Origin of the sequence: Cohnella lubricantis, assembly GCF_014212015.1 — a bacterium.
Lineage (GTDB): Bacteria > Bacillota > Bacilli > Paenibacillales > Paenibacillaceae > Cohnella > Cohnella lubricantis.
In genome coordinates this window covers 1-41,690 of the sequence record NZ_JACJVN010000022.1, presented here as the reverse complement: position 1 = coordinate 41,690, position 41,690 = coordinate 1, and the positions used below count along the sequence as shown (strand labels likewise).

The window sequence follows — 41,690 nt, the reverse complement described above, 5'->3', positions numbered from 1 at the left end:
GCGCTGATCAGCGCCACGGACAGAATGATGCCGATGATTGTTAGAATCGACCGCTTGCGCTGCTGCTTCAGATAACGCCCGGCGAGCGCGCCATAGCTGCGAATGCCGCCGCCGTTCATACGCCGTTCCCCCCGCGCGTGTCGCTCATGAGCTTGCCGTCTTGCAGGCGCAGGACGCGATCGGCTTCCGCCGCCACGTTCATATCATGGGAGATCACGATGACGGTCTGGTGGTATTGCCGCACGGCGAGCTTCAGCAGCTCCAGCACCTCGCGGCCGTTCGCGCTGTCGAGATTGCCCGTCGGTTCGTCCGCGAGCACGATAGCGGGACGGTAGGCGAGCGCGCGCCCGATGGCGACACGCTGCTGCTGCCCGCCGGACAGCTCCGAAGGCAGATGCTTGCGGCGATCGCTCAGTCCAAGCGTACCGATCAGGTCGCGAATGTATTCCTTGTCCGGCTGGCGATGGTCGAGGAGCAGGGGCAACGTCATATTTTCCTCCACATTCAGCACGGGGATCAAGTTAAATGATTGGAAGATAAACCCGATCTTCCGCCGCCGGAACACCGCGCGCTCCTGCTCCTTCAGCGCGTACAAGTTCTCGCCGTCGATGTGGACGGTGCCGGATGTCGGACGATCGAGCCCTCCGAGCAGATGGAGCAGCGTGCTCTTGCCGGAGCCGCTCGAGCCGACGATCGCGACGAACTCGCCTTGCGGCACGCCGAAGCTGACGCTCCGGAGCGCTTCGACCGTCGTGCTGCCTTGGCCGTATGTCTTGGTTAATTCGTTTGCTTCAATAACGTTCATGAATCACGCATCCTTTCCCCCGTATCATGGATTCAGTATAGAACCGCAATCTTACAGGGGCGGGCATGCAAGCTTACGGATTTGTAAGGCGGCGATGGGGCAGCGTGAATCGGAAGGTGGTTCCCCCGCGGTCATTGCGAGAGGCGGAGAGCACGCCTTCATGACGCTCCACGATCGATTTGGCCAGCGGCAGCCCGAGACCGACGCCGCTTCCGCCCCGAGAGGCGCTATAGAATTTCTTGAAAATATGGGGGAGATGACGTTCCTCGATTCCGAGTCCTTCATCGCTGATGGATAGCCGCACGAACACCGGCGTCTCCTCCGCCTCCACGCGCACGGCGCTGCCTGCGGGGCTGTGCTCGACAGCGTTCTTGACGACGTTGCCGATCGCTTCCGCCAGCCAGTGCGGATCGTGATAGCAGAGCAGGTCTGCCGGCGCCGCGATCTCGAGCCGGACATCCCTCTGCTCGGCGAGTTTTCGCATCGGCAAGACAGCCTGCTCGATCGTCTCCGCAATCGGCAGATCTCGCGGCATCAGCTCAAGCGCCTCCGCCTCCAGCCGCGCGATCTTCAGCAGCGTCAGCGTGAGCCATTCCATCCGCTCCAGCTCGCGGCGGCATGTCTCCAGGAATTCCTGCGCATCTTCCGGCTTCGTGCGGGGGTCTTGAAGCAGCTCAATGTAGATCGTGAGAGACGCGAGAGGCGTCTTGAGCTGGTGGGAGATGTCGGCGATCGTATCCTTGAGGAACTTCTTGTCCCGGTGGAGCTGCGCAATCGTCTCTTGGAGCCGCAGCGCCAGCTCCTGCACGCCATGCGCGAGGAGCCCGAGGTCGCCTTCGCCGTAGATCCGGTTCTGCAGCGGCTCGTTGCGCTTGACCGCTTCTTCTAAGGAGGCGGCTAGCGCGCGAATCGCCCGGTAAGGCTTGTTATATTCGTAGATGAGAACAGCGAATAATAGCAGCAGTAGAGCCGCTGCAGCCCCGGTCGATAGCAGCCGCGCATGCGAACGGAAGGAAGAGACGATAGGCAGCAGGGAGTTCTCCATCTCGGCGCTAAGTCCATACTGCTCCGCCAGCTGCCTGCCGGCGGCAGCGGCGTCTGGACCTGTATCGCTGCTTCCCTCGGCGAACAGCTTCGGCAGCTCCGGCGCCCATTCGGGATGCGCGGCGGCGAGCGTCCCGATGAGCGCGTCGCCCCTGGCGATCCACTCGCGCTTGAGCCGATGCGCCTCGTATTGGGTTAACGCCCAGACGAGGAGGAGGGAGGCCAGCAGCGCGAGCAGTCCGATCGCCGCGAGCCGGCGAATGCCGGGATTGCGCCACAGCCGCGCGGTGCGGAAGCGAAGCGGGAGCATGGGCATTCGCTCATGCCGAGGCAAACCGTGAAGCAGCGGTTGTAGCTGCGCATGAGACTCGTCCGGCTTCGAGGCGGGACGTTCAGGCGCGGGCGTCTGTTCCTTCAGGCGTTCCATCGGTAACCGGCTCCTCTGACGGTCGTGATCCGCTGCGGCTCGTTCGGTTCATCCTCGATCTTCTCCCGCAGGCGGCGAATGTTGACCGCGACCGTGTTGTCGTCCAGATAATCGCCGCCGTCCTGCCACAGATGCTGCGCGATCTGTTCCTTGGACAGCACGGCTCGGGGGTGGCTCATGAGCAGAGCCAGCAGCCGGAATTCCGTGACGCTGAGCGGAATGTCGCGTCCCTGCTTCGTCAGCCGCATCTCGGACATCTGCAGCGTCAGATCGCCGGATTGCATGACGTTCGAAGCGGCTGGGGCGGAGCGCGCGGAAGCGCGGCGGCGAAGCACTGCCTGGATTCGGGACAGGAATTCCCGCAGCCGGAAAGGCTTCGTAATATAATCGTCGCCGCCGAGATCAAGACCGCGCACAATATCGATCTCGCTATCGCTCGCCGTTAGGAACACGATCGGCGTATCCGCCGTTAATCGCAGCCGTGAACAGAAGTCAAACCCGCTGCCGTCCGGCAGCTGAACGTCCAGCACGATCAGATCGAACGACTCGGCGGCGACGGCTGCTTCGGCTTCGGCCAGCGTGTGCGCTCCGCTGACGCGGAAGCCTTCTTGCTTCAGGGTGAATTCGATGCCCCGATGCAGGGCTTCGTCGTCTTCGACAAGCAGCAGGTGCGGTGGCATATTCCCAACTCCTTTTTCACCGGACGTTATCGACCTTTAATGGGGGAACGTACTAAGGTAGTGGTTCCAAGGCACCAATATTGTCGTAAAATGATGGAAATTTAACCGAAAATATCGACACTGTTCTACATCATGTCAAATCTATTTCAATTATAATAGGTTAAGTTCACGGAATTTCGATGTACTGTGGCGCAAATCAACGTTGGATAGGAGCAGTAGAGAGAAGCGATGGACACCAACCTGCTGATATACCGCCTCAAGTTGCTGCAGAAGCAATTGTGCGAAATGGCGAAAGACTTAGGTAATTTGACCGATCCCGAGATCGTTGCTGTCAGCGAAGAAGCGGATCGATTAATCGTACAGCTTCAGAAGATACGGATGAACGAGTACGTTGGGAAGAAGCTCTGTTCGGGCAAATCGGCATCCGCCCTATTTGCGGACCCGCAGTCGGCGGAAGAAATCGGTCAAGAGAGAAGCGCACTGCTCCTTAAGCACTCCTGAAGTCCACTCAGCCGCATGGTTGAACCGATTGTCTTGAAGCAGATCCATTAAGGTACCCACGCAGCCGGCCTTCGGATCTTGGGCGCCATAGACCACACGTTCCACTCGGGATTGCAGAATCGCTCCCGCGCACATCGGACAAGGCTCCAACGTTACATACAAAGTGCAGCCCAGAAGCCTCCAAGCGCCTAGCTTCTCGCTGGCTTGCCGAATCGCGATCATCTCCGCATGTCCGGTCGGGTCATGCGTCGTCTCCCGAACGTTGTAGCCGGCGCCGACGATGACGCCGTCCTTCACAATAACCGCCCCAATGGGAACCTCGCCAATTTGCTCCGCAAGCTGCGCTTGGCGAATTGCTTCTTGCATCCACAATTCATCTTCAGACAAGAGGGAGTCTCCTTTCTCTTTTTCCCGCGAACGTGTATTCGTTGTTAACATGCTGTGCACAATTCTGTGGATAAGCTATTTGTTGTCCACAATTTTGTGCACATTTTATTCTCGCCTGTGGGTATAAGTGGCGCGGCAAACCAAGAATAAGGTCGAATTAGGCAATAAATGCTTATTCAATTAAGTTATCCATGGATTGTCCACAGATCACGCCGCATTCGAACGATGCTTGCCGCGGTTATCCCCAGCACGCTAATGGACTTATCGGATTCGTTCCCATTGTATCAGAGTGGAAATAAAGGTCAAAGAATCCCGGAATCTGAATATACATAGGTAATGAAGAAAGGTGGACAACCGATAAGCGCGTGAGCAGGGGGTTGGTTGAATGGAGCAGGTATGGGAACGATTCCGCGAGCCGACCGGGACGGAGCCGTCGGGCAAGACGACGATTCTCGGCGAATCGCTGTGCTCGGCAGACGAGATGGCTGCATTCGCGGCGCGCCGCGGGCAGCGAGTCGACGCGGATACGGCGGCGCTGTATTTGCGGCTGGGCTGGCGATACGGCATTCGCGGCGACGCGGCCTTCTGCCAGGCGCTGTATGAGACGAGGTCGCTGGCGGCGGGCCGAGTTCGGCCGATCGGAGAGACGCGCATAACGGATCTGTGGGGATTGCAGGGGCGAGAAGGGTTGTTCGATGAGCCGTTCGTGGAGCAGCAGATGCAGCTGCTGTTCGGCTTCGCCGTAGCCGAGCCGCCGCTATCCAATCTGGATATGTCGCTGTGGACACCGAGGCTGCAGATGATCAGACGCAAGCAGTGGAGAGGAATCGCTCCGCATTGGGAAGACCTGAACGGCAAGTGGTCGGTTCCCGGCACGAATTATGGGCAAGATATTACCGCGATCTGGCGCAATATGGTGGAATGGGCGCTTGTTCGCCGACGCCGCGCCGCGCGGACGAATGCCGCGGACGACGCATCTGGGCCGGCCGCCGAAGCGGTCAGCGTCTAACCGGATTTCTCTGCATTCTGAGCAAGAGGGCCCGCCGGAACTCGGCGGACCCTCTTGTCTTTATGGATTGCTGCCGTCGCTCTTGCCTTCTGCCGCGATGGCGTTAAGCACAGTGTTCTCCGCTCCCGAATCCGTATACTTGCGGAGAATGGATACTTCGACGCGGCGGTTGTTGGCGCGTCCGGCGGCGGTGGCGTTCGTGTCCACCGGACGATATTCGCCATAGCCGATGGCGCTGAACAGCTTCGGATCGAACGCCGGGTTCTGAAGCAATATTTTCATAAAGTTAATCGCCCGTTTGGAGCTCAGCTCCCAGTTCGAAGCATACTGTGCCGTGCTGATCGGCTCGTTGTCCGTGTGGCCCGATACGATAATCTCGTAGTCCGGATAGCCCTGCAGCATCTGTCCGATCGCGACGGCCAGCTTCTGGGCGTCCGGCTTCACGTCAGCGCTTCCGGAGGCGAACAAGGCCGTGTCGCTGATCGTGATCATGAGCTGCGACTGGTTCAGCTGCGTCTCCAGCTGGCTGCTCAGGCCGTTCTTATCGATATATTGATCGAGCGACTTCTTGAGCTTCTCCAGATTCTCCTGCTCTTGCTGCATGAGCTTCTCCTTCTGATGCTCATCCGTCTCCGTCTTGATGCCGGCTTCGCCGGGATTGTCCTTCGCGTGCTTGCTAAGCTCGCTCTTGCTCTGCATTGAGGCCGACTGGTCCAGAATACCGATGCCGGACGTGAAGGCGCTCGTGAAGGCGTCCTGGAGCGCTTCGAGCTTGGAGGTGTTAACGGCGCTGGCTGCGAACAACACAATGAACAGAGCCAGCAGCAAGGTCATCAAGTCGGAATAAGGAAGCAGCCAAGACTCGTCCGCATGCTCTTCGTGTTCCTCATGCCGATGCTTTCTGCTCACGATCGCTCTCCTCCTTCTCTGCCAAGGCGAGACGTTCCGTAGGTGTGAGGAACACGGCCAGCTTCTGTTCGATCGCCGTCGTGGAGACGCCGGACTGGATCGACAGCAGGCCTTCGACCATCATGAGCCGAAGCTCGATCTCGCGCTTGGACAACCGCTTCAGCTTGTTGGCGATCGGATGCCAGAGCACATAACCGGTGAAAATACCCATTAGCGTCGCCACGAAGGCCGCGGCTACCGCGTGCGCCAGCTTCTCCATCTCCTCGAGGTTGCCGAGTGCGGCGATCAGGCCGATAACCGCGCCGAGTACGCCAAGCGTCGGCGCATACATGCCCGCTTGGGCGAAGATCTGCGCGCCGCCCTTATGCCGGTCTTCCGTCGCCGAGATGTCTTCGAGCAGCACGTCTCGCACGAATTCCTGATCGTTGCCGTCGATGATCATACGCATGCCGTTCTTAAGGAACGAATCCTCAATCTCTTCCACGCGCGCTTCCAGAGCGAGCAGGCCCTCGCGGCGGGTAATGGATGCCCATTCCATGAACATGCGGATCACGTCCATCTTCGGGAGCAGCTTCGGCTCGACGAAGACGATCTTGAACAGCTTCGGAATCTTGGCCAGATCCTTCGATGGGAAGGCTACCGCGACGGATGCGGCAGTGCCTACCAGAATAATGACGTATGCGGCGGGGTTGCTGATGAGCGAGCCGAGCGGGGCCCCCTTCAGAATCATCCCTACAATTAGGGCGACAAAACCCAGTACAAGTCCGATAATCGTTGAATTCTTCATTCGTACACCCCAGCTTGTCGAGTAATGAATGCGTGGCTGAAGAGTCCCTCACAACCCTACACTTTAATAGGATTATCGACATGTTGACGCCAAAGATTTAGAGATAACAGCCGTATTTTCACAAAAAGCCTGGTTGCGCATGGAGGGATCGCAGATCGCGGCAGAAGCCATCAATCTTCTGGCAACCGAAAGGGAGGCAGACCGTATATAACCTTAAATAGGGTGAAGGAGGCTGAATTCGATATGAATTGTCCAGTGTGCCGCGATACGCGTATGAGGGAAGTGGAGAAGAACGGGGTGCTCATCGACATCTGCCCGAGCTGCAAGGGGGTCTGGCTCGACCGCGGGGAGCTGGAGAAGCTGATGACCGAGGTGCGCGAGGTTCGAGAGGATTACAATCGTTGGTATTACGACGACGATGACGATGACGACCGCCGGAAGCGCCAAGCGCCATACCCGCCGCGCCAGGATTCGTATCAGGATTCGCAACGTGATGCGCGCTATGATCACAAGTCCGACGGTTCGCATTACGGCGGGCATAAGCGCAAGAAGAAGCGCAGCGTGATGGACATGTTCGGGGATCTGTTCGACTGAAAATAGGGGTATTATCGCGGCATATATACCATGCACAGGATCGAGACGATGCCGTGCGCCGACTGGCGGTCGTAACGGTCGGTCGCGGCGAAGCCGGCCTTCTCGTAGGCACGGATCGCGCGCCGGTTCCACGACTCGACCTCCAGGTCGATCTCCGCTCCGGGCGCGCGGCGCGCGGCTTCCGCCGCTGTCGCGGATGCGAAGGCGGGGCCCCAGCCAAGGCCGCAGCAGTCCGGCCGCAGCCCGAGGCCGAGGCGCACGACGCCTGCCATCGGGAAGAACTGCACATAGCCGATCAACTCTCCGCCTCCGTCTCGTACGGAGGCGTATTGGCGTTCCCGGATATCGGGATCGCCGAACTCGCGCTCTTCAAACTTCATGCGCTCCCATGAAGGCCAGCGGTATTTGTCGTACGGCGGCGGATACCGCCAGTCGCAGATCCGGGCCGCATCCTCTTCGGTCATGGGGCCGATGCGGAATTCCGGCAGAGCCTTCTGCGCCCGGGGCTTCTCCTGTATCTGCTTCTGTTCCATCTGGAATGAATGCCTCCTCTCCTCTAAGCAGCCGATGCACAATCGCTTCTTGATCAAACGATATCACAAAACAGGGTTCGTGGTATAATAAACCGGATTGCAAAAAATAGGCAGCAGGTGTACTTAGAGAGGGGACTATACGCACTTTGTCTCGATTGATATTGCTTGGATGTATGGCTTATCTGACGATCGGATTGGGCGAGCTCGCCGTGGGCGCAGTGCTCGAGCCGATGATTCATGCATACGGCGTTCGATATAGCGACGGCGGTCAGCTGGTGATGAACCAATTCCTTGGCGGGCTGGTCGGCACGTTGTCCGCGCCTTGGCTTATTCGTCGTGTCGGTCGAAAAAAGCTGCTTCTCTTCGCGATCGGCCTGATGGCCGCCGCGGAGCTGGCTTACACGGCTCTGCCGCCGTGGGGCGTGATGCTGGCGATCGGGCCGCTCACAGGCTTCGGCTTCGGCACGATCGAGACGCTCGTCGGCTCGCTCGTCATCGCGGGCGCAGGAGAGCGGGCCAACACGGCTATGGGCCGCGTGGAGACGTGCTTCGGCATCGGCGCGCTGATCATCCCGTTCGCGGGCGCCGCATTAATTGGCGCCGGGCAGTGGCGGCTGGCGTTCGCCGTCGTCGGGCTGCTCGCCGTTATCACGCTGGCGCTGTGGGTACGGTATTGGCCGGCCAGGATTGGCAGCGGCATGGCGGACAGCGGGGCTGCGCCTCATGGCGCGGGACCTGGGTCTGGGCCTGGGGCAATGTCCGGCGGCCACGGTTCGGCTGGCGCGTCCTCGGCTTCGCTGAAGAAGGGCGGGGCTTGGGGCGTGCTGATCATCTGCGCGTTCTTCTTCTTCGTCTATGTGGGGATGGAGATGAGCTTCGTTCATTATCTGCCGTCGCTGCTCGTGCAGTCGGATGGCATCTCCGATGCGACGGCGACGCTTGCGGCCGGCTTGTTCTGGGGCGCGATGACGATTGGCCGTCTCGTGGCTGGCAACGTGGCTGACCGCATCGGCGGCGCCAGCTATTTGCTTAGCACTTGTGCGATAGGAGCCGTCATCTTCTTGCTAATGAGCCTGACAGGGGGAACGACGGCGATGTTCGTGCTGACGTTCTTCTTGGGGCTGTTCCTGTCGGGCATGTTCGCTGTCGCGCTCGTCTTCGCCAACCGCGCCGTTCCCGGCGTGACGGAGCGGACGACCAGCATTCTGATCGCGAGCGGACTGCTCGGCGGGGCGATTCTGCCGAAGATGACCGGCTGGTGCCTCGATCAATATGATGCGGCTGCGACTCGGTGGTTTTTCACCCTTGTTGCGGTGCTGTTGTTCGTCGCGATGGCGGTTGCTGCGGCTTTGACCCGGCGTCAGAGCAGGACGGACGCGCGCGTGGTGACGGAATAGGCGCTGTTGTGACGGAAGTGTGTATAGCTGCGATCTGAGCATTGGGATTGAACGCTGGGTGATGAACTAATCTTGTATCGATAGAGGAGATGGGGATTGTGAAGCACGTCGTATCCATGAAGTGGCTGCTGGCCCGCATGTACGAGCCTGATCTGGTCATCGTCGACTGCCGATTCGTTCTGGGCGGCGGCAACCAAGAGGCGGGCAGGCTTGCTTACGAGGAGTCGCACATTCCAGGAGCGGTTTATCTCGATCTGGAGCGGGACTTGTCCGCACCGGTCGGCGAGCACGGCGGCCGCCATCCGCTGCCGGACGCGGCGGAGCTGGCGGCTCGCTTCAGCCGCGCAGGCATCGGCAACGGCTCGCGCGTCGTCTGCTACGATGACCAAGGCGGAGCGATGGCCTCGCGCCTGTGGTGGCTGCTGCGCTATCTCGGCCATGAGCAGGTGTTCGTCATGGACGAGGGCTTCTCCGCGTGGCAGCAGGCGGGCTTCCCGGTCAGCGCCGAGCAGCGCGTAATCGTGCCCGCGCCGTTCGTCGCGACCGTGCAGCACAACCTGCTCGTCGAGGTCGACGAGGTGCGCGAATCGCTCGGCACGGACCGCTGGGTGCTCGTTGATTCGCGCGAAGCCCCGCGCTATCGCGGCGAGGCGGAGCCGCTCGACAAGAAGGCGGGCCATATCCCCGGCGCGCGGAACAAGTTCTGGAAGGGCGTGCTGGACGAGCAGGGCCGCTTCAAGGACGAGGACGCGCTGGCGTCGCATTTCGGCGATCTGCCGAAGGACCGCGAGATCGTCGTCTACTGCGGATCCGGCGTCACCGCCACGCCGAACGTGCTCGCGCTGAGCGAGGCCGGCTTCGAGAACGTGAAGCTGTATGCGGGCAGCTGGAGCGATTGGATCTCGTACGACGAGAATCCGGTGGCGACGGGAGAAGAGTAAGAGCTGAGAGGTCGCGTCGGACGCGGGTTGGAGGGCTGTGACAGGTTATAAGCTTGTGACCTGTTGCAGCCCTCTTTGCGCGTTCCGTTCAACAGCTTGCAAACAAGAAGTTGGCAGAAGTATTTACTCCGATAATGGTTGTCGTACCAAATGACTGCATCAAATCACTTGTTTATGCAATTGGCTCAAACCATATTGTTACACCAGCCCCGTCGTCCGCGAGTCTCTTGGATGCTGAACGTACGTTCACGGCTCATCGACAGGAGTCCCTTTATGGGGGTGCGGGGCAAGGCTCAACCGCTTTGGCATTTGAAGACGGTGGAAGGAGGATAGCCTTTGACCGATTTGAAGACGTTGCTGAAATACGAAATGTCGCGGAAGCCGCATCTTTCGGCCACCTGGGAGACGGAGAACCCCCCGGTGGACAGCAGCATTTCCGCATGGTTGACGCGAATCATGTTCAAATATTCCTTAAACGAATAGCCCATGTATTGTTTGAACAATTTCCCCAGGTAGACCGGATGAAGATTGACGATTTGCGCCATGCGGGATAAATCCAGTTCCTCGGGATAATGCTCCGCGACGAACGAGATCACTTGATTGACCCGGTGGTCGGCCTTGATGAGGGCGGAATTGCGGCTTGTGATCGTTATCAGCCGATGGATGATGAGCATGAACAAGGCTCTGGCTTGCATGACATAGCCCGGCTGTTTGCTCATCCAGATGTGCGAGTACTGCTTGAGATACCCGATCAGTTCGCTGGTGATGACGTTCTTCGTCACGGTCTGCAGCGGGAGCGGGTCCGTGCGGCTGTTCGGCAGCCATTTGAAATTGAATGCGTAGGAATGCGCGGGGCTCTGCTTAAACGTATGCGCCTGGCGCACGCTGCCTACGGGAATGTAAATGACGTCGCCGGCTTCGATCGTGTATTGGACGCCGTCCACGAAGTAATTGGTTTTCCCGCCGACGACGAATGTCAGATCGTGAAAATCGATCGTCTGCTCGATGATTTCCCAATTGGGAAAACACCTTCTGTCCACGAAAAATACGATATCGGGGAACAGGTCCTGCAACTGGTCGAAATCCGTCTCCATGGGGTTCACCGCCTTGAATCGTTTAAACTGGTTTCATCTTATCACCGGAGCCCTGATAAATAAATGTGAATATTTAATAATTACAAAAAATATCTAGTTGGTCTATTGATAATGAAAACGCTTAAATTTTATAATTCAAACAGATAGATCGTATAATTTTCGGCAAGATGCCTTATACCGCGCAACAAAACGCAAGGAACCGAAACGATTGGCTTCGCCAAAGTGATTAAGTAGTTGCAAGTCCTAATTGGAGGAATACGAATTGGAAAATGACAACAAGATCGTCCGTGAGCCGACTCGCCAAAAAGGGGAGGAAGTGGAAGAAGCGTACAAAGCATGGCTGCGATATGCGCCGATGGATCCCGAAATAGCGGAAAAGTATGCCTCTTGGTGTCGATCGATAGTCGTAGAAGCTTCCGCACCGTCCCCTCTGCTGGCGAAAGCTTGCGAGGAACTTGTCGGCGGCATCGGATCGATGCTGGGTCGAATGCCTCTGGCAGGCGGGACCGCCGATCACGGTCGATGCGTGCTGCTCTGCGCCGGCAATTCCTCCAAACTTCATGGTGTAGTCGAAGCGGCTGAACTGGAGGCTTTAGGAGAGGAAGGCTATGTGCTGAGAACTGCCGGGGAACCGGGGCGGCCATTCGTCGCGATTGCCGGCCATACGGACCGGGGCGCGCTGTACGGGGCGTTCCACTTCCTTCGGTTGCTGCAGACTGGACAGAACCTAAACGAGCTAAACATCATCGAGAAGCCGGCCGCCAAACTCCGGATGATTAACCACTGGGACAATATGGACGGCAGCGTTGAACGGGGATACGCGGGGCGCTCGATTTTTTACCGCGATGGGAAAATCGTCACAGATCGTAAGCGCATTCATGATTATGCGCGAATGATGGCGGCCGTCGGACTGAACGCGATCGCCATTAATAACGTGAACGTGCACGAGACGGAAACGAACCTCATTACCTCCGAGCTGCTGCCTTCGGTGGCGGCCGTGGCTGATATATTCAGAGCTTATGGCGTCCGGCTTTACTTGAGCGTGAACTTCGCCAGCCCGATCCAGTACGGCGGGCTGACGACGGCCGATCCGCTAGACCCGGAGGTGAGACGATTCTGGGCGGAACGGGCAGCCGACGTATACCGGCATATTCCCGACTTCGGCGGCTTCCTGGTCAAAGCCGATTCGGAATTCCGGCCGGGGCCGTTCACCTACGGACGCGACCACGCGGACGGAGCGAATATGCTCGCCGAGGCGCTGCGTCCGTACGGCGGCATCGTGGTCTGGCGCTGCTTCGTGTATGACTGCCTGCAAGACTGGCGCGACCGGAAGACGGACCGGGCCCGGGCGGCTTTCGACCATTTCCGCCCGCTCGACGGCAAGTTCGCAGACAATGTCATACTTCAAATCAAGAACGGTCCGATGGACTTCCAAGTCCGGGAACCCGCTTCCCCGCTGTTCGGGGGATTGCGGCATACGAACCAGGTGCTGGAGCTTCAAATTACCCAGGAGTATACAGGGCAGCAGAAGCATCTATGCTTCCTGATTCCGCAATGGAAGGAAATCCTCGATTTCGACACCTATGCGCGAGGCGAAGGCTCGACGGTGTCGAAAGCGGCGACGGGAGAACTGTTCGGCCGGCCGCTTGGCGGAATCGCCGCCGTATCCAATATCGGGGACGACGCCAATTGGACCGGACACTTGCTGGCGCAAGCCAATTACTACGGATATGGCCGGTTGGTATGGCGTCCGGAGCTGACGGCGGAGCAGATTGCCGACGAATGGACGCGGATCACGTTCGGACACGACCCGGCCGTCGTCTCAACGATTCGCCGCATGCTGCTCGATTCCTGGACCATTTACGAGAATTACACGTCGCCGCTCGGAGTCGGCTGGATGGTCAACCCGGGCCATCATTACGGCCCGAACGTCGACGGATATGAATATTCGAAGTGGGGGACTTACCATTATGCCGACTGTCACGGTATCGGAGTAGATCGGACCGTCAAGTCGGGTACCGGTTATACGGGACAGTATCACGATAAGGTTGCCTCGCGCTTCGAGTCGATCGAGAGCTGTCCGGACGAACTGCTGCTTTTCTTCCACCACGTTCCCTATACGCATGTATTGAAGTCCGGCAAGACCGTCATACAGCACATATACGACACGCATTTCGAAGGCGCCGAGCAGGTGGACAAACTGGTGGACGTCTGGCGCGGCTTGGAAGGCAGAATAGACGGCGATCGTTATGCGAGCGTGCTGAGTCGTCTGCAAGAGCAATCGAAGCATGCCAAGGAATGGCGGGACGTTATAAACAGCTATTTCTTGCGCAAGTCGGGTATCGCGGACGAGCAAGGCAGAACAATCTACTAGGCGAGGTGATGTTATGTCGGCATCTGCTGCAGTGAGAAGAAGAACGCTCGGATATATGAAACGTTACTGGGTCCTCTATGCTATGTTGCTCCTGCCGTTATCCTTTTTTATCATTTTCCGTTACATCCCGATGAATTACATTCAAATCGCTTTCAAAGATTACAGCATCGTCAAGAGCCCGATGGAGATGGAATGGGCAGCGAATCACGGGTTTGAATATTTTATCCAGGCCTTTTCCAATCGCGATTTCCTTTACGCCCTGAGAAACACCCTTCTTCTTAACTTTCTAGATTTGTTATTCGGCTTCCCTGCACCGATTATATTGGCCATCATCTTTAACGAACTCGCCTTCAAACGGTTTAAGAAGTTCACCCAGACGGTTGCCTATATGCCGCACTTTTTGTCATGGATCATCGTGGCAGGCATGGCGCTTCAGCTTTTTGCGCCTAGCTCGGGTCTCGTCAATATCATGCTGAACAGCTTGGGGTTTGAATCCATTCCGTTCCTGAACGACTCCACGAATTGGGTGATTACCTATATCGTGCTGGGCATCTGGAAGAGCGTCGGTTGGGGCACCATTCTCTATTTGGCAGCGATTGCAGGGATTAATCCGGAGCTTTACGAGGCTGCTTCCGTGGACGGAGCGGGACGCATGCGCAATATTTGGCACATTACGCTGCCGGGATTGCGTTCCACCATTATCGTATTGCTCATTCTAAACCTGGGTCATATTCTGGGCAGCGAATTCGACAGACCTTATGCGCTTGGCAACAAGCTGGTGACGGATGTATCTAACGTAATCTCTGTATTCGTCTACAACTACGGCATTCGCGGTTTGCAATTCTCACTATCCACTGCTGTTGGTTTGTTCCAATCCGTCGTTGGCGTCATTTTCTTGTTCGGGGCAAACGCCCTGGCCAAAAAATTCGGCGATCGCGGCATCTGGTAGGGGGTTGTAAAATCTATGGTTAAATCAAAAAGCACGAAATTAGGGGATTGGATCATCGTTTTCATTTGCGTGTTGGTGATTCTGGCTTGTCTCCTGCCGTTGCTGAACATTCTGGCACGATCCTTAAGTTCTGCGGAAGCCTTGGTGAAGAATCAAGTTTTGCTTTTGCCGGTGGATTTGAATTTCAAAGCTTATACAGCCGTACTCGGAGATTCCAAAGTCACATGGTCGTTAGCATGGACAGCGATCCTGACGGTCATCACGACGATTTGGTGTATGTTCATGACAATTCTGTGCGCATACCCGCTTATCTATGACAACCTGAAGGGCAAGAAACTTATTTTGGCGCTCATTCTCTTTACGATGTACTTCAACGCAGGCATCATCCCGACCTATTTGCTCCTGAAAGGGTTGCATTTGCTGAATAATCCTTTGGTTCTGATCTTGCCGGGCAGCATCAGCGTATTCAATGTCATCATCATGCGCAGCTTCTTCTTCGGCATACCAGAGAGCCTCAAAGAATCCGCCGAACTGGACGGAGCGGGGCCTCTCAGAGTCCTGGTTAATGTCTATTTGCCGCTTTCCATGCCCGTGCTGGCAACGCTGGCGCTATTCTATGCGGTTGGCCGCTGGAACGGGTTCTCGGATGCGTTGATGTTCATGAGCGATAGAACCTACTATCCCATCCAATTGCTGCTCTTTAATATTCTCAATAGCATTACCGCCGTCGAGGTGGCCACGCAGGAGGGCTTTACCAGCCCGGGCTTGTCCGAATCCATTAAGTCTGCAACTGTCGTGTTTGCAACCGTACCGATTTTGCTCATTTACCCTTGGTTGCAGCGGTACTTTATTTCCGGCGTCACGATCGGAGCCGTAAAAGGTTAATGGCTTACCCGCGGTAAAAGTCGACAAAGTCGATTTTTATAAATCGAGAAACAGGCTTAAACAAAAAAAAGGAGGATCTACATGCGTTTAACCAGGTTTTTGACCATCGTGTCGCTATGTTCCGTCTTCGCTTTGGCGTTTGCGGGATGTACAAACAGCAACAACAATGAGTCTGCAAGCCCGTCCAACTCATCGGCTCCACCGGCATCCGAACAATCGTCCGCATCTCCTTCTGCCAACGCAGCCGATGCCAAACTCGAAGAGCTGGGCCTTGATTCCAATCTCAGATTCAAGGAGACTCGTAAAATCACGGTAGAGATTTACGATCGAGGCAATACCGGGGGAACCAAACCCGAAGACAACGTCTATACGCAGTTCATCAAAGACGGAATGCTGCGCGATCATAACGTAGAAGTGACTTTCGTTCCGGTTCCGCGCTGGACGGAAGGCGATGTCATTAACAACCTTCTGGCCGCGGGTCAAGCGCCGGATGTCGCTGTCACCTATTCGTATCCGACCATCCAAACCTACGCCAACATGGGCGGCGTCACGGATCTGGCACCGTTGGTCGACGATTACAAAGATCTTCTGCCGAACCTGTGGGGGTATCTCACCGAAGATAACATCAATTGGGACAGAGATCCCAACACCGGAACGCTGTGGGCTTTGGAAGCTCGCTTGAACACGCTGAACCGCATCAATACTTTCGTGCGCGAGGATTGGTTGAAGAAGCTCAATCTCCAGGCGCCGACGAACCTGCAAGAATTCGAAGACATGCTCATCGCGTTTAGGGACAACGCCTCCACGCTCTTGGGCGATGACGCGGACAAGATGATTCCATTCTCCACGAGCTATGACGTAGGTTGGCGTACGGATCATTTGACAACGTCCTTTATACCCGACAATATTACGGACAAGGACCTTTTCGTTTACGGCTTTGACGATCGTCATCTTCTTTACCCGAATTACAAAGAAGGCATCAGAACGTTGAACAAATGGTATAACGAAGGTCTGGTTTGGAAAGACTTCCCGCTCTATCCTGCCGGGGATGCAACGGAAGATAATCTGATGAAAGCAGGTTTTGTCGGCGCCTTTATCCACAACTGGGATTATCCGTACCGCAACGGTGCTGACGGCATTACGGCAAACCTTCATAACCTTGTCGGTCCGGATGCAAATTACATTGCGGTTGAGCCGTTCCCGAACGATGCCGGGGTTTACCGGAAGTTCTTGTCGGCGCCTGTTGACCGCAAAATATTCTTCCCGGCTACCAACAAAGAACCACTAGCTTCGATGTTCTATCTGGATTGGATCTCCAAGATTGATAACCGGGTTTACCTGCAATTCGGCGAAGAAGGCAAAACGTACGAAAAGATGCCGGACGGTTCCTACAAGACGATTGCCGCTACTGACGAATATATTATGAACTCACCGGCAAATATCGACTACACGATCACAAGCAATGGTCTTGACACCGGAGATCCGGATTTGACCGTCAAGTCTCTTGCCAACGGGTATGACGGGGTTGACGCTAGACTCATTGAGGTTGCAAACCAGATTACGACTCATGATGGACGCGTAGGCAAAAATGCCAAAGCGGGTGAGATCAAGGCTGAAGAAGGTCAAGGTCAAGCGCTTTCCGCGAAACGCGATGCCTTCTTGGATCAAGCAGTTGTAGCGCCGGTTGACAAGTTTGACGCTGTATATGATGCGGGTATGAAGGATTACCTCAACTCGGGCGGTCAAGCGATTATCGACGAGCGCAAAGCGGCATGGGAAACGCTTTATGGCAGCGAGACAATGTTGAAATAACCATTTGTGAGTAGAAGAAGATTAATAAAACCTGGGAGCTTGCGAATGCAAGCTCTCAGGTTTTTTACATCCAAATTGACACTTTTTCCGAAGTGTCTGGTTCTTTGGGGGCCAGCAAGTTAGTATACAATGATGCGATCGAACCAGTTCTCATTCTCTCCGTGCGGACAAATGATTTCAATATTGTCATTACCTCCATTGCTTCGGACTGTTAATTAAAAATCGAATCCCAAATTTCCTCAACGATTGCCCAATAAACTCTTCGAGCAGGTTGTCCATATTCTTGGGAGGATAGTTGTTGTAGCAGTTGTTAATCTATCCTCACATTTGTTCATCCGTGAAGGGACATATGAAGCTGTTGATCGTTGAAGATGCGGAATTGCTCATTCATGGAGATGAGGATCGACTCAGGCAGTTGTTCATGATGCGTTAGGAGGGATATCAGAACACGATTTCCGCTTGAAAGTAGGGATTCACTATCCCAGGATACTATAAATGAGTTGCTGAGGTATTGTACGGGAAGGTATCAAGCTAATGACGCAGAGATAACGGAATTTTGGAGTAATCTAGGGCGATCAACTTCCTCTGCTTCGTAAATAGAAACTTCTTGCTTTCCGTCGCTGCCCTCTCTGGCGTTCTTGAGCAAAAGGGGTCGTTAAACAAATAAGCCGGCATCATCCCCTAGAAGGGGATTGCCGGCTTATTCATTTATTTCACCTGCACAGGCAAAACGCCTTGAGGCGTTAATTTGCCCAACAATACGTTCAAGCCTGCCGCCAGATTAGGCTCCTGCTTGCCATATACCGCAAGAGCCGATTTGGCATGCTGCAGATAGAGCAATTCATACGGGTTGCCGAGAGATAGCAGCGAATAGCGCTTCTGCTTCGCGTTCAAGCGGTCGATGATGTCTTGGAATGCCGCCCAGCCGAATTGACTCGCGACGTTGCGGAATTGATAGGAGGCAAGGATGACATAGTCCGCTTTGTCCATCGCTTGCGTGGTCTTCGCTTGGCCGATTACCGCGACCTCCGTCGTTAGATGCTGCGAAGCGCTTGCCACGGCGAGCTGCTTCTCGAGCTGCTTGCCCGTGTCTTCGTCGGCAGCGGCGATCACGACATGATCGCCTTGGCGAATCGATTCGATCGGTCCGGCGAGCGTCGTTGCCGCGCGTTCTGCGATCTCCCGTTCGATCTGGCGATGGGCGGCCGAACCGATGACGGTCGGCAGAGAGGACAGCCGGGCCGGGAAGTCGTCGTTGCCTTGATCGAACAAGCCGTACTTGAACTTGAGCTCCAGAATGCGCCTCACCGACTCCTGGATTCGGTCCTCCGAGATCGTCCCGTTCTTGACCGCCTTCACCAGCGTCTCGTGCGCGGCCGCCGAATCTTTGGGCGTCAGGATGATATCCACGCCGGCGGAGACGGCGCGAACAACGGCATCCTCTTCCCCGAAGTGCTCGGCGATCCCTTGCATCGTGAAGGCATCGGATATAATAACGCCTTGGAATCCAAGTTCTTCTCTCAGCAGCCCGGTGAGCACCTTCTTGGACAGCGTTGCCGGAATCGGAACGCTGCTGCCGTCCTTGCGGGAGACGGCATGCTCGTCGTCCACGGCAGGAAGCGCGATATGAGCGGTCATGATCATGTCCACTCCGGCGTCGATCGCGGCGCGGAACGGCTTCAGCTCCACCGCATCCAACCGTGCGCGGTCATCGTTCAACACCGGCAAGCCCAGGTGGGAATCGACGGAGGTGTCCCCGTGCCCGGGAAAATGCTTCACAGCCGCAATCACGCCGGATTGCTGCAGCCCCTGCATGGTCGCCAAGCCAAGACGCGACACCAGGTCCGGATCCGAGCCGAACGAGCGTATGCCGATGATCGGGTTGTCCGGATTGCTGTTCACGTCCAACGAAGGCGCGAAGTTCAATTGCAGCCCGAGCGCCTGCATCTCCTCCCCCGTAAGCTGGCCGGCGGCCCGCGCCAGATCGGCATCATCCACAGCGCCTAGCGCCATCTGCCCCGGCAGATTCGTGCCTCCGGGCAGCCGCTTGATGACGCCGCCTTCTTGATCGGTCCCGAGGAACAACGGAATGTCTCCCGCCCGCGTCTGCAAATCGTGCGTGAACGTCGCAACCTGCTTCGCGTCGATTATATTGTTCTCGAACAAGATAAATCCGCCGGGATGCTGATCGTTCAGAGTCTCCTGGAGTCCCGCGTTCATCGCGGTGGTCGACTTGCCGTTCCATTGCTGGAACTTGGGCATGAGCATCTGTCCGACTTCCTCGCTCACCGTCATGTAAGACATCAGCTTATCCCAATCCTGCGTCTCAATGGCGGCGTTGCGTTCATAATGGATCACCCGGGCGAGGAATACCGCGAATTCCGCCCGCGTAACCGTCTGATCGGGTCGATAGGTGCCGTCCGAATAACCTCCGATTAGCCCGTTGGTGCTCATCGTCCGAATCGGATCAGAGGCCCAGCTGCCTTCGATATCCGATAGACGCACCGGCTGCGTTCCGTTCGTCAACTCATAGGCGCGGGTCAGGAACGCGGCCGTCTCCGCGCGCGAGATCGGTTCGTCGGGACGGAAAGTGCCGTCCGTGAAGCCGCGGGCAAGACCCGACTGCGAAGCGACGGAGATGACATCGTAGAAGGGGTGCGCCGGCGACACGTCCGTGAAGCTTGGGCTTGCGCCAGTCTGTGCCTGCGGCTGCAGCTCGCGTACGAGAAATGCGATGGCCTGCGCTCGCGTCACGGCATCGGAGGGACCGAATAATCCGTTGCCGTAGCCGGATACCGTGCCGCGATCGGCCATATATTCAATGCTGTCCGCGGCCCATTGCGAATACTTGAGATCGGTGAACCGCTCTTGAGCGGCGACGGACCCGGTCCAGATGCCCAATGCGCCTACTATGCCTACAGTTAGTCCAATCGATAGCTTGAGCTTCATGTTGTCCGCCTTTGTGGAATATTGAATATGTCTAAGTACAGACGCGATAAATTCGCTAATGTTGCTTCGTAATCGCGACTTCCGCATTCCAATAATTTCCGCGTTGATGAGGCGGCCTTGGCATGGTAAGCCGCTTCATCTCAATCGACTTTGGATAACGCCTTGATGAATGCCTTCATAGCCGGGTATTCCGAATCGGCTGTCCAGTCTTCTAACCGCTTCTGATCTCCGCCGAAGCAAACGCGCAGCGCTTCTCGCAGCTTCGTGAAGTATGAATCTTCGCTCGAGCCTTGGCTTTCTTCTATCAAACCGTGAACAAGCTCGCTCCAGTCCGGGTTGTCTTCGCCGTAATAGGAGCGTTCCGGATACTGGCGAGCGAGCTCCTCAGCCCTATCCAAGTTGCCGGCCGAATAAATGACGCTCGCGATGTAACTGCCGATGAATCGATTCGAGGGATCGTTCTCCTGCGCTTGCCGGAGCTCCGCTTCGCCCTCTTGCACTCTTCCTTGCTTCAGCAGCAGTATGCCGTATTGGGCTTGAGAGTAACTCTCTACCCTTCCTTGCCGCGCTTCCTTCAGCATGCCGTAATACCGGTCGACTTCAGGCCAATTCCCGATGCTGCCATAGTAGTTAACCAAGGAGAACAAGGTATTTCCGGTCTCATCGATGCTCGCCAGCTTCTCAAGATACGGTACTGAGGCCGCATCGAGCGGCCGTTTGTCATCCGCAGCCTTCACCTCCAGAAGCTTAACGATCATCCGAAGGCTATGCGAATCTTGCTCATCGCGTTCATAATCCGCTTGGTACTCCAGCAAGGCTTCGTCCATGCGTCCAGCCAGCAGCAGCTGATCGGCTTCGGTAAGCGTGCGCTCCTTCAAATAGAAGAAAGGAAGACGCCCCATCGTCTGCTCGTTCAATCGGTAACCGTTGCTTCGCGTCAACAGTCTCCCGTCCGCATCGTAGGCTTCCACGCTCCAGGAGAACCGGCTGGATGGATCGGCGAACCCGAGCAGATTCGAGGGATCCGGAATGTCCTTGTCGCCGAATTTTTTATACGAATAGCCGCTTTCAACGCTGTAGAGCGTATCGAGAGGCAGTTCGATGGCATTGCTCTCGATATGATCCTTGATTTGGAATCCTATAGTACCGTTCTCGATTGGGAAAGTCCCGTTCAAGGCGTAGTAGGCGGCTCCTTCGACGGGCTCCCATTCGAAATGGACCGTCTTGCCGGTAATGACTTGCTGGTCCACTGGGGAGCGCAGCTGGATTAACCTTTGGAGGGTAATGTTGCGCGTCAGATTCTCTCCTCCCCGAAGGTCGATCCACTCCTCGTTATACTTTACAGGCCGCGTCCACCCGTCGATCTGCCCGAAGGTAAGGCCGATGTAGATCACATAGCTGCCGGGGGCAACGCCTTTGAAGCTGAAGCTGCCGGCCGAGTCGGTTAATGTCTGGTAAGGTTCGCTGTCCACAAGGCTATGATAGGTATCCTTGCTGCTTCGCAAGAACACCCCGATACCCGCCATCGGCTGGCCGTCGCTTCGTTTAATGGTTCCGGATACGCTTGAAGCCGCAGCCGAATTGTCGCGCTGTTCCATGATCCGGGTCTTGAGCTTCGCGATACTGTCCTTCAGATACGTATTCTGCCAGTTCGGCTCTTCACTCAATTCGGTCAACAAGCGCTCCGCCGTCTCGAATTGTCCGGCATCCGCGTAGATTTTCGCGCGGGCCAGCATGAGCTCTCTTTTCTGACTATTGTAATTGCTTGTTAGCCTATGTTCCGTCTGCTCCAGCGCGCGAGCCGCATCTTCGGGACGGCTTAGAATTTGATATTCTAAGGCCAATTGCTTCGCCGCGCGAACTAAATAGCCATCGATTGGACCGCTTGCTGCATAGGCTTCCAAGTACTTGACTTTCTCTTCTCCTGTCCAGCTCGGCGCATCCGGAGACGACGTTACCTCTGAGGTATAAGTCGTACCATCTCCTACGATGACGTTGAATCTCGTCGAGATCGATTCCGAGCCGTTCTCAATCATATACTGCCGGATAAGCGCCCACTTATCGTCACCGGACGAAGTATCTATTGCGTGCAGCAGTTCATTCTTACCGCCCGCCGCCCCTTGCTCGAAGTGCTTCTTGGCCATCGCAACCTCTAGCCTAGGCAGCACGATTAGCTGAAGACAGATAAACAAGGCGCACAGGGCGATGACGAGCGAGAAGAGATGCTTAACTTTGATCTTGAGCTTCAACGCCTCTCACCGCCTTCTCGTATTCGTCCTTCCAATAGGTGTTGCCTCCGGCTTCCACGAGCTGTCTCTCGGCGCGGGGCATCACCGCTGCCCGTTGCCGGTTGTCCGTATTCTCTTGTAATTGAGCGACGAACAGAATCGCCAGCAGCACGGCGAAGCTGGCGCCTATCGGAAGAAGCGGCAGCTCGAACTCGTAATTCCACAAGGCGCGCAGCTTGGCCGGTAATGAACGGGGATGGGTGCGGTCCAACACTTCCGCGCTTCTAAGAAAACGCAGATCCCCGAGTTCTTCATCCAACCTATCTCTAATGAACTGTTGCTCTTCCTCCGGTCTCATTCGCTTCCTCCTGTCTCTCCAGCATGAGTTTGAGTTGAGCCCTGCCTCTCGCCAGCCTAGCCTTCACCGTATTCTCGTTGCTGCTTGTCTGAGCTGCGATCTCGGCTACGTTCAATCCGTTGTAATAAAATAGTACGATCGCCTCGCGATATTTGTAATCCAGCTCGAGCAGCGCTTCGCTTAACTTCTCGTTGCGCCAGGTGCCGATCAGAAGCTCCTCCGGGCCAGGTTCTTCTTCCTCGACCATTCGTTCCACGTGAGCTAGAGGCAATATTCGGCTCCAGCTCCAGGTTCGCGTTCGCATCCGGCATTGGTTCACGGCAATGCGCAGGAGCCAGCTTTCAAGCCGGTCGGGATGTTGGAGCTGGCCGATCTTGCGATAGGCCTGTATGAACGTGTCCATGACGGCTTCTTCCGCGGTTTGCTTGTCTTTGACTAATAAGTAAGCCGTACGCATCAATACATTGCCGTATCGCTCCATTAACGCTCGAAGCGCGGCTTCGTCTTTATCCCTCAAGCCCTGCACGATATCCAGAGAGCATCCTCCTTCCCCTATGTAAGATGCTTCTCGAACGAGTTCGGTTGCGCAATGCCGAGAAATACTGTGCGCCCCCGTATCTTTTGATGGATTTTTATCGTTATTAGATTGAAAATGAGGTCAAAGGGGAGTGCTAATCTATGGGAAAAAATATCGCGTTCGTATCCAGCATCTTCATTCCGGTAACCGATATTGCACGTTCGGAGGAGTGGTACGTTCGAATGTTCGATCTGGAGACGATTGAGAGGACCGATTATCGAGTCGCGCTCGCGTTCCCTAACGCTCAAACATTGGTTCTCTTGTGGAAAGTGGAGAAGCCGCAGCCTGTCGAATTCCACACCGGTGAACATCCGATGCCTTACTTCAATTTCACTTCGTACGATATTAACCAATCGTATCAACAGCTTAAAGCAAAGGGTGCGAAATTAAGCGAAATCTACGTAGAGGAAAATCACAGGTTTTTCAAAGCATTCGATCTAGACGGGAATGCCGTTGATATTGTAGAAGAGACGGGGCAAACGCCGTATTTTGCACACAAGGATAAATGGAGGAATTCAAAATAGTGCCGCAGAGGGGCTGTTCGGATGCAGGCTATGAGACGTTCGCGGAGATGACGCTTCCGCTGCAAAGCGATCTAAGACGGTACTGTCTGGCTAAGGCCGGCTCGTCTTGGGATGCGGACGATTTGCTGCAGGAGTCGCTGATTAAAGCTTATCGTTGGCATACCCGGTTCCCAAACCGGGAGATTACGAAGCCATTCTTGTTCCGAATTGCCGCCAATGCATGGGTTGATATATGCCGCAGCCGCAAATTGCAACCCCAGGTCGGACAGCTCGAAGCGTCCCTCAACGGTTCCTATGAGGAGTGGAGCGGGTGGGATGTGCGCGAGGCGCTCGAACTGCTGTCCGATCGTCTCGAACCTAAGCAGGTTGTGCTTATCCTGCTGATCGATGTGTTTCACTTTACCGCCAAGGAGACGGGGGTGCTGTTCGGACAATCCGAGGGTTCGGTGAAGGCGGCATTGAAGCGGGCGAGGACGAGGCTGAAGACGGCCGTTGAACGCCATCCCGAATATTGGGACGATGCGGTGATGACAGCTCCGCGCCGCGGACTTAGCCTTGAGGTGTTCGAAGCATTGGTCGACGGATTTCGCCGCGCGGACCCCTATGCGATATTCCGTTCGTATCAGTCTATGATCGACGATGGGGCTGTGGTGGATCGGATCGAATGGCACGGCAACACGCTCTATTTCACCATCATCGACCCCGACGGCAATGTGTTGACCATTACAGAGAAGTTGAGGCGGCAAGATGGACAGAATCCTTCGAGAATCGAGGAGTGATGGCGTTGCTCGAAATATTGAAGCAGCAATACGACTATATCAGATCCGCTAGACAGAACATGTTCGCGTTCTTGGAGGAGCTGCCTCCTCAAGTGTTGCATCAACCGGTGCCCGAATTTGGACGCGGAACGATCCTTCAAACCTATCTGCATGTCGTGGACTGCTACCGGTTCTGGCTGGAATCGTTCGCGTTCAAGAAGATCGCTGAGCATTGGGATGTTACCGTACACGAACGCGCCGATGTGAAGTATGCCCGTGAGCGATTCGCGGAAGCGGATGAACTCGTACAACGGTTCTTGGACGAGTATCGCGATCGTTGGGATGGACCGATCGAGCTGGACGAGAGCTGGCAAGGTTACCCGAAGGCGCCGACTCCATTGCTGCTGTTAACGCATGCGCAGACACATGAATTCCATCACAAAGGCCAGATCGTATCGATGGCAAGACAGTTGGGTTACCCGCCGCCGGCCGATGATCGTCTTGGCGGACTCTTCACCTGATTCGAACAGGATAGTTAACTCAATCTTGTTGTCTATTAATCACTCACCTAAAGTATTCAGATTACTCGGCTTGAAACATCGCAATAATTGGGAAGACTGGAGCAATATGTTTGAAGAGTGCTGTTAATCATTTACAATAATAAACATGAAAGCGTATTCTTATATATGTAATAGCCAACAAGACAAGGGAGAAAACCTTTAATGAAAGGGAGGAACTCGGAATATGACTTAATTCTCGTGAAAGAGCAGGCCTTACTCCATTTATATCATTAGAAAAGGAGGCTCTATCCATTATGCGCAATTTGAAGCGGACTCTTTCTCTCGCATTCGCCGTCTCTTTGGTTATCCCAACCGTTATCCCTGCAACGGCCGCCGCGGAAGATCCCGTCTCCGGATCGCAGGCTACTCCCGCCGGGCTGAATTATGATCAATATCCGGCGTTGAAGGACGTCTACAAGGATTACTTCACCTTGGGAATCTTCGGCAGGGGCGAGACGAATGCCTTGATTCACAACTTCGCCGAGTATGCGCCAGGCAACGAGATGAAACCCGAGAGCACGCAAAATGTCAAGGGCACCTTCACCTATGATAGCGCTGACACGGCATTCGATAACCTTGCCAGCCTGAACCCGGACATGGTGTTCTACGGGCATACGCTGGCATGGCATTCACAGTCGCCAACTTGGATGTGGGACGCGCCGCCGGCCAGATACGATCAGCCGGGCACGTTCGACAGAGCCACCGCTCTGACCAATCTCGATAATCATATCGAGAATGTACTCGGACACTTCGGCGGACGCCTGAAAGGCGTTGACGTGGTCAATGAAGCCATCGGCACTTCAAAACCGGGAGACTGGAAAGCCTCGTTGGCCAAAGGGGAAGGCTGGTACAATGCACTCGGCTGGGAGTGGGTTGAGCTTGCCTTCTTGAAAGCGGCCGAAGTAGTTGACAGTCACCCTGACTGGGATGTCAAGCTGATCTACAACGATTTTGGTCTCGACTCGCCAGACAAAGCGCAAGTGGTATACGAGATGGTCAAGGACATCAACGAGCGGTATCAAGATGTCCGCCCGAACGGCAAACCGCTGATTGAAGTTATCGGCATGCAGGCGCACTACAATTTGGACACGAACGTCGAGAACGTCGAGAACAACATCAAGCTGTTCGCGACGCTCCCCGGTGTCCACGTTAATATTACCGAGATGGACATTGGCACTCCGCCTATCGGCACTCTCACCCCGGAGAACGAGAACAACCAGGCCATGAAATATGCCGAGTTGTTCCGGATTTACAAGAAGTATGCCGTGGGTTCATCCAACACGACGAACAACCCGAAGGTCATCGATCGCGTGAGCATCAGCGGCGTGAGAGACGCGACTACCGGCTGGCGTGCCGGTGAATTCGCGCTGCTGTTCAACTCGGACGGATTGGCCAAGGAAGCGTTGGTGGCGGTACTGGATCCCGACACGTATCTGTCGACGCATCATTATATTGAGCCAGAGACAGGTCCGGAGCAAGAGCCTGTAGACGGTGTTCATGTCTATGATGCGGGCAATGGAGACGGTTGGACCGGCGCGAATATCATTCTGGGCAATGATGCCGGCCAGTGGCCTTGGTCGACGGCGGGCGCCGACGGCAAAGCAGCTCTCATTCCGGAGAAGGACGCAACCTACCGTCTCACCTTCAATTACACCGCGAAAGGGACGACCGCCATTCGCGTGCGTTGGATCAAAGATGACACCAACGGCGGCTATACAGATGCGGATGGGGCGGTTGTCAACAATTATCCATATTCAGCCGATCAAGTAGCCGCCACGATACCTGCTTACTTCAACAGCGGCATGGTGAACATGGGAAGCTACACCTTAACCACTGAGATTAAATTGGACGGTTCCCAGCCCGCCAACGGCCTGATTGGCAACATCGCCATCCGCGGCGGCGGCGGCGGCAACGCCTACTCGATCAATTGGATCACAGTGGAGAAGATCGGTACCGGCGGCGAGCCCGATCACTTGCTGGTCCAATGGCCGAAAGTGAGCGACGAACCTGCCGCCGAGCCTGCCGCACCGGCCAATGTCACTGCGCAAGCGAGAAGCACCAGCGTCATTGAGATCAACTGGGCAGCTTCGGACAATGTGATCGGATACAACGTTTATCGCTCAACTTCTGCTGACGGCAATTACAGCCAGGTGAATACGCAACTAGTTACCGACACGAAGTTCCAAGACAGCGGTTTGAAGGCATCGACCACCTATTACTACAAGGTAACAGCTGTCAACGATGCCGTTGAATCAGAACGATCTGTCGCAGCGCAAGCAACAACGAAAGGTAAGAGCACCAATCCGGGTACTCCAATACCACCGGCGAACCAGACTCCTGCCCAGCCGGGCGAGGTGAAGGCAGAGATTGATTCAAGCGGTAACGCTAAAGCTGCGGTCTCAGCTGAGGACATGCAGAAGGCTGTGTCCGAAGCCAAAGCCGGCACCTTGAAATTGCAGGTGCAGGATATTGAGAATGCCAAGCAGCTTACGGTCTCCATACCGGTTGATCAAGTGAATGCAGCCGCAGAGGCTGGCATTCAACGCATCGAGATTGCCTCTGGACTCGCGTCTGTACAGGTGCCCGTATCGATATTCGAAGGTGGCGCTGGCAATGCCAATGTGGAATTGAACATAGCCAAGGTGGACAGCAGCATGCTGTCCGAAGAAGTACGCGGAATCGTAGGTTCGAACACGGTATACGACTTCAACCTGAGCGTTGGCGATCAGAAGATCACCGACTTCGGTCAGGGTCAACCGGTTAAAGCGGCAGTGCCGTATACGTTGAAGCCTGGCGAGAGCCCGGGTCAGATCGTGATCTACTACTTATCGGAAGATGGTAAGCTCGAAGTGATTAAGAATGGCCGTTACAACAAGGATACGGGCATGGCGGAATTCAACGCGAAGCACTTCAGCAAATATGCCGCCATCGCCAATCCAGTAACGTTCAACGATGTCGAAGAAGTCGCATGGGCGAGAGAAAGTATTGATGGATTGGCTGCGCGCGGAATTGTTAACGGCGTGACGAAGGAATCGTTCGCGCCAGGCAATTCGGTGACAAGAGCCGAATTCATCCAGATGTTAATGCAAGCACTTGACCTAAACCAAGCGGGCGCAACAAGCACCTTCTCGGATGTCAAGCAAGGCGCGTGGCATTACGAATCGATCGCTTCGGCTCAGCAGCGCGGAATCGTATCCGGTCTGGCTGACGGATCGTTTGGCATCAACAACAAGATTACTCGTCAAGAGATGGCGGTAATGGCATACCGGGCGATTCAGAAAGCAGGAACTAAGCTGAACCAAGAGAGTGCGGCAGCAGGCTTCCAGGATGCGCAAGAGATTGCAAGCTACGCCAACGAAGCGGTGACGGCCATGCAGCAAGCAGGCATCATCAATGGCGTCGGCAACGGCAAGTTCGATCCTAAGGGAACGGCAACACGCGCTCAAGCGGCAGTCATTGTGTATCAATTGTTGATGTCTATGGACTGAACGGATCCCATAATGTGAGACGAATCCAGAACACCTTCAAGAGTAGGCTCCCATCTCGTTAGATGTGGAAGCCATCTTGGAGGTGTTTCTGGTTTTTCGCTTATTTATCAATAAAAACATCCTCCACAAAGACATATATTTATTGTAAAACGATAAATTACGTGTTAAAGTAAAAATGAATTAACAAGAGCGATTCGTTGATTGGGGAGGTATATCGATGGGGATTAACAACCTCATTCTCGCAAATCTGGATAACCCGCCTGAACTGGAGAGGGTGTACAGGAGAGATCCCGATGCGTTTAAGCAGGCATTCTCCTATGCGTGGGAACGAATGCCCGATTCGCGGGTGCTTGCCGTTTGGCACGCCAGATTGCATTTCAAGGAGACAGCTCATACAGAGAAGACCTCTTCGCTACAGATGGACTTCATCGTCATGGGCCTATTAGCTATTCTCGCAGGGATCTGCACCAGGACCCTTATGTATTTTGTCGAGCAGGAGGCTGTGGCGCCGATCAATCTTATTTTCGGAATCATGCCCTTCATGGCTGCCTTCTTCGCATACAAGAATGCCCCGAACAAGAGAGTGATCTACACCATCGCTTCGTTATTCGCTATCTCCATCGTTTACGTGAATATTCTGCCGCTGGAGCAGACTGACGGCATTCTGCTGGCGTATCTGCATCTGCCCGTGTTCCTATGGATGCTAGTGGGGCTTGCCTTTGCAGGCGATGAATATAAAGCAGGCGCTGCCAGATTAGCTTATCTGAAGTTTAATGGGGAATTTGGCGTTCTATACGCCATCATGGCCATATGCGGCATGATCCTTACCGTCTTAACGATGCAGTTGTTTAGATTTGCCGGTGTTGATATATCGGAATTCTATTTCGAGAATGTGGTGTTATTGGGCGCTGTTGCCCTCGCTATTGTGGCCGCCTACCTGGTAACCAGGAATCTGAAGCTCGCGAAGAATATAGCGCCTTATATAGCCAGAGTGTTTAGTCCGCTTGTCCTTGTCACGTTGGCGGTCTACCTTGTCACGGTTATCGGGGTCGGGCAGAATCCGTTCTTGGACCGCGACTTCCTCTTGGTCTTCAACGGAGTTCTGCTGAGTGTGCTGGCTGTCACCATATTCTCCATCACCGAGCGCGGCACGAACGAGCAGAAGAACGTATCGGACTATATCAATTGCGCCTTGATTGCGCTTGCTCTTATTATCGACAGCGTGGCTCTGTCGGCCATCGTGTTCAGGCTATCCTCCTATGGGATTACGCCTAACAGACTTGCTGTTCTAGGCATTAACTTGCTGATCTGGGCCAATCTCATTTGGGTTATGCTGTCCTATCTGCGTTTTCTGCGGAACAGAGCCGGAGCTTCAACCATTCAAGACGCGGTTACGAAGTATCTGCCGGTCTATGGCCTTTGGGCGGCGGTCGTCGCTTTTATGTTCCCGCTCATTTTCTAATGTTCGGCAGCCAGCATCAGTTCGAATAGCTTGCGAGCCGTGTTCACGTTCCGGACGGTGACTTGGCGGTAGAGCTTCGTGCCGATGATCTTGTTCATGCCGCTCTTGTTCGCGTGCTGCCGTTCGTATGACCAGAGAATGGCGCCTGGCACGCGGATGACATGGTCGATTCCCGGCTTGATGGTCAATTGCTCAAGCATGGACTCTTCGCTAATGTCGTCCCAGAGATAGAGCACGTCGCTTCTCATGTCCTGATTGTTCGCCCAGTGTTCGGGCAAGGAGGCCATGATCGTCCGGATCTCGTCCAATGTGCGGACTAAGACTTTGATGGACAAGCCGAAGTCGGCGGCGATAGCCTCTTCCAGTTCTGCGGACAATTGCAGCGCGGAACGACGATCATCTGTGAAAATAATGTTTCCCGTATTAATGTAGGTGACGACATTACGCAACCCGATTCTCTCGAAGGTCATCTTCAGCAGCTTCATGTCGACCTTATTGTGGCCGCCAACGTTAATGCCTCGCAGTAAGGCTGCGAAAACCATGATTACCCGCCCCCAACGTGGAAGAATCTCAAAGTCTATGTTCTAAATTATACCAGGGAATGCAGCGGATAGTCAGAGTGATCAGATTAATCTTGGACGAACCGGGATACAATACCATTGTCCAAGGGAGGCAAGGTCGCATGGAATTGACGAAGGAACAGCGCATAACGCTGCACGGCTTCAACAATCTGACGAAGACGCTCAGCTTCAATATGTACGACATCTGCTACACGAAGACCAAGGAAGAGCGGGAAGCCTACTTGTCCTACATCGACGAGCAATACAACGCGGATCGGCTGACGCATATCTTGAACCATGTAGCGGAGATCATTGGCGCGCATGTGCTCAATGTGGCTAAGCAGGATTATGTGCCCCAAGGTGCCAGCGTCACGATGCTTGTATCGGAAGGGCCGGTTGTAGAGGTGCCGGGAGAACATTATGAGGAATCGCCCGGTCCGCTTCCGAGCTCCGTTGTCGTCCAGATGGACAAGAGCCACATTACCGTTCATACATACCCGGAGTTCCATCCGGATGAAGGCATCAGCACCTTCCGGGCCGATATCGACGTCTCTACCTGCGGGGAGATCTCGCCGCTGAAGGCGCTGAATTACTTGATCAACTCGTTCGATACGGACATCATGACGATGGATTACCGGGTACGCGGCTTCACCAGAGATGTGACCGGCCATAAGCTGTTCATCGACCACGAGATCAGCTCGATTCAGAATTATATCCCGGACGACATCAAGAGCCAGTACGACATGATTGACGTCAACGTGTATCAAGAGCACATTTTCCATACCAAGTGCAGGCTTAAGAAATTTGATCTGAACAATTATTTGTTCGGATATACACGCGATGCGTTGAGTTCAGAAGAAGAGGCGACCATCATCGAGAACCTGAAGTGGGAGATGGATGAGATCTTCTATGGGAAGAATCTGGAGTGAGCAAGCGGGTTCTTCGCCCTGCTGAACGAGATCCTGACGGGAACTTCCCCGCCGGGATTTTTTTGTATTGTTGGTCAAGGAATGGGGCCGTCACCTTGCCGGGAGCGGGTTGGAACAGGGAATGCAAATAATCGGCGCTATTCTTCATTCATACGATAGGGGCGGGCTGATAGGATGTGGGAAGAAGGAGAGATGTTCATGCATATCAATCCGAATCTGACGCTTGAGAATCACAGAGCGGTGCTCGTCCCTTTGCAATCCGAGCACATCAATGAGCTAGCTAAGCTGTTGAGCGATCCTAGGATTTGGGAACTCACTTGGAGGAAGAACACCACGCGAGAATCGGTTAAGCAGGCCCTTGAATTAGCTCTGCTGAATAAGGAAGCGGGAACGCAGCTGCCCTTCGTGATTCGAGACGCTGCTTCGGGCCGTATCGCGGGGACGACTCGGCTTGGCGACCTGGATATGCACAATCGCAGTGTCGAGATCGGCTGGACGTGGCTCTCTCCGGAGTTCTGGGGAACGGGACTTAATTCGGCCTGCAAGCACCTTCTGTTGAAGTATTGCTTCGAAGAGCTTGGCGTGATCCGCGTTCAATTCTCCGCCAGCGGCCGCAACGCAAGGTCCCAGAGGGCGTTGGAGAAGATCGGGGCCGTTCGGGAGGGCGTGCTTCGCCGGCACCGCCTTGACGCGACGAACGGCGGCGCCGTTCACGATAATGTCATCTATAGCATCCTGGACAGCGAATGGTCCCTTGTTCAATCGCGAATTCCATTCATATAATAAGATAGACTGACACATATGACTGGACTGATTCTCGATGTCGATGTTTAAACTGCTGGGCAGAAGTATTCGAGACTTTCGCAGGTTCTCCGCTAAGCTGCTGCTGTTTGAATTGATGTATATGCTCGTTACGAGCGCCGTGGTGCTTCCGATCAACACGTTCTTGTTCAACCGCATTCTTCGGGTGGTCGGATCCGGCTCGCTGCTTAACGGGGAAGTGTACCGGATCGGACTGAGCTACAGCGGTATGGCCGGCCTTCTTCTGATCGGACTTGTCGCCTGCTTCACCCTGCTGATCGAATTGTTCGTGCTTATCGTTCTTGTCCAACAGCATTACTTCGGCAAGTCGATCACGATTACGGACGCGGTGCTGACTGCGCTGCGCCAGACGCCCAAGCTGCTCGGCTACGGCATGTTCCAGCTCATGCTGCTGCTTCTTCTGTTAATTCCGTTCGTGGACTCGCCGCTGTCAGCCTCCTTCTATGCGCTGTTTAATGTGCCGATCTTCCTGAACAATCAAGTGCTGCACGCCTCCCATTTGATGATTGCCGCTTACATTCTGCTTCTAGTTGGCGCGTTGTATACGCTGCTTCGGTGGATCTTCGTGCTGCACTTTATTGTGCTTGAAGGGCTAAAGCTTCGGGAGGCGATTCGAGGCAGCCTGATCTTGACGCAGGGCCGGCGCTGGCGCCTGTTCGCCGTGCTGCTCCTGTTCAATGCGGCTATGCTCACAGCCATCTCTGCTGTGGTGTCCGCGCTTGGCCGAATCCCTTCGTGGCTGGATATGGACGTACTGGCGCTCGTGTCCTCGCATTATTCCCTGACGCTCTCTACCCTGCTGACGTATTTGCTGGCGCTTCTGCTTCTGCCGATTAATATTCTCCTGCTGACAAGACTCTACTATACTCTGAGCCGGTCCATGGGGATGAGAGCGAGAGACCGGCTGAACGTGAGGCCCAGCCGCATCGGCCGATTCGAGAGCCGCATCGCCGCCTGGTGGAGGGGGCTTCGACGCAAGCGCGTGCTGTTCGCCTCGGTCGCCGCTGCTTACATTGCCTTGTCAGCGTTCATCGGCTTGCGTGCGAATGATAGCCTGGTGTATGCGGAATGGAGCGTTCTCATTGCCGCGCACCGCGCCGACACGGCGAACGCGCCGGAGAACTCGCTTCCCTCTATCATCTCGGCGATCAACAAAGGCATGCAGGTAGCGGAGATAGATGTCCAACTGACCAAGGATGGAGTCGCGGTGTTAAATCACGACCCCGATCTCAGACGCGTAACCGGCTCACGGGCGACCGTCTCCGAACTAACCTTCGCGGAGGTGAGGCGGCTGTCCATCGGCGAGGATGAGAACGGCAGCCCGATTCGCATCCCGTCGCTGGCCGAGGCGCTCTCGCAGGCGCAGGGCCAGATCAAGCTGCTGCTTGATCTGAAGCCATACGGCTCCGGCGAAGCGCTGGCGGACGAGGTCGTCCGTCAGCTCAGGGTCGCCGGACTCGAAGAAGAGGTGCGCATCCAGTCGTTCGATCCCGCATCGCTGCAGCGGATTCGGGAGCTGGCTCCAGAGATCAAGATCGGGAGAATTCTGTACTTCGCGCTTGGCGACTTATCGGAGCTGGACGTCGACTTCTATACGATCGAACAAATTATGCTGACCGACCAGCTGGTGAATCAAGCCCATGCCGACGGCCGCGAGGTGTGGGTCTGGACGGTCAACACCCGGCGGGACATGAAGGAGGTGCTGAAGTTCCAGATCGACGGCATGATTACCGATTATCCGGAGACGGCTCAGTCGATGGTAGAGGTTGCCTTCTAGCTCACGCACCATTATAGAGCCCGGGCTCCGCCTTGAAGCCGTGCAACAATCTCGTCCTGCATCTCGTTAGAGATGAAGCAAGTATCATCAGGGATTGCGGAGGACATGGTCATGACGAAATATAAGCTCTTAGCCGGACTTCTTGGAACCGCCGTGCTGGTCAGTCCGCTCGCCGCGCATGCGGAAGACGAGGCTGCTCCGCAATATACCGTTCTGGATGGCAAGTATTTGGACGACCGCGTCTACATGCCGCTCCGGGCAGCGGCGGATGGGATTGGCGCTGTGACAACATGGAATCAGAAGACCAAGACGGCGACGGTCGAGCTGAACGGCAAGAGATTCGAAGCGACAGTCGGCCCATACGTCAAGCTGTTCGATAACCGCATATACGTTCAGTTCAGGCAGTTCGACAGCACCTTTTTCGACCCGAATCACATCATCTGGCAGCGAGAGCATCTTCAAGCGTCTTCGGATCGCTTCATTATTCAAGTGGCTCCCTTGAAGGACGCGGAAGCGGTGAAGTTCGCTACGAATGCAATCGCCAAGAAGCCGCAAAGGAAGCAGTTCCTGAAGGATACCGATGGATTCTTCGCCCAGGAGTATGTGTACTGGGAAGGCTTCGACAAATACAAGGTGATTTATAACTCGGAGTGGAACGCCGACGGCGAGTACTACTCTTCTACCATCGAAGCCAAGATGAAGAAGTCCAACCATCAATGGGTCATTTATTCGTTTAACTACGGCGTGAATGGGATGCTGCCGCCGCATTGACCGACACCCGAGACAAGCGGGGGGATCCCCTATATAATGGATTGCAGAGTATGGCGGCCAGCCGCCCTTGCCCTGCATTTTTTTTATCCATCGAGAGTAGGAGCGACACCGCATGAATCAGCGCAAATCTTGGATATCCAATCTCTTGCTCTTGCTCACGGCCTGCATCTGGGGGTTCGCCTTCGTCGCCCAGCGGCAGGGCATGTCTTCGACCGGGCCGTTCACCTATAATGCGGTTCGCTTCGCGCTTGCCGCGTTGTCGCTCATACCGCTCATTGTATGGCTGGATCGCAGGTCCGGCCGCACCGCCGTCCAGAAGAAGGCGGCTAATCGATCGGCTGCCGCGAATGGATTATGGGTCGGCTTGTTCCTCTTCGCGGGGGCGTCCTTGCAGCAGATCGGACTGTTGTATACGACAGCCGGCAAGGCGGCCTTCGTCACCGGATTGTACATGGTCATCGTGCCGTTCCTCGGCTTATTCCTAAAGCAGCGGCTCGGCTTGAATGGATGGGCAGGCGCCGTGCTGGCGCTGATCGGCCTCTATCTGCTCTGCGTCACGGACGGTCTTCGGCTCGGCAAGGGAGACTGGTTCGAGCTCATCGGCGCGTTCTTCTGGGCTGGTCATATTCTAATCATCGACAAGCTGTCCCGGAACACGGATCCGCTGAGGCTGTCCTTCGTCCAGATCGCCGTCTGTTCGGTGCTCAGCTTTATCGTCGCGGCGGCGGCGGAGACCATCGAGCTCTCAGGATTGCTGGAGGCGGCGGTTCCCATCCTGTATGGAGGGATCTGCTCTGTCGGGATTGCCTATACGCTGCAGATCATCGGCCAGAAGAACGCGCAGCCAACGCAGGCGGCTATTATACTCAGCATGGAGACGGTGTTCGCCGCGATCGGCGGCTACTTGATTCTGAACGAGCTGCTTGGCACGCGGGGCGTTCTCGGCTGCCTATTGATGTTCGGCGGCATGCTCATTCCGCAGCTTCCATCTATCCGGCTGGGTAAGCGCCGCAGTATAATGGATGGCGCGGGAACGATGCATGAGACGAGAGGACTTGAATGATGAAGCAGGGAATTGGTTATGCCGTATTGTCGTATTTGGCATGGGGACTGCTGCCGCTCTATTGGCGGCTGTTCCAAGACATGCCGGCGTGGGAGGTGCTCGCGCACCGGATCGTCTGGGCCTTCGTCTTTGTAGCGGTACTGGTCACGGCCGCCAAGCGGTGGAAGCAGCTCAAGCAGGTGGTCTCCGGCAAGCGCAATCTCATTGCTGTCGGGCTGTCCTCGCTGTTCATCAGCGCGAACTGGCTGGTCTTCATCTGGGCCGTCAATAACGATCACGTGGTGGAGACGAGCCTCGGCTATTATATGAATCCGCTCATCAGCATTCTGATGGCGGTGATCTTCCTGAAGGAGCGGCTGTCGGCCGGGCAGTGGATCGCTATTGCGCTGGCCGGCGCCGGCGTGGCGGTCATGGCGGTCGAATTCGGCAGTCTCCCGTGGGTATCGCTGGTGCTGGCCGGTTCGTTCGCGCTGTATGGCCTGGCGAAGAAGGCGGTGAAGGTCGACGCGCTGCTCGGGCTGACGTGGGAGACGATGATCGTATTGCCTCTGTCGCTGGCATATTTGCTGTTCCTGCAGACGCGGGGAGAGAGCACGTTCACAGAGCTTCCTATTGTGCAAATGCTGTTCTTGCTCCTCGCCGGACCTGCGACCGCGCTGCCGCTGTTCTGGTTCGGGAAGGCCGCGAGCCTGCTGCCCTTGTCTGTCGTTGGCTTCATCCAATATATCTCGCCAACGACCAGCCTGCTGCTCGCCGTCTTCGTCTTCCATGAGCCGTTCGAGGCATCCGAGCTGGTTGGCTTCGGGTTCATCTGGCTGGCGCTGATCGTCTATAGCGCGGCTTCGTTGATGAGGTCCAAGCCGGCGAATCGGCTGACGACGGGATGATATGACAAAGAGAGATCCTCTTCGGATGAGAGGATCTCTCTTTATTCATGATAGGGTTCAGCTTCTATGCCCGCAGAACCGGAAGCCGCACGTGGCTCGGGTATGCCTCCGAATGATGGATCGTCTGTGTCGCCAGAATCGGCGCCGGGTCGTCGTACGGATTCAGCCCCGTATTCGAGTTCGGGAACGCGACGAACTTGCTGGACGACGTCACCGAGAAGCGAATCCGGTGTCCGGCAGGGAAGCGATGGGCAATATTCGGCATGAAAATATCGAATCGCTCGACCTGGCCCGGCGTCAGCAGTTCGGGCTTGTCATAGCCGCGGCGATACTTCGCGCGGACGATGTAGCTGGACAGCAGGATCGAGTTGTTCGCTTCGTCCACGTCGCTTAGCGCCACGACCCAGTCCGTATCGACGGCGGAGCTTGCCGCATAGAGGATGGCGGACAGCTCGCCTGCGATCGTCAAGTCCTCGACCAGCTTGCCGCTGGTGTAGCACAGCACGTCTTGGCGCAGCTCGATCGTGCGGCGGTTCTCCGGCTCCCGCTCGCCGGCGTCTGCGACTGGATCTTCCGGATTGTAGATGTACTGGTCGGGCGCGCTGCCGGGGGCCGGCGCGCTTGTTCCCAGCGTGCCGTCGCCGAACGCCGAGTTCGCCCGCCCGTTGCTGCCCAAGTAGAACGGGGTGACGGCCGATTCGGCAGGCGTCCAGTCGGCGGACGTACGCCACTTGTTCTCGCCGACAACGTAATAGCGGGCTCTCGGCTCCTCGTCGATGCCGTTGGCGACGCCCTTGAGGAAGCGGTCGAACCAGCGCAGGACGTTTGCGTCGTAGTCGTAGACGACCGCGTCTTCGCCGAAGGCGGCGCCCTTCAAGTCGCGGGCCCGGTTCGGTCCGTGCTCCCACGGGCCGAGCCAGATCTTGCGGTTCGGCACGTCGTGCTCCGTGAGCAGCCGCCACGTCTCCGAGACGCCGGCGCTGTCGCCGTCGTACCAGCCGGAGATGACGAACATCGGCGCCTGAATTTGATCCGCGCGCTCGGAATGGGTGCAGCCCCGCCAGTAATCGTCGTACTCCGGATGTTCGCTCCACAAGTCCCAGGGCCCCGACGCCTTGCCGATCATCTGGCGCGGGATATCGCGGATCGGCCTTGCGTCGACGGCCTGGGCCGGATCGACGGTAATGCCGGCGAAGACTTGGAAGTCGGTGCGCGTGCCGACCGACTGCGCCAGCGTCCAGCACAGCAGCGGCCAAGAGCAGACAGTGCCGCCTCTGCGGACGGTGTCAACGAACGGGGAGCCGACGTTCACTTCGTTGACGACGGCCTTCAAGTTCGGATGGCCGCTCGTCGCGGCCGCCATGACGACGTAGCCGAGGTAGGACGCGCCCCACATGCCGACGTCCCCGTTCGACCAATCTTGGGATACGATCCAATCGATCGTGTCGCTGCCGTCCTCCCGCTCATAGTAGAATGGCACGAGCTCGCCTTCGGAGTCCGCGCGGCCGCGCACGTCCTGGTTGACGACGGCGTACCCCTTGTTCGCCCAGCGCATGAAGCTCTCCTTGCGGCCGTTGCGGTCATAGCACGTCCGAACGAGAATCGTCGGCAGACGGGTGCCCGGCTCGATGCCCTCCGGCAGATAGACGTCGGTCGCTAGCCTCACGCCGTCCCGCATCGGAACGAGATAGGTGCCGAGATCGTTCACGCCATACGCCGGCTTGGAGAGCAGCGGATCGTCGTAGACGGCGAGCGGCGTCAGCTTCTCCAGCCCTTCGCGGACGATGATCTCCATCCCGTATCGGTTCGGGCATAGCCAAGCGATGATCTCGCCGTCCAGCGTGACGATGTCGACGGCCGTATCCTCGCGCTTCGCCCACACCTGGGAGGTGCGCCCGCTGTCATCGGAGTAGGTAATGTGGCGGTGGTAAATCTCGCCGTTCTCCGTCTCGACGCGATCCCCGTTCCACTGCGCCTTGCGGTAATGCGGCAGCGCTTCGCGGATCTTCTGGAGCGGAAGGACGTACTTCGCGCGGTCGTCCAGCACATCCTCTTGCAGCTGCGTCCGCCGTCTGGCATTCACTTTGGCGTGCATCACCTTGTCGTCCGTGAACCGGATTTTCCCCTCATAGACACCTGCGCAGTAGAAGTTGAAAATGCTGTTGTTGGCGGTAGTCATCGCCTCATCGCCCCCAGACCTGTTCGAATACGCGCAGCCAGTTGCCGCCGATGATCTTCTCGATCTCTTCATCGTCATAGCCGCGGGCGACGAGCCCTCGGGTGAAATTGATGAACAGGCCGTATCGCTCCAACCCTTGAATGAGCTCCGTCGAGGGGCCGTCGCCTTGGGCGAAGCCGAGCTTCGGCGCGATGTGCTCCTTGAAGTAGACGAGCGACCAGTCGACGTCGCTCATCGGCCAGTCGGTGCCGATGCCGACGTGGTCGACGCCGACGAGCCGGACGATATAGTCGATATGGTCCAGCACATGGTCGATCGTCGTCGCGTTCGGATCTTCGTGAATGAACCAAGGCATCGCGAATACGCCGATCACGCCGCCGGTCGCGGCGATCGCGCGAAGCTCATCGTCGCTCTTGCAGCGGCGATGGGGATAGACGGCTTCCGCGCCGGTGTGGGACGCGATCACCGGCTGCGTCGACAGCCGGCAGGCGTCGAGCGTCGTCCGGGCGCCGCAGTGGCTCGTGTCGACGACGATGCGGAGCTCATTCAGCCTGCAGATGAACTTCATGCCGAAGGCGGACACGCCGCCGTTCGCCGGTTCCATGCAGCCGGACGCGATCAGGTTCTGGTTGTTGTACGTCAGTTGAAGCACGCGAAGGCCGAAGCCGTGAAGCGCTTCGAGAAGGTCGAGGTTTCGTCCGAGACCGGCCGGGTCTTGCGCCGTCAAGATGCCGGCCTTCAGGTTGTTGCGCTTGGCTTCCCGTATATCGGCGGCGGTCAGCGCTTTGACGAGCCAGGGGAAGCGGTCGAACTGCTCCTGCGCTTCGCCCATGCTCGTCATGATGGCTTCCGGACTCGATAGATCCAGCTCGCGGTTGCCCGCCGTGATGCCGGAGCGGTACCATTCGTCCTTGAATTCGGGAAGCTCGCCGCGGACCGACAGCTGGCGGAGCCGCTTCGCGGGCAGCGCGCTGTACGCCATCGGGTCTTCTCTTAGCGGCTCGCATTCTTCCTTGATTCGGTCGGATAGATTAGTAGGAATGACGCTAGGGGATAGAGGGCCTTGGAAGAGCAGGTCAATGACGATGCTGCGGTCGTGCAGCTCCTGCGCTCTCTCTTCTTGTTCTGTTGTTAGGTGAAAATCGTACCGTTCTTGACGATCGCTCACGATGTCACGCTCCTCTTAGATGGCGATAGATGTGCCTTTGCCTAGCTGTTTGGCTTGTTCGTACACGTAGGTTGCCGCCGCGAGATCTTCGACGGCGAGGCCGAGCGATTTGAACAGCGTTAGCTGCTCGTCCGACGTTCTTCCTTCGACTTGGCCGAGCAGCGCTTCGCCGATCTCGCCGACGATGTGCCCGCTGCCGATCACTCCCTCTTGGAGCGGGATCAAGTAATCGCCAGCTTCGTGAACGGCGGATTGGCGCCGGTCGACGTAGAGCCTCGCCCTTCGGACGATGGCGGAGCTGAGCTCCCGGTCTGGGGCCCGGCAGGCGCCGACCGCGTTGATATGCGCGCCGTCGGGGATCCATTCGTCCTGCAGGACTGGCGTCGTCGACGACGTGACGGTGCAGATGACGTCGGCGTCCGCGACCGCCTGCTCGGCGGAGTCGCACAGCTGCGCGGCGAGGCTGTCGCCATACTTGGCGGCGATCTCGCTCTGGAAGCGGAGCGCGTGGGCCCGGCTCGGGCTCCAGATGCGCACGCGCTCGATCGGCTTCACGAGCAGCATCGCCTCGAGATGGCTTCGCGCTTGCTCGCCGCTGCCGATCAGCGCCAGCGTGCGCGAGTCGGGCTTCGCCAGCAGCTTCGTCGCGGCGGCGCTGACGGCGGCCGTACGGATGGCGGTCAGCCGGCGGCCGTCGACGATCGCGTTCAGCGCGCCCGTGCCGGCGTCGAACAGCGCGACGACGCCTTGATGCGAGGGCAGTCCGCGGTCATGATTGCGCGGGAAGACGCTGATCAGCTTCGCGCCGACCACTTCTTGGCGGGCGAGGTACGCGGGCATCAGTCCCATCAAGCCGCCTTGGCGGACGGGGACGACGGATCTCAGCTGCTGCTCGGCCTGTCCGGCGGACAGGTCTTTTAGCGCATTTTCCATAATCCCGATGCATGCCTCCAGGGATAGTAACTCAGACACTTCGTTGCGATCGATCACTAACACGCTGCGCTCACCTGCTTCCGCTTCCGAATGGTAGAGTAGATAGGACTGAGAGTTGGTCGAGTAGATAGAGTAGATCGAGCTGATAAGGCTTGTAAGGCTGTTAGAGCTGAGTAGAGCTGGTAGAGCCGGTAGAGCCGGTAGAGCCGGTAGGGCTGATAGAGCTGAGTAGAGCCAGTAGAGCTAAGCGGGACTGGTATATATAGGTATATATGGAAGTTCTGGTATAACTAATTAGATCTGGTAGGGCTGGCAGAACTAAGTGGATCTGAGTAGATCCAGTAGAGCTAAGTAGGGCTGAGTAGAGCCAGTAGAGTTTTAACTCATTCTATGCCTAAGAGGATGTGCGCCACAACCCTAAATGCTGCAAACGTCCCACGGCAGCGCGCACCAAGGCACCAAAAGTGCCTTGTTCGCGGCCAGCCCACGCGGCAGCGCGCACCAAGGCACAATAAGTGCCTTGTTCGCGGCCCAGCCCGCGCAGCAGCACGCAACAAGGCACAATAAGT

The 41,690-nt window shown here is 56.3% G+C and carries 36 protein-coding genes; 20 read left to right on the top strand and 16 right to left on the bottom strand.

Annotation, left to right across the window (positions count from 1 at the left end; all coding sequences use genetic code 11):
* Window positions 1–115: 115 nt before the first annotated feature.
* The 3 genes from H4Q31_RS05635 to H4Q31_RS05625 form a co-directional block, all read right to left on the bottom strand.
* Complete coding sequence (locus H4Q31_RS05635) at window positions 116–805, bottom strand: ABC transporter ATP-binding protein (protein WP_185178097.1); 690 nt, start codon at window positions 803–805, stop codon at window positions 116–118.
* 73 nt (window positions 806–878) lie between these two features.
* Window positions 879–2,276: a sensor histidine kinase gene (locus H4Q31_RS05630; RefSeq protein ID WP_185178096.1), complete on the bottom strand. Its 1,398-nt coding sequence runs from the start codon at window positions 2,274–2,276 to the stop codon at window positions 879–881.
* A complete protein-coding gene (locus H4Q31_RS05625; RefSeq protein WP_185178095.1) occupies window positions 2,264–2,956 on the bottom strand; it encodes a response regulator transcription factor in 693 nt (230 codons plus the stop codon). The genes H4Q31_RS05630 and H4Q31_RS05625 overlap by 13 nt, the downstream gene beginning before the upstream one ends.
* A 228-nt stretch (window positions 2,957–3,184) precedes the next feature.
* Here H4Q31_RS05625 and H4Q31_RS05620 point away from each other — a divergent pair, with 228 nt between their 5' ends.
* Window positions 3,185–3,457, top strand: a complete 273-nt coding sequence (locus tag H4Q31_RS05620; protein ID WP_185178094.1) for an aspartyl-phosphate phosphatase Spo0E family protein — start codon at window positions 3,185–3,187, stop codon at window positions 3,455–3,457.
* On the opposite strand, the gene tadA is transcribed toward H4Q31_RS05620, so the two are convergent.
* The gene (gene tadA, locus H4Q31_RS05615) at window positions 3,386–3,844 is read right to left on the bottom strand and encodes a tRNA adenosine(34) deaminase TadA (RefSeq protein ID WP_260440105.1); all 459 of its coding nucleotides are present in this window, start codon (window positions 3,842–3,844) and stop codon (window positions 3,386–3,388) included. The genes H4Q31_RS05620 and tadA overlap by 72 nt on opposite strands.
* A gap of 385 nt (window positions 3,845–4,229) precedes the next feature.
* Here tadA and H4Q31_RS05610 point away from each other — a divergent pair, with 385 nt between their 5' ends.
* The gene (locus H4Q31_RS05610; RefSeq protein WP_185178092.1) at window positions 4,230–4,853 is read left to right on the top strand and encodes a hypothetical protein; all 624 of its coding nucleotides are present in this window, start codon (window positions 4,230–4,232) and stop codon (window positions 4,851–4,853) included.
* 60 nt (window positions 4,854–4,913) lie between these two features.
* On the opposite strand, the gene H4Q31_RS05605 is transcribed toward H4Q31_RS05610, so the two are convergent.
* Window positions 4,914–5,762, bottom strand: a complete 849-nt coding sequence (locus tag H4Q31_RS05605; protein WP_185178091.1) for a flagellar motor protein MotB — start codon at window positions 5,760–5,762, stop codon at window positions 4,914–4,916.
* A complete protein-coding gene (gene motA / locus H4Q31_RS05600; protein ID WP_185178090.1) occupies window positions 5,740–6,549 on the bottom strand; it encodes a flagellar motor stator protein MotA in 810 nt (269 codons plus the stop codon). Before motA ends, H4Q31_RS05605 begins: the two co-directional genes overlap by 23 nt.
* Window positions 6,550–6,792: 243 nt before the next feature.
* Between motA and H4Q31_RS05595 the strand changes: the two genes are divergently transcribed.
* Window positions 6,793–7,143, top strand: a complete 351-nt coding sequence (locus H4Q31_RS05595) for a TFIIB-type zinc ribbon-containing protein (RefSeq protein ID WP_185178089.1) — start codon at window positions 6,793–6,795, stop codon at window positions 7,141–7,143.
* Between the two features lie 11 nt (window positions 7,144–7,154).
* Here H4Q31_RS05595 and H4Q31_RS05590 read toward each other — a convergent pair whose 3' ends face one another.
* Window positions 7,155–7,676 (bottom strand): GNAT family N-acetyltransferase, encoded by a 522-nt coding sequence (locus H4Q31_RS05590; protein WP_185178088.1) that lies wholly within the window; start codon window positions 7,674–7,676, stop codon window positions 7,155–7,157.
* A 146-nt stretch (window positions 7,677–7,822) separates the two neighbouring features.
* Between H4Q31_RS05590 and H4Q31_RS05585 the strand changes: the two genes are divergently transcribed.
* Together H4Q31_RS05585 and H4Q31_RS05580 are read left to right on the top strand one after the other, a co-directional pair.
* Window positions 7,823–9,073, top strand: coding sequence for an MFS transporter (locus H4Q31_RS05585; protein WP_245347288.1), 1,251 nt, complete (start codon window positions 7,823–7,825; stop codon window positions 9,071–9,073).
* 98 nt (window positions 9,074–9,171) lie between these two features.
* Complete coding sequence (locus H4Q31_RS05580; protein ID WP_185178087.1) at window positions 9,172–10,014, top strand: sulfurtransferase; 843 nt, start codon at window positions 9,172–9,174, stop codon at window positions 10,012–10,014.
* Window positions 10,015–10,307: 293 nt separating this feature from the next.
* Here the strand turns inward: H4Q31_RS05580 and H4Q31_RS05575 are convergent, their stop codons facing one another.
* A complete protein-coding gene (locus H4Q31_RS05575) occupies window positions 10,308–11,108 on the bottom strand; it encodes an AraC family transcriptional regulator (RefSeq protein ID WP_185178086.1) in 801 nt (266 codons plus the stop codon).
* A gap of 316 nt (window positions 11,109–11,424) precedes the next feature.
* Here H4Q31_RS05575 and H4Q31_RS05570 point away from each other — a divergent pair, with 316 nt between their 5' ends.
* From H4Q31_RS05570 to H4Q31_RS05555, 4 genes are all read left to right on the top strand, one after another.
* Window positions 11,425–13,482, top strand: a complete 2,058-nt coding sequence (locus tag H4Q31_RS05570) for an alpha-glucuronidase family glycosyl hydrolase (protein ID WP_376698217.1) — start codon at window positions 11,425–11,427, stop codon at window positions 13,480–13,482.
* A 55-nt stretch (window positions 13,483–13,537) separates the two neighbouring features.
* Window positions 13,538–14,431, top strand: coding sequence for an ABC transporter permease (locus tag H4Q31_RS05565; protein ID WP_245347289.1), 894 nt, complete (start codon window positions 13,538–13,540; stop codon window positions 14,429–14,431).
* Between the two features lie 15 nt (window positions 14,432–14,446).
* Window positions 14,447–15,316 carry a carbohydrate ABC transporter permease gene (locus tag H4Q31_RS05560; protein ID WP_185178084.1) on the top strand — a complete coding sequence of 290 codons (870 nt, stop codon included), beginning with the start codon at window positions 14,447–14,449 and terminating at the stop codon, window positions 15,314–15,316.
* A gap of 81 nt (window positions 15,317–15,397) precedes the next feature.
* Complete coding sequence (locus H4Q31_RS05555) at window positions 15,398–17,128, top strand: type 2 periplasmic-binding domain-containing protein (RefSeq protein WP_185178083.1); 1,731 nt, start codon at window positions 15,398–15,400, stop codon at window positions 17,126–17,128.
* A 708-nt stretch (window positions 17,129–17,836) separates the two neighbouring features.
* Here H4Q31_RS05555 and H4Q31_RS05550 read toward each other — a convergent pair.
* The 4 genes from H4Q31_RS05550 to H4Q31_RS05535 all read right to left on the bottom strand — a co-directional run bounded on the left by H4Q31_RS05550 (window position 17,837) and on the right by H4Q31_RS05535 (window position 23,189).
* Window positions 17,837–20,077, bottom strand: coding sequence for a glycoside hydrolase family 3 N-terminal domain-containing protein (locus H4Q31_RS05550; protein WP_185178082.1), 2,241 nt, complete (start codon window positions 20,075–20,077; stop codon window positions 17,837–17,839).
* 140 nt (window positions 20,078–20,217) lie between these two features.
* Entirely contained in the window at window positions 20,218–22,326 is a 2,109-nt protein-coding gene (locus H4Q31_RS05545; protein WP_185178081.1) for a carboxypeptidase-like regulatory domain-containing protein, read from the bottom strand.
* Complete coding sequence (locus tag H4Q31_RS05540; protein WP_185178080.1) at window positions 22,304–22,663, bottom strand: hypothetical protein; 360 nt, start codon at window positions 22,661–22,663, stop codon at window positions 22,304–22,306. The genes H4Q31_RS05545 and H4Q31_RS05540 overlap by 23 nt, the downstream gene beginning before the upstream one ends.
* On the bottom strand, window positions 22,632–23,189 hold the full coding sequence (locus H4Q31_RS05535) for a sigma-70 family RNA polymerase sigma factor (protein WP_311771690.1): 558 nt from the start codon (window positions 23,187–23,189) through the stop codon (window positions 22,632–22,634). Before H4Q31_RS05535 ends, H4Q31_RS05540 begins: the two co-directional genes overlap by 32 nt.
* Window positions 23,190–23,341: 152 nt before the next feature.
* On the opposite strand from H4Q31_RS05535, the gene H4Q31_RS05530 reads away from it, so the two are divergent.
* From H4Q31_RS05530 to H4Q31_RS05510, 5 genes are all read left to right on the top strand, one after another.
* Entirely contained in the window at window positions 23,342–23,764 is a 423-nt protein-coding gene (locus H4Q31_RS05530; protein WP_185178079.1) for a VOC family protein, read from the top strand.
* Window positions 23,764–24,543, top strand: coding sequence for an RNA polymerase sigma factor (locus H4Q31_RS05525; protein ID WP_185178078.1), 780 nt, complete (start codon window positions 23,764–23,766; stop codon window positions 24,541–24,543). Before H4Q31_RS05530 ends, H4Q31_RS05525 begins: the two co-directional genes overlap by 1 nt.
* Before the next feature lie 5 nt (window positions 24,544–24,548).
* Window positions 24,549–25,043: a DinB family protein gene (locus H4Q31_RS05520; RefSeq protein ID WP_185178077.1), complete on the top strand. Its 495-nt coding sequence runs from the start codon at window positions 24,549–24,551 to the stop codon at window positions 25,041–25,043.
* Window positions 25,044–25,336: 293 nt separating this feature from the next.
* A complete protein-coding gene (locus H4Q31_RS05515) occupies window positions 25,337–28,570 on the top strand; it encodes an endo-1,4-beta-xylanase (RefSeq protein ID WP_185178076.1) in 3,234 nt (1,077 codons plus the stop codon).
* Between the two features lie 217 nt (window positions 28,571–28,787).
* On the top strand, window positions 28,788–30,032 hold the full coding sequence (locus H4Q31_RS05510; RefSeq protein ID WP_185178075.1) for a DUF4153 domain-containing protein: 1,245 nt from the start codon (window positions 28,788–28,790) through the stop codon (window positions 30,030–30,032).
* Here H4Q31_RS05510 and H4Q31_RS05505 read toward each other — a convergent pair.
* On the bottom strand, window positions 30,029–30,574 hold the full coding sequence (locus H4Q31_RS05505; protein ID WP_185178074.1) for a DUF1697 domain-containing protein: 546 nt from the start codon (window positions 30,572–30,574) through the stop codon (window positions 30,029–30,031). The genes H4Q31_RS05510 and H4Q31_RS05505 overlap by 4 nt on opposite strands.
* A gap of 140 nt (window positions 30,575–30,714) precedes the next feature.
* Here H4Q31_RS05505 and speD point away from each other — a divergent pair, with 140 nt between their 5' ends.
* The 6 genes from speD to rarD all read left to right on the top strand — a co-directional run bounded on the left by speD (window position 30,715) and on the right by rarD (window position 36,841).
* Entirely contained in the window at window positions 30,715–31,521 is an 807-nt protein-coding gene (gene speD / locus H4Q31_RS05500) for an adenosylmethionine decarboxylase (RefSeq protein ID WP_185178073.1), read from the top strand.
* A 174-nt stretch (window positions 31,522–31,695) separates the two neighbouring features.
* Window positions 31,696–32,304: a GNAT family N-acetyltransferase gene (locus H4Q31_RS05495; RefSeq protein WP_245347290.1), complete on the top strand. Its 609-nt coding sequence runs from the start codon at window positions 31,696–31,698 to the stop codon at window positions 32,302–32,304.
* A gap of 37 nt (window positions 32,305–32,341) precedes the next feature.
* Window positions 32,342–34,120, top strand: a complete 1,779-nt coding sequence (locus H4Q31_RS05490; RefSeq protein ID WP_245347291.1) for a glycerophosphodiester phosphodiesterase — start codon at window positions 32,342–32,344, stop codon at window positions 34,118–34,120.
* A 111-nt stretch (window positions 34,121–34,231) separates the two neighbouring features.
* On the top strand, window positions 34,232–34,891 hold the full coding sequence (locus H4Q31_RS05485; protein WP_209703559.1) for a stalk domain-containing protein: 660 nt from the start codon (window positions 34,232–34,234) through the stop codon (window positions 34,889–34,891).
* Between the two features lie 112 nt (window positions 34,892–35,003).
* The gene (locus H4Q31_RS05480; RefSeq protein WP_185178071.1) at window positions 35,004–35,954 is read left to right on the top strand and encodes a DMT family transporter; all 951 of its coding nucleotides are present in this window, start codon (window positions 35,004–35,006) and stop codon (window positions 35,952–35,954) included.
* The gene (gene rarD / locus H4Q31_RS05475; RefSeq protein ID WP_185178070.1) at window positions 35,954–36,841 is read left to right on the top strand and encodes an EamA family transporter RarD; all 888 of its coding nucleotides are present in this window, start codon (window positions 35,954–35,956) and stop codon (window positions 36,839–36,841) included. Before H4Q31_RS05480 ends, rarD begins: the two co-directional genes overlap by 1 nt.
* Window positions 36,842–36,905: 64 nt before the next feature.
* On the opposite strand, the gene H4Q31_RS05470 is transcribed toward rarD, so the two are convergent.
* Genes H4Q31_RS05470 through H4Q31_RS05460 form a run of 3 tightly spaced genes read right to left on the bottom strand, consistent with a single transcriptional unit; the run spans window position 36,906 to window position 41,178 of the window.
* The gene (locus tag H4Q31_RS05470) at window positions 36,906–39,020 is read right to left on the bottom strand and encodes a CocE/NonD family hydrolase (RefSeq protein ID WP_185178069.1); all 2,115 of its coding nucleotides are present in this window, start codon (window positions 39,018–39,020) and stop codon (window positions 36,906–36,908) included.
* 4 nt (window positions 39,021–39,024) lie between these two features.
* The gene (locus tag H4Q31_RS05465; RefSeq protein WP_185178068.1) at window positions 39,025–40,188 is read right to left on the bottom strand and encodes a dipeptidase; all 1,164 of its coding nucleotides are present in this window, start codon (window positions 40,186–40,188) and stop codon (window positions 39,025–39,027) included.
* Window positions 40,189–40,203: 15 nt separating this feature from the next.
* The gene (locus H4Q31_RS05460) at window positions 40,204–41,178 is read right to left on the bottom strand and encodes an ornithine cyclodeaminase family protein (RefSeq protein ID WP_311771691.1); all 975 of its coding nucleotides are present in this window, start codon (window positions 41,176–41,178) and stop codon (window positions 40,204–40,206) included.
* Between the last annotated feature and the right edge of the window lie 512 nt (window positions 41,179–41,690).

Excerpts from the sequence above, each read along its gene's own strand:
- H4Q31_RS05510 (WP_185178075.1), top strand. The coding sequence starts at position 28,788 with ATGGGGATTAACAACCTCATTCTCGCAAATCTGGATAACCCGCCTGAA.
- H4Q31_RS05590 (WP_185178088.1), bottom strand. The coding sequence starts at position 7,676 with ATGGAACAGAAGCAGATACAGGAGAAGCCCCGGGCGCAGAAGGCTCTG.
- H4Q31_RS05595 (WP_185178089.1), top strand. The coding sequence starts at position 6,793 with ATGAATTGTCCAGTGTGCCGCGATACGCGTATGAGGGAAGTGGAGAAG.
- H4Q31_RS05470 (WP_185178069.1), bottom strand. The coding sequence starts at position 39,020 with ATGACTACCGCCAACAACAGCATTTTCAACTTCTACTGCGCAGGTGTC.
- H4Q31_RS05515 (WP_185178076.1), top strand. The coding sequence starts at position 25,337 with ATGCGCAATTTGAAGCGGACTCTTTCTCTCGCATTCGCCGTCTCTTTG.
- H4Q31_RS05625 (WP_185178095.1), bottom strand. The coding sequence starts at position 2,956 with ATGCCACCGCACCTGCTGCTTGTCGAAGACGACGAAGCCCTGCATCGG.
- H4Q31_RS05480 (WP_185178071.1), top strand. The coding sequence starts at position 35,004 with ATGAATCAGCGCAAATCTTGGATATCCAATCTCTTGCTCTTGCTCACG.
- H4Q31_RS05495 (WP_245347290.1), top strand. The coding sequence starts at position 31,696 with ATGTGGGAAGAAGGAGAGATGTTCATGCATATCAATCCGAATCTGACG.
- H4Q31_RS05630 (WP_185178096.1), bottom strand. The coding sequence starts at position 2,276 with ATGGAACGCCTGAAGGAACAGACGCCCGCGCCTGAACGTCCCGCCTCG.
- motA (WP_185178090.1), bottom strand. The coding sequence starts at position 6,549 with ATGAAGAATTCAACGATTATCGGACTTGTACTGGGTTTTGTCGCCCTA.
- H4Q31_RS05555 (WP_185178083.1), top strand. The coding sequence starts at position 15,398 with ATGCGTTTAACCAGGTTTTTGACCATCGTGTCGCTATGTTCCGTCTTC.
- speD (WP_185178073.1), top strand. The coding sequence starts at position 30,715 with ATGGAATTGACGAAGGAACAGCGCATAACGCTGCACGGCTTCAACAAT.
- H4Q31_RS05620 (WP_185178094.1), top strand. The coding sequence starts at position 3,185 with ATGGACACCAACCTGCTGATATACCGCCTCAAGTTGCTGCAGAAGCAA.
- H4Q31_RS05490 (WP_245347291.1), top strand. The coding sequence starts at position 32,342 with ATGTCGATGTTTAAACTGCTGGGCAGAAGTATTCGAGACTTTCGCAGG.
- H4Q31_RS05575 (WP_185178086.1), bottom strand. The coding sequence starts at position 11,108 with ATGGAGACGGATTTCGACCAGTTGCAGGACCTGTTCCCCGATATCGTA.
- rarD (WP_185178070.1), top strand. The coding sequence starts at position 35,954 with ATGAAGCAGGGAATTGGTTATGCCGTATTGTCGTATTTGGCATGGGGA.
- H4Q31_RS05560 (WP_185178084.1), top strand. The coding sequence starts at position 14,447 with ATGGTTAAATCAAAAAGCACGAAATTAGGGGATTGGATCATCGTTTTC.
- H4Q31_RS05540 (WP_185178080.1), bottom strand. The coding sequence starts at position 22,663 with ATGAGACCGGAGGAAGAGCAACAGTTCATTAGAGATAGGTTGGATGAA.
- H4Q31_RS05485 (WP_209703559.1), top strand. The coding sequence starts at position 34,232 with ATGACGAAATATAAGCTCTTAGCCGGACTTCTTGGAACCGCCGTGCTG.
- H4Q31_RS05505 (WP_185178074.1), bottom strand. The coding sequence starts at position 30,574 with ATGGTTTTCGCAGCCTTACTGCGAGGCATTAACGTTGGCGGCCACAAT.
- H4Q31_RS05610 (WP_185178092.1), top strand. The coding sequence starts at position 4,230 with ATGGAGCAGGTATGGGAACGATTCCGCGAGCCGACCGGGACGGAGCCG.
- H4Q31_RS05635 (WP_185178097.1), bottom strand. The coding sequence starts at position 805 with ATGAACGTTATTGAAGCAAACGAATTAACCAAGACATACGGCCAAGGC.
- H4Q31_RS05530 (WP_185178079.1), top strand. The coding sequence starts at position 23,342 with ATGGGAAAAAATATCGCGTTCGTATCCAGCATCTTCATTCCGGTAACC.
- H4Q31_RS05565 (WP_245347289.1), top strand. The coding sequence starts at position 13,538 with ATGAAACGTTACTGGGTCCTCTATGCTATGTTGCTCCTGCCGTTATCC.
- H4Q31_RS05550 (WP_185178082.1), bottom strand. The coding sequence starts at position 20,077 with ATGAAGCTCAAGCTATCGATTGGACTAACTGTAGGCATAGTAGGCGCA.